Source organism: Chryseobacterium sp. KCF3-3 (assembly GCF_045865955.1).
Lineage (GTDB): Bacteria > Bacteroidota > Bacteroidia > Flavobacteriales > Weeksellaceae > Chryseobacterium.
The window spans coordinates 1785835-1843505 of record NZ_AP035792.1 but is presented as its reverse complement, the minus strand read 5'-3'; the positions used below and the strand labels follow the sequence as shown (position 1 = coordinate 1843505).

Genomic DNA, 57671 nt, shown 5'->3' with positions numbered 1-57671 from the left:
ATGCAAATGAAATCCTTTCAAATAAGGTTTTTTGTTTGGAAGAGTTTCTATTTCTGGCTCAGTAATATTGTAATATGTTTTCAGTCCACCTTGTAAAAGAACTTTTCCCAATAAAGAAAGCTGAGCATCCTGCCATCTTCTGTACCTCAGGATATCTTTTTTAATTTCCTGGGAAAAAAAAGGTAGATACCTATCAAGAAGAGGCTGATGTTTTGTTTCATTGATTAATGTATACAGGATAATCATTTTTTATTTCTTTCCGGCCGACACCTATAGGATAAAGATTACTTTCTACCCACTAAAATAAGTTTTTTTTCGCCTCTTTTTAAAGAAGTTAGGCTACAGAGTAAAGTTTCTGAATTTAAGCTTAAAACAAGTCATATCACGGTTACCATTTAAGTCTTGTTTTTTAAAAAAGATTAAGATCATAAAGCCCTTTGGAAAATCTTTTTTAAATTTATCCTAAAATCACTATAAATCATTTAAAAAATGAAAGTACAAACATTAGCATTATTGGCAGGATTTGCAGTTTTAGCCGTTTCATGTGGAACAACAAAAACATATTCTGTAAATGCCAAAAGCGGAACACAGACAGGAGGAACGGCGAAGTTTACTCAAAATGGAAATGAAGTAACCATGAAGCTGGATATTACCAACCTTACTCCCGGAATCCATGCGGTACACATTCATGAAAAAGGAGATTGCTCTGCAGCAGACGGAACTTCTACAGGAGGTCACTGGAATCCTTCGAAGAATGATCATGGGAAATGGGGTGCTGAACATTTCCATATGGGAGATATAGGAAACCTGGTTGCCGATCAGAGTGGAACTGCAACATTGACTTTCAAGACAGACAAATGGTGTCTGGGATGTACTGATGAATCTAAAAACATCATCGGGAAAGGCCTTATTGTGCACGCAGCAGCGGATGACTTCCATACCCAGCCTACCGGAAATGCCGGAGGAAGAGTGGGATGTGTAGAAATTAAGTAATCCTGTTACTCAATAAAAAAGCCGCTAATAAAAATTAGCGGCTTTTTTATGTTTAGGATTTAGCTCCCATATCTGATACAATATTCATTGCTTCCTGCAGGTAAAGATCTTTTTTCAGATTCTTGATCCACATTTCAGATTTTTTCTTGAAAGCTTCGTCTTTTTTCTCTCTTTCAATTTCACTTGGATACATGATGAACTGAAGACCGTTCTCAAATTTTGTCAAAGCCTTGAACTTTTCAATCTGAGATTTTCTGTTCTTCATCAGTTCGTTAAACTTCGTAATATTCAAAGTGATATTTTCTTCTTTATCCAGTTTTTCTCTCCACTGAGCAGATTCTAATAACAACTGGTAATTGCTGTTTTTAGCCATTCTGTCTGCACTTGCCTTCTCCAGCGCCTGAATGTTGAAATAATTCAGTTTCTGGAATTTTGTAGGTGGAATTTTATCCCAAGCCAATGCATAATCATCATATCGCTCTCCTACTTCAGCATACGTAAAGAAGTCTTTCATCTGGATATCAGACACTATTCCTTTTCTCTGTGTAGATTCTCCGGTAATTCTGTAGAACTTCTGAATTGTCAGTTTTAGAGATCCGAAATCATCTTCAGTGTTCAGGAATCTGTTCAGATCAACAAAAGTCTGAACGGTACCTTTTCCGAAAGATTGTGGAGATCCGATAATCATCGCTCTACCATAATCCTGCATTACTCCTGCAAGGATTTCTGAAGCAGAAGCTGAAAGTTCGTTTTGCATGATAACCAACGGACCTGTCCAGATTGGAGTTTCATTTTTGTTCTTAAGCGTCTGTATTTTACCGTTTCCGTCTTTCACCTGAACGTAAGGACCAGCTTCCATGAAAAGTCCCATGATATCTCCTACTTCAGTTAAAGAACCTCCTCCATTATTTCTAAGGTCAAGAATGATTCCCTGAATATTCTGTTCTTTAAGCTTAATGATTTCATTTTTGATGTCATCAGAAGCGTTTCTTCCTTTGGCATTTTCAAAATCAGCATTAAAGCTTGGAAGGTTGATGAAACCGTATTTCTTCCCATTTGGAGTGTTCACCACAATACTTCTTGCAAAAGTATCTTCAATAGCAACTTCTTCACGGATCATGGTTACATCTTTAATAGTACCGTCTTTTTTCTGAACAGTTAATGTTACCGGAGTTCCTTTCTCTCCTCTGATTAATCTTACCGCTTCATCAGAAAGCATTCCTACCACATTTACAGCATCTTCTTTCGGTTTTGATCTTACTTTCAGGATTTTATCTCCTTCTGAAAGCTGTTTTGATTTCCATGCCGGTGCACCAATGGTAAGCGCTCCTAAGTAAAGGTTTCCTTTTTTCTCCTGAATCAGAGCTCCGATACCGATTACTTTTCCGGTAAACTGTGTATCAAAATCTTCTTTATCTTTTGGAGAATAATAGTTCGTATGCGGATCGAATACTTCTGTATACGCATTCATATACACGGTAAACCAATCCATTTTCTTTCTCTTTTTGAATCTTGTGAAAGTATCTTTTACAAGGTCTTTTACTTCATCAGTCGCTTTTTTGATCTTCTCGTCCTGAGTAAGTGGTTTAAACTTGATCGTATCTTTCAGTTTGTATTTCTGAACAGAGTCTTTCTTTTCTTTCTGAGCCTCTTCTTTGCTGTTCATCGACTCAACTTCCTGAAGGATGTTGTATTTGATGAATTTTTTCCACTCATTATACTGTTCCTGTTTGTTGGCAGGTACTTTTTTTAGTTTGGGCTCAAGAGTAAGCGTTTCATCTTCCTGAAGATTGATGGGCTTGCTGAAAATATCCTGCGTGATTTTATCAATCTCATCCACTCTTTGGTAGAGTCTGTCAATTGTGAGCTTATAGAATGTAAGATCACCTTGTCCGATATAGTCATCAAGCTTGGTTTCATGCTTGTTGAATTCATCCATATCAGATTGCAGAAAATATCTTTTCGCTGGGTCTACCAATTCGAAATAATGCTTATAAACGTCCTTCGAATAGGCATCATTGATAGATTTCGGGCTATAATGCAGATAAGAAAGTGTGTTTTTTACGCTCACCATTATCGTCTGCATCTTTTCATCGTCATTCTGTGGCGAGTTGAAACAAAACATTAGACTGGTTAATGGAATCAGGAGTAAAAATTTATTCAGTTTGAAATTTTTCCACATAAACTGTCTTTATTTATTAATTTTTTTAAAATAAGTATAGTAATTAGTAGCAGTAAGTTTGGTACTGTTACAAATGATCAAATTTAATACCTTATTTACAAATATCGACAGTTTTGATCATTTTTATTTAAAGAGATTTGCAAATAATCAAGACAGTATGAGCCATTTCCTATTATCAGACAGTTTCGTTATAAAATGATACAGATCAATCCTTTTTTCAGGCACATCTAAATTTTTATTTTTTAATCTAAAAACAGAAAACACATACCACAAAAACCAATTTTTAACCATAAAGGCATAAAATATGCAGAGAATTAACCATACAAATTCAAAATATTAAGTCATGAAAAGTTTACTATGGTTAGTCGCAGTCATCTGCATCGTTGTTTGGCTATTGGGAATGCTAGGAGTAGTTCCCGGAATGAGCACAGGTTATTTAATTCACGTTTTACTGGTCATTGCCATTATTGTTATTCTTTATAATATCATTTCCGGCAGAAAGCCTCTCGACTAGTTTATTATTTTGTACAACCACTTACATTAAAACTGAAATGAAATTCATATTAAATTTTCTTCATTTCAGTTTTATTTTCTGCATTTTTTGCTTTTCCTTATCTATGCTTTGTTCTTCATTCTATTAGTCAAAGTATGAGAATTTTATTTCTCTTTTCAGTACAGCCAATCCCAATCCGGTATTTTATTGCGTCTGATTTTTACCTACATTTGATGTGTTGAAAATCTATTTGTTCAATTCTGAAAATGAACAAACTACTCTATTTAAATAAAAAATTAAAGATAATTTATGGAAAGACCACTTATTCTGGTGACTAATGATGACGGAATTACAGCTCCTGGTATCAGAAATCTTATCAGTTTTATGAATGAAATCGGAGAAGTAGTGGTTGTAGCACCCAACTCTCCTCAAAGTGGAAAAGGCCACGCTATTACTATCAATTCTACCCTAAGTTACGAAGAAGTTACCCTGGATGGCCCGCAGACAGATTTTTCCTGCAGCGGAACTCCTGTAGACTGTGTAAAAATGGCTCTTGATAAAATTCTGACCAGAAGACCTGATATTGTAGTTTCAGGGATCAATCACGGAGCAAATTCTTCTATCAATGTAATCTATTCCGGAACAATGTCTGCTGCAGTAGAAGCTGGTGTTGAAGGAATTCCTGCTATTGGATTCTCATTACTGGATTTCAGTTGGGAAGCGGATTTTACTCAGGCTAAGGAATTTATTCAGAATATTGTAAGAAGAACATTGGAAAACCCAATGCCAAAAGGAGTTGTACTGAACGTAAATATTCCTAAACTTCCAGCAGAAGAGATTAAGGGAGTAAAAGTCTGTAAACAGGCCAATGCCAAATGGGAAGAAAGCTTCGATGAAAGAATCAATCCGCACGGTAAAAAATATTACTGGCTAACCGGTTATTTCAACAATATGGATGATTCTGAAGATGCTGATGAAACAGCATTGGCTAACGGATATATTTCTATTGTTCCTGTAAAGTTTGACCTGACAGCTTATGAATATATGAAAACATTGGAAGAAGTGATGACTTTTGAAAATGTAAAAGAGGCAAAATAATTCTGGAAATATCAGAAAGTTCTATTCAGTATAACACTGAGTTGAAGTATTGAAATAAATAAAACAGGGTTTGAAATAAGTTTTTCAAACCCTGTTTTTTTGTTCCATAAACCGGAAAAAGCATTCCCTGATCAAGTGCCTGTTCAAGATTATTTACTACCTTTATTCTGACAAATAATTACAAAATGCGTATAGAATATGACATAAAACTGGGGTTCAAGGATGTAATGTTCCGCCCTAAACGTTCTACTTTAAAATCCCGTTCAGAAGTTGATTTACAAAGAGAATTTACCTTTAAGCATACCAAGAAAAAATGGACAGGAGTTCCCGTAATTGCTGCCAATATGGATACAGTAGGAACTTTTGAAATGGCCGTAGAGCTGGCAAAAGAGAAAATTATTACTGCTGTTCATAAACATTATACTCCTGCTGAATGGAGCCAGTTTCTGGACAGCCAGCCTGAAAGTATTCATCAGTATATTGCTTTGAGTACCGGAACAGGAAAAGCAGATGAAGAAAAAATAAAACAGATTCTCGAAAAGCACCCAAAAATTGAGTTTCTCTGTATAGATGTAGCCAATGGCTATTCTGAGCATTTCGTTGAATTTGTGAAGAAAGCAAGGGCCAATTTTCCGGATAAAATTATTATGGCCGGAAATGTGGTTACCGGAGAAATGGTAGAAGAGCTTCTATTGGTAGGTGCAGACATCATCAAAGTAGGAATTGGCCCAGGATCAGTGTGTACTACCAGAGTAAAAACAGGAGTTGGATACCCTCAGCTTTCTGCAATTATAGAATGTGCTGATGCCGCTCATGGACTGGGCGGACATATCATCGCTGATGGCGGATGTAAAGTTCCAGGAGACGTTGCAAAAGCCTTTGGTGGCGGTGCAGATTTCGTCATGTTGGGAGGAATGTTTGCCGGACATGATGAAAGTGGCGGAGAAATGATTGAAGAAAACGGTAAAAAATATCGTTCTTTCTATGGAATGAGTTCCAAAACAGCCATGGACAAGCATTCCGGGGGTGTAGCAGAATACCGTGCTTCTGAAGGAAAAACAGTGAAAGTAGCCTATAAAGGTCCGGTTTCAGACACTGTAAAGGATATTTTAGGAGGCGTGAGATCCACATGTACTTATGTAGGGGCTTCGCAGCTTAAGGAACTTTCCAAAAGAACAACTTTTATAAGGGTTCAGGAACAGGAAAACCAGGTTTTTAAGGACTAGAAATACAACAAAAGGCTTTAGATTACGTATCTAAAGCCTTTATTTATTCTTTTGTTCTGATGTATTTTTTATTGAAATATTTTTCAAGCTGATCATTTACATAGGTTTTTTCCTCTTTTACAGAAGCCATTTCATCCATATATAAAATTCTCGGAACTTCTTTTATTTTGTCTACCACCACAGAATCCTGAGAAGAGTTTTTAATTATATCAACCCTTTCATTCATCTCTCTTTCATATTCCTTAAGATCTGTAGTCAGAAGCTCCATGACTATATTTTCACCATTAAGATCAATATTAAAATAAGAATATTTCTCCGGGAAAGCTTTGAGCTCAGGAAGGAAAATAATGAAAAGGGAAATCCACCAAAGTTTTTTAATTTTTTCAAATTTAAAAAAGACAATCAGTGAAAAGGTGATTAAGAAATAGAAGATAATACTTTCAAACTGCCTTGCGATAGAGGTAAGAATATACCCTGTAAATAACAAAGGAATCAATGAAACCATCCAGAATAAAACAGCTTTTTTAAAGGTTATCTTACTGGTTATTTTTTTGAGTTCTTCTTCAAAAACCATCATAAATAAAGGTAGTATTAAAAGAACTTTGGCTGCAACATAGAGTGTATTAGCTCCAAAAAGGCCTATTCTTTTCGCCCATTTTATAATTCCTTGTTCGGTTTCACCCATTCTGTTGAAGTTCCCAGGCGCAAGAAAACTTACCAACAAAAAGACGCTTGCAGTCAATACCAAAGTCAGGTTTTTCTTATTACGTTTCTGATAATAAGACACCAACAGAATTCCCCATACAATCAATGCCAGAATTTCATTAGAACCCATCAGCATTACGACAAGCAATAGGGAAAGATAAAACCAGATATTCTTTCCTGTATCTTTATTTTTTTTAATAAAATAGAGTAAAATACCCGCTAAAATTGCAGGAACGAAGTAGATATTGGAACCTGTAATCCAGAAGTAATGTTCAGGCAGGCTTACCAGAAGTATGGTATAAAAGAAAAATAAAAGAAAGCCTTTTTTAATAGACTCTTTGAAAGAATAGTTGAAATATTCTTTAAAGTTGAATGCGGAAACTCCAATAAAGGAAAGCATTAAAAAAACAGGATAGATTTTCGGAACAATATTTTTACTGTCATAAAAGACAGGATTAAACATATTCACAGAGTATCCGAAATACCTTCCGCCCCATGTTGTATAGGTATCTATAAAACATTGCAGCAATCCTAATTTTCTGGTGGCATAGGAACAAAAATAATCATCGGTCTGATATACATTAAAAACACTAATGTATGCCAGACCGATGCCTATTAAAACTGACAAGAATAATACTATATTCTGTGCTTTTTTCATTTTTTAAGTTAACATTCCACCGTCAACGTTTAATGTCTGTCCGGTAATGTATGCTGACATTTCGCTGCCTAAGAATACACATGCATTGGCGATATCTGCAGGCTGTCCTCCTCTCTTCATTGGAATTTCTTCTCTCCATCCCTGAACTGTTTTTTCATCCAGAACAGCAGTCATTTCTGTTTCGATAAATCCAGGTGCAATCGCATTACATCTGATATTTCTTGATCCTAACTCCAGTGCCACAGATTTTGTAAATCCGATCACCCCAGCTTTAGAAGCTGCATAGTTGGCTTGTCCGGCATTACCTTTCACACCTACTACAGAAGTCATATTGATGATAGATCCTGATCTTGCCTTCATCATCGGCTTGATTACCGCTTTTGTAAGGTTGAAAACTGAATCTAAGTTTACTTTGATTACTTTATCCCAATCTTCTTTGGACATTCTCAATAACAGGTTATCTTTTGTAATCCCTGCATTGTTTACCAAAATATCAATCTGCCCGAACTCTGCCATTACATCTTCCACCAATTTCTGAGCTGCATCATAATCTGATGCGTCAGACTGATATCCCTTAATTTGGGTTACAGAACTTAAAGCTGCTTCTAATTCTTTTGCTTTGTCTACAGAGCCAGCGTAGGTAAATGCCACTTTTGCTCCTTGTTGAGCAAACATTTCAGCGATACCTTTACCGATTCCTCTTGTAGCTCCGGTAATTAGTGCTACTTTTCCTTCTAATATTTTCATATCTATTGACAATTATTTTCTTTTATAACTCGTTCAGCTTGTGACAGCTGCCTCTTCATGTTTCTACAATTCCTTTCTGGAATTAAACGGTTTGCAAAGATATTATAAAATGTTATTCAACCCATTTAAATTGTCAAAATACTACTATTTTTTTGATGATTATCAGGATTTTCATTAAAGTTGACCAGAATTATTTCTAAACCTGGTGAAGTAAATAAAGTCTGTTTTTTTACTCTTATCCAGTCTTAATACCTCTTTCTGCCAGAAATATTTATCATAAATAATTTCTTTCAAAGGCTCATTCTGAAAATTGGAAACTCCGAATTTTCCTTCTTTTTTCACTACGATTTCGTTTTCAGCATTCCCGAATGTGATAATATCTTCGTAAACAAAGGGTACAATTTCTGTTCCTTTTCCATCCAGAATTCCATATAAATTGCCTGTATTTCTACAAACCAGAGGTTTTGAATACTGATTAAGAGGATTAAAGTATTCAACATCCTCATTTTTTATCTGACTTATATTTTTCAACTCAGATAATGACTGATCTTTCACTGAAAACCTGTAGTAACGATCCTGTTTTCCAACAATAAGATTATCAGGATAAAAGCCCAGAATCTGAACCCCTTCTCCTACAATATTTTTAAGGTCTTTATCAAGAAACTTCTCTTCATTTCCTTTTTTAAGATAAATAAAATCTTTTCCTGAAATGGTAAAACTTCTGATGAAATCATATTCCAGTGGAAGAATAATGTTTCCCTCCAGGTCTATAATTCCTGATTTCTTTACTTTATCATTGTAGACACCGAAATAATTATTCAATAAAGGATTTAAATATTTAAAAGTCTGCGCATACAGCTTCTTGTCTTTTTTACTGAAAACTGTTGTTTTTCCTTTTTTTGTAAGGTAGATATACTCTTTTTTACCAAAGTATTCAGGGGTGATATCGTTATAGATTTCGTCAGCAATTGTATTTCCATCAGCATCAATCAAGCCATATTTTCCTGTAGCCTTATTTTGAGTAATCAGATAAGGATAGGCATTGATATCTACCACTTGTTTTGAAAATTTGTGCAGAGTCTGCCCGTTATTTCCAATGATTTCTTTTTCATTATCTTCATTGATGATCAGTGCTCTACCCTCTTCAAAGCTATAATCTTCTTTAAATTCACGAGTACTGAGCTGCTTTCCTTTAAGGTCATACAGAAACCATTTTTTATCTTTTAAGACAAAAAGCCTGTTCTTCCCTGAAAAACGGATCTTTTCAGAATAAGGAATGATTTCCTTTCCTTTAAAATCATAGACGGCTTCAGCATTCTGTTTTGATGAGATGATACAATCTTCACTCCACCACGGTGTATTAAACTCCTGATCGTTCAGGGGAATAAGTTCTGTTCCTTTTTCGTCAATTACAGCTGATTTTCTACTATTTCCTTCTTCAGAATAAAGGATAAACCGGTTTTTGAAAACATGCAGAATACTTCCTTTGTAAGGAGATTCAAACGTTATAGTTCCTAAAGAATCTACAATTCCCTGTTTCTTGTAACCAGTGTCATAGAATGTTCCATATCCTTCCGAATAGGAACTGATTTCTTTCCCTGTTTTTTTCGACAGGATTACCTTCATATATTGGTTAGTCTGTGCTGTACAGACTACAGAACACAATACAAAAACTAATTTTTTCAAAGAAAATTAAATAGAATTATTGACAATAAGAACGATCTCTCCTTTTAAAGTTTTACTCTTGGAAAATTCAATTAATTCATTGATTGTTCCGCGTTTAGTTTCTTCAAATTTTTTAGAAATCTCCCGGCTTAAGCTTACTTTGGTTTCTTCTCCGAAGAATTCTTTAATCTGCTCCAGCGTGGTATTGATTTTATGAGGACTTTCGTATAAAACGATCGTCTTTTTTTCTTCAGCAAGCTGTTTCAGTTTGGTTTGTCTTCCTTTTTTCTGCGGCAGAAATCCTGCGAATAAAAATTCATTATTAGGAAGTCCCGAAACCACAAGTGCCGGAATCAGAGCAGTTGCTCCGGGAAGGCAAATCATGTCAATATTATTATCTGCTCCCGCTTTGGCCAGCAAATATCCGGGATCTGAGATACCAGGTGTTCCCGCATCAGTAATAATAGCGATATTCTGCCCGTTTTTAAGGTCTGCAATCACTTTCTCCGTTGCCTGATGCTCATTATGCAAATGATAAGATTTTAAAGGCTTGGAGATCTCAAAATGTTTTAAAAGTATTCCGGAAGTTCTGGTGTCTTCACATAAAATATAATCTACTTCTTTCAGAACATTTACTGCTCTGAATGTCATGTCTTCCAGGTTCCCAACGGGTGTGGGAACAAAATATAGGATTCCGCTCAAAATTATAAGAATTTATTTTCCACCAATATCCAAAGTCTCTGGGCATATTCATCCACCTTATTCCATTTTCTGTCATAATACAGATCACTAAGATATTCTTTGGCTTCTTCCAGTGTTCTGAATTGATTCAGTTGATAAACCGTATCATTCAGATCTGCCTGGCTTCCTTCAAAAAGCATCTTCGTGAAGGCAAGTCTGTCATTAAGATCAAGCTTAAATTCAGGTTTCAGCTTATCTGCTTCCATGAAATTGGTCGGAATATTGGATTTCAGAATACTTCCTGAGTCTTCTTTTACAACCGGAGAAGTTTTCTCTTCTTTGGGAAGCTCCAGGTGGTCATCATCAAAAAGTGACTGAACAGCCTTCATTCCTTTGATATTGGCTAATTTTATTTTTTTCTCCCGATGGTATTCTTCTAAATTTTCGAAGCTCTCATCAGAAGGATGTTTATCTGTTTCTTCGGGAATAGGTTTATCGATTTCAACAATTTTTCTTCGGTCATAAACTTCGGCAAGGATGCTTTCTTCTTTTGTTTCTTCTTCAGAATGGTCGTTTTTAATCTCACTCAGAATATTTTCTACATTGGAAGTTTCCGTAGCCATTTCTCCCTGCTCTATGGAAACATTTGAAGTTACAAACTGTTCTTCGTTTTCTTCAATCAGTATTTCATCATCCAGCGTTTCTGTATCAAAAATACTCGGAATTGTTTCCGTTACAGGAGGTTTTGCATCATTCACTACAGCAAAATCCGTTTCTTTTTCAGATTCCGACTTAGCAATTTCTTCTTCTTCCTGCTCTTCTATTTCATTAAGCTGATTATTGAAAATAGCTTCTTCTTCTGTAACTTCATTATAAAACAGATCTTCATTAAGATCTTCATCCGAATCCGGTGTAGAATCCGCAAGAATTTTATCTTCATCCACAAAACTCAAAACAGCTCTCTGTTCTTCTGAAATTTCATTTTCATCAATTTCGTTCAGCACATTATTGAAAGCAGCTTCTTCTTCCAGAGTTTCATATTCAGGAGTCTCTTCCTGAATATTTTCCGGTAATTTTTCTTCCTTGTTTTCTTCTATAAAGCTTACGATATTTTCATGGAATTCATTTTCAACAATTTCATTTAACTGATTGTTGAAAACAGCCTCTTCTTCTTCAGGTTCGTCTGAAAAAACTTCATTTTCATCAATTTCGTTCAGTTCATTATTGAAAATAGCTTCTTCTTCCATCACTTCGTTTCCGGTATCATGATGTTCTGTTTCACCTGAAACAAAAGAGGCATACTGATGGTCCGGATTCTGTGTCGTATTGTCTGCTACGAAGTATTCAATATTTTTTTCCAGCAGTTTCAAAAAAGAAATCCTGTTAGCAAGCTCATCTACAAGATCTTGCTTGGAAAGTAATTCGTCTATATTGCTTATTTTGTCCAGATTATCAATGATATTCATGGATTCAAAAAAAATCTTTTCCTTTAAATCTTGGATATTCTGCATAATAAGATTCTTATTAAAATTGCTTACTTTTGATGTTAAAAATATACGGCTAATTTAACAAATGTTTTTAGAAAATACAATTAATCATTCCAAACAAAGTGGTTGGATGGAAGTAATTTGTGGCTCTATGTTTTCCGGTAAAACCGAGGAACTTATCCGCAGATTGCGAAGAGCGGAAATGGCAGGACAGAATGTGGAAATTTTTAAACCCAAAATGGATATACGGTATTCTGAAGAGGATGTAGTCTCTCATAATCAGAATAAAATCCGTAGTACAGCAGTAGAAAACCCTAATGAAATTCTTCTGTTGGCTTCCAATTGTGATGTAGTAGCCATTGATGAAGCTCAGTTTTTTGATGAAAGCATTGTAGATGTTGCCAATCAGCTTGCCAATAGCGGTATCAGAGTAGTTATTGCAGGATTGGATATGGATTTTTTGGGCCGTCCGTTTGGACCAATGCCTAATTTGATGGCGACTGCCGAGTATGTTACAAAAGTGCATGCTATTTGTAAGAGAACAGGTAATCTGGCCAACTATTCCATGAGAACTTCTCAGGGAGATAATCTGGTAGAATTAGGAGAAACAGAAAGCTATGAAGCAGTAAGCCGCCGTGTTTTTATTGACGAAGTACTTTCAAAAAGAAAATAATTAATGGATAAAGGCAAAACAGAGAAAAATGCTGTTTGCATCAAACCATACAATATATTCACTTACTATTAAAATGAAAAGCGAAAAAGCTTTATTGTAAAATATTAAAAAAGAAAAGAAGATGACAGAATGGTCTTTATTTCTTTTGCAGTTTTACCTTTTTGCAGTTTCGCTCTAAATAAAGCAGAAAGGGTACCAATGAATTATACAGTACAACACATTGCAGAGATCACCAATGCACAGATCATTGGAGACGGAAATCTATTGATCAAAAATATAGCTTACGACAGCAGAATTATTTATTCTACCAAAAATACAGCCTTTATCGCGATCAATACTCAGAAAAATTCCGGAGAAAAATTTATTGAATCTGCAATGGACAGAGGTATCAATGTCATTATTTCTGAACATCACTATCCGGAGTTTGAAAATATTACCTGGATTATTGTTGAAAATTCCGTAGAGTTTCTTCAAAAATTAGCAAAGTATCATTTCGAAAATTCTCATTTACAATCAATCGGAATTACAGGAAGTAATGGTAAGACTATTTTAAAAGAATGGTTGTATCAATGTTTATGGAACGAATTTCCTACTGTAAAAAGCCCTAAAAGTTTTAATTCTCAGATCGGTCTTCCATTGTCTCTTCTTCAGATCAACAGCTCACATCAGCTGGGAATTTTTGAGGTAGGGATTTCAAAACCGCATGAAATGGAAAAACTTGAAAATATTTTCCATCCTCAGATCGGGCTGCTTACCCACATCGGAACTGCCCATGCTGCCAACTTTTCTTCCGATGAAGAATTGATTGACGAAAAAATCAGTCTTTTCAAAAATTCTGAAGTGATCATTTATAATGGAGATAATTCTTTGGTGGATCAAAAAATTAAAAATTCCTATTCCGATAAAAAATTAATTTCTTACGGTTTTAAAAAAGAGAATCAGGTTTTCATCAAAAACAATATTTCTAAAGATGAAAACATCATTGTGGAATATTTGGGTGAAGAAATCAGTTTTCCGGTTCATCAGAGAGACGAAGCGACATTAACCAATGCTATGGCGCTTATCTCTGTGCTTAAGGAACTGAATATCGAAAATAAAAAGATCGTTGAAAAAATCAACCTTTTAAAAGCCGTTGAAATGAGGCTTGAAGCGATTGAAGGAATTAAGGGCAATATTGTCATCAACGATTCTTTTAATCTTGACCTTGACTCTTTGAAGACTGCCCTGCAGTTTTTGAATGAATACAACAAATCTAAAAAATCTTTGGTCTTAACAGATATTGTAGGAGTGAATTCCAACGCCAAAGAATTGTACGAAGAAGTTTCTGAACTGGTGAATGAGCAGCATTTTGATTCTGTATTCTTAATTGGCGATGAAATATCAAACTTCAGTGAATTATTTAAAGCTAAAACATATACTTTTATTGACACCAAAGAGCTCATTGAAAGTAAACATCTTACTGAAATAGAAAATCAGATTATTCTACTGAAAGGAGCCAGAAAATTTGAGATCGAAAAACTGAAAGATATTCTTGAACTCAGAAAACATGATACGGTATTAGAAGTAAATCTCAATGCCATCCTTCACAATATCAACTATCATAAATCTCTTCTGAAGCCTGGAACTAAAATGATGGCTATGGTAAAAGCCAATGCTTACGGACTGGGAAGTTTTGAAGTGTCAGAATTTCTTCAGCATCATCATATAGATTATCTTGGGGTAGCTTATGCAGATGAAGGAGTAGAACTTCGTAAGAAAGGGATTACTACTCCTATTATTGTTATGAATCCTGAACAGCACAGCTATCAGACTATTATAGAATACAACCTGGAACCTGAAATTTACAGTTTCAGAGTATTGGAACTATTTTATGAAGCCGTTCAGAAATCCGGATATGATAAGAAATATCCAATCCATATTAAGCTGGAGACAGGAATGCACCGTCTTGGTTTCAAAGATTTTGAGTTGGATCAGTTAAGCGAAACTTTAAGTCAGAAAAATGTAAAGGTTCAAAGTATGTTCAGTCATTTATCTTCTTCTGATATGCCTGAAGAAAAAGAATTCACTTTGAAACAACTTGATGTTTTCGAAAAAAATTCCAGCTACCTTATTGAAAAACTAGGCTACACTCCTATCCGTCATATTCTGAATTCTGCAGGAATTACGAGCTATAAAGATCATCAGCATGACATGGTGAGAATCGGTATTGGTATGCTGGGAGAATCAGCAGATCCTGAAATACAGAAACAATTACGATCTGTGGTAAGCTTTAAAACCGTAATTTCACAGATATCAACCGTTGAAAATGGTGAATCAGTAGGCTACAGCAGAAGATATAAAGCGGATCATTCTACGAGAATTGCAACGATTCCTGTAGGATATGCAGACGGAATTCCGAGACTCATCGGAAATCAGGTAGGAAATGTAGGGGTAAATAAGACTCTTGCACCTATTGTCGGAAATATCTGCATGGATATGATGATGATTAATGTAGACCATATTCCCCACGTAAAAGAAGGTGATACGGTAACTGTTTTCAACGCCAAACCAAGCTTAAAAGAATTCGCAGGATACTGCAAAACGATAACCTATGAAGTATTAACCTCCATTTCACCCCGGGTGAAACGGATTTATATAAAAGATTAACTATGAGAAAACTCCTGATTCTGCTTTCCATATTCCAATTATTATTGATCCATTCTCAGGTAAAAAAAGATTTGGTAATTCCGAAAAATCCAAAAATAGGGTTATCACTTGCCGGTGGTGGTGCCAAGGGTTTTTCACATGTCGGAGTTCTTAAAGTACTGGATTCTTTGGGAGTGAAAGTAGACTATATTTCCGGCACCAGCATGGGAGCCATCGTAGGTGGATTGTATGCCGCCGGGTATTCCGGGAAAGAAATAGAAAAAATAGTCATGGATACAGATTTCTATTCTCTGATTATGGATCCAAAGTCCCGGCAGGAAGCCAGCTTTTTTAATAAATCTGTAGACAAATATCTTTTATCCATTCCGCTTAAAAACGGAAAAATTACACTTCCCTCCTCAATCAGTACCGGACAGAGAAACGTTTATCTTCTGAAAGAGCTTTTTAAAAACGTTTCCAATATTGAGGACTTTTCCAAAATGCCTATTCCATTCCTTTGCGTCGCTACCAATCTTGAAAGCGGTAATATGCAGATCTTTGAAAAGGGAGATCTGGTACAGTCTATTATGGCAAGTTCTGCTTTTCCATCTTTAATGGATCCTGTAAAAATTGGCGACAGCATTTATATTGACGGAGCTATGACGGTAAACTATCCTTCAAAGCCTTTAAAGGACAAAGGAATTGATATCGTCATCGGTGTGGACCTTAATCAGGATTTGTCGAAAAGAGAGGATTTAAACAATATTATAGCTATTCTGAACCAGGTTATTGATTTCGGAATCAAAAAAGATACCCGAAAACAATATAAATATACAGACATCAATATCAAACCCAACCTGAAAGGAATGTCTGCAACAAGCTACGATGATAAAAAGAAAATTCTGGATAGCGGATATGTGGAAGGATTAAAATATTCCCAGATCCTGGACCAGCTTCCAAAGAAACCATTTGATCGCCTTAGACAGCGCGTAAATCCAATCTATTCCAACGTTTATAAGATCGATAGCATTTCTATTGAAGGAAGTAAAATTTACGGTAAAAACTACACGCTGGGTAAAATGGGATTACGTCTCCCCTCTTTGCAGACCTATGGAAGTATTAATAAAATGATTGATAAACTGGTTGCCACCAACAACTACAAATTTATCAATTATGATATCGTTCAGGAGAATGACGCCAACTACCTGAAGCTTTACGTCACTGAAGATGATGCCCGCCATTTTTTAAAATTCGGACTCCATTATGACGAAGTTTTTAAAACAGGATTACTTTTAAATTATTCTGCAAAAAGACTTTTATTCAAAAATTCTAACCTTTCCCTGGATGTCGTTGTGGGAGATCGCATGAGATATTACCTGAATTATTTTATAGATAACGGATACATTCCGGGAGTTGGTCTTTATTCATCCGGGATGAGTTTTGATATAAAGAATGTAGACAATTACGTAGTAGACCGTTGGGAATGGATAAGAAATGAAGCCTATATACAGTCTATATGGAAGGACAAATTTGCCATTGGTGGTGGTATAAGCCATGACTATTTTAAAGCGGAAAACAGCAATGGAGACAACAGACGTTACAGCCGTTTTTTAAACCCTTATGTCTTTATCAAAACCGATACTCAGGATGATAAGGAATTCCCTACCAAAGGGGTTTATTTTGCTGCAGAAGGAAAGGTTGTAGATCTATTAAAGTCTGAAGTTGATAAAAGAATCATTCAGATTAAAGCAGACCTAAGGCTTAACATTCCACTTGGGAAACAATTCAGTTATCGTCTGAATCTATTTGGAGGGGTTACTCTCGGCGAGAACCTTCCTGCTTATTACCAATATAGATTAGGAGGAATTTTTGAGCAGAATCTTATGAATTTTAAAAGTTTTGGAGGATTCTATTTCGCTCAGCTTTATACAAACAATGTAATACTGGCTTCTAATGATGTCCAGTTTAAGTTTAATAAAAACTATTTTATCAGCGGAAACTTTACCTTTGCCAACTTATCAAACGATATCAAGTTTGAGGATGCAGTTAAAGTAAATTATAGTTCACTGGGAATTACGGCAGGTTACAAATCTCCTTTCGGGCAGATAAAAGTAAACTTTAGCCACTCCCTAAAAAATAACCAAAAAGGTATATTCAGTGTTATATTAGGACACTGGTTTTAAAAAAATGATACAGTTCTTTTATGAAAACTTACCAGAGTCGGTAAGTACAGATTACAAAAAATGGCTGGAAGATCTTATTCTTTCAGAAGGAAAAAAACTAGGAGAAATCAATTACATTTTCTGTGATGATGAATATCTTCTTAAGATCAATCAGGATTATTTGCAGCATGATTATTATACAGATATTATCACTTTTGATTATGTAAAAGGCAAGACAATAAGCGCTGAGATTTTCGTATCTTTGCAGCGCATTTCTGATAACGCCTCTACCCTTTCCCGAGATTATGAAGAAGAATTAAGAAGGGTTTTAGCCCACGGTATTTTACACCTTGCAGGCTATAAAGACAAGACGGAAGAGGAAGAAAAAGAGATGCGGAGAATGGAAGATCTGCACCTGGATAAATACAGGGATTTAAAGTTTTAGAATTGAACAATCACTTAAAGTCCCATATCTAAAGTACTCTATTCTAGTAACAATATAAGTTTATCTAGAGTGCATTCTCCAAAAATGTTTCACGTGAAACATTGGTTATAAAGATAAGGTTTAAAGCTTAAAACAAGCGAGATAAAAATGATTTCAGAAATATATGATGTGATAGTAGTAGGTGCCGGACACGCAGGTTGTGAAGCCGCAGCCGCAGCAGCTAACCTCGGTTCAAAAACCCTACTTATTACAATGAATATGCAGACCATCGGACAGATGAGTTGCAACCCGGCAATGGGCGGAATCGCAAAAGGACAGATCGTAAGAGAGATTGATGCAATGGGAGGATATTCCGGAATTGTGGCAGACAAATCTGCGATCCAATTCAAAATGCTGAATCTTTCAAAAGGTCCTGCGATGTGGTCTCCGAGAACCCAAAATGATAGAATGCTTTTTGCTGAAGAATGGCGCTTAGCATTAGAGAATACTCCCAATCTTGATTTCTTTCAGGATATGGTAAAACAACTGATTGTTGAAAATAATAAAGTAGCAGGAGTTGTTACTTCTTTAGGAATTGAGATCAGAGCAAAATCTGTAGTTCTTACTAACGGAACTTTTCTTAACGGATTAATCCACGTTGGAGATAAACAATTAGGCGGAGGAAGAATGGGTGAACCAAGAGCTTTTGGAATTACAGAACAATTGGTCACTTTAGGATTCGAAGCAGGAAGAATGAAAACCGGAACTCCACCAAGAGTAGACGGAAGAAGTTTGGATTATTCAAAAATGGAAGAACAGAAAGGAGATGAAAATCCTCAAAAGTTCAGCTATCTTGATACTCCGAAACTGACAAAACAATTAAGCTGTCATATCGTATATACTAACGAAACCGTACACGATATTTTAAGAGAAGGTTTTGACCGAAGCCCAATGTTCAATGGAACCATTCAAAGTTTAGGTCCAAGATACTGTCCAAGTATTGAAGACAAAATTAATCGTTTTGCAGAAAGAAACAGACATCAGCTTTTCGTAGAACCGGAAGGATGGAAAACAGTAGAAATCTATGTAAACGGATTCAGTTCTTCTCTTCCTGAAGATGTACAGATCAAAGCAATGAAACATATTCCAGGATTTGAAAATGTAAAAGTTTTCCGTCCGGGTTATGCTATTGAATACGACTACTTCCCTCCTACCCAATTAAAACATACACTCGAAACTAAATTAATTGACAATTTATATTTTGCAGGGCAGATTAACGGAACTACCGGATATGAAGAAGCAGCAGGACAAGGATTAATTGCCGGAATCAATGCACACAATAAAGTACACGAAAAAGGAGATTTTATCCTAAACAGAGATGAAGCTTATATTGGAGTATTGATTGATGACTTAATCACAAAAGGAACGGAAGAACCTTACAGAATGTTTACTTCACGTGCAGAATACAGACTTCTTTTAAGACAGGATAATGCCGATATCAGATTAACAGAGAAAGCATACCAGTTAGGATTAGCAAAAGAAGACAGATTAAGACGAGTTGAAACTAAAATATCTGAAAGTCAGTCACTTGAAGAGTTTCTCCGTGAAACTTCTTTAAAACCAGGTATTATCAATCCGGTTCTGGAATCAATTGAAAGCAGTCCTGTAGATCAGGCTTACAGAGCAGCTCAAATCCTTACCAGACCCAATATGACATTAGAAAAACTGGATGAAATTGATTTTATTAAAGAAGTTTCTACTCAATATAATGATGAAGTAAGAGAACAGGCAGAGATCAATATTAAGTATAAAGGATATATTGAGAAAGAAAAAGAAAACGTTGCTAAATTAAATCGTCTGGAAAACATTAAAATTCCTGAAGATTTTGATTATACGAAGCTTTCCAGCCTTTCTGCAGAAGCAAAACAGAAGATGTCTAACGTTCGTCCGAAGACCATTGCACAGGCAGGTAGAATAAGCGGCGTTTCTCCAGCTGATATTAATGTTTTATTAGTTTATCTAGGACGTTAAATAAAATGTTTCACGTGAAACATTAAAAATACATATGAAAAGAAAAATCCTCACAGCAATTAATTTTATAGGATATGATCTTAAAAAATTAGAAAAAAAAAAGGTTTTTAAAGGGAAATCTTTATTTAATGAACTAACATACCACCCTACTCCAATTGGTAACTATTATGTACCAAAAGAATTAAACAAAGATGCAGTTGCGCAGAAAATGAAAAGAGGGTTATTTTATGATGAAAATATAATTTCTATAGCCAAAGAATATATTCAGAAGGACACTATAGTTCTTGATATTGGTGCAAACTATGGTCAAATGTCATTAGAATTTTCTAAATATGTAGGGGAAAATGGTGCAGTTTATTCATTTGAAGCACAAAAAAAAGTATTTGACATACTTAATTTAAATATAACTGCAAATAATATAAAAAATATAGTACCATATTATAATGCGGTATATAATCAATCAAATAAAAAAGTATGCTTTCAGGAGATAGATCTTAAAAGATTTTCAAGTCTTGGATCTTTCGGAATTGACATCAACAATCACAAAAGCTCTCAAATAGATACTATCACAATTGATTCTATCAATTTTGATAAAAAAATAAGTTTTATGAAAATTGATATACAAGGAGCAGATCTATTTGCCCTGGAAGGTGCAATAAATACTATAAAACAGCATAAAATGGCAATTGTATTTGAATATGAAGAACAATTCCAACAAGATTTTGGAACCTCTTTTCAAGATTATATTGATCTGGTTCATAAGATTGATTACAAATTTGTAAAAACAATTGATAAAATTAACTATCTAATAGTTCCTAAATAATGAAAATAAAGGATCATTTTCTTTCCAATGAGATATTTGAAATAAGAGAAACAGAAACAAAAGGAGTTTTCAAAACCTCTCCTGTTCCATCCAATATTTCCGCATATTATGAAAGTGAAGATTACATTTCTCATCATCAGGATTCCGGAAGCCTGAAAGAAAAGCTTTATAAATTTCTCCAGTCTTTCAATCTTCAGTATAAAAAAAATATATTAGTAGACAGAATAAAAAAAGGTTCAAAAGTTCTTGATTATGGATGCGGTGCCGGAGAGTTTGTAAAGCATATAGAAAATGATTTTGAAACCCTCGGTTTTGAACCCGACGCTGATGCAAGAAAAGCTGCAAAAGGAAAAATAACAAGAGCTTCCATTTTAGATGATATTCATAAAATTGAAGATAATACCTTAGATGCTATTACACTATGGCATGTATTTGAACACATCGAAAACCAGGATGAAATGCTTCGTACATTTCATAGAAAATTAAAAGAAAAAGGAATTCTTGTCATTGCAGTTCCCAACCCTACTTCTTATGATGCCCAACATTATAAAGAATATTGGGCCGCTTATGATGTACCAAGACATATCTATCATTTTTCTAAAAACGGAATGGAAAATTTAATTTCTAAAAATCCCGACTGGAAAATGAGAAAAATCAAACCCTTAGTCCTTGACTCCTACTACATCTCCATGTTGAGCGAAAAATATAAAAAATCTCCTCTATTATGGCTAAAAGCAGTAGTCTACGGAACAATTTCGAACGTAAAAGCATTGTTTTCCAACGAATTTTCAAGTTTGATATATATTATCGAAAAAAGATAGAAAATCGATTTTTAACCCATTTATGAAGGTCAATTTTCAGCATTTTTAACTTAAAAAATAAAAAACTCAGGATTTTTTCTCCTGAGTTTTCTTTTTCTGGATTACATTCATATTTTAAGTTCTACTCCTATTTTAGAAAAACTTAAAAATAAAATTGAAATTTACATTCCTTACCTATCAATAAAAAAATATCTCCCCTACTCCATTTAAAAAAATAAAGAGAAATACAAATTACCTTTCCTTTTATCTTCTTAAAGTATTCCTTGAACTTTTTAATTCAAATTTTAACAAAAGCATAAAAAACAGCGAAAAAGAGAAGAAATTTAGTTTTAACAGGATAGATTATCACGAAAACAGCTTTAAATTAACCTCAAAATAAAATAATATATAAATACTCTAGAAAAGATAGAAAATCGATTTTTAAGCTATTTATGAAGGTCAATTTTCAGCATTTTTATTGCAAAGAAAAAATTAAAGCTGATCCGGTAAATATATTTCTAACGACAAAAAATAGAAAATCCAATTTCTTCCTAAAGTAATTCTTCCACCATAAAAAAAAGAAGCTCCCTACTCCACTCTCTCTTTTTTGATAAAAAATAATTTTTCCCTATTTCAAAAAATAAAAATGATAAAAATTGAAAGGTTCTATTTTTTAAAAAAACTGGACAAAAAGTAAAAATTAATAATTATAGAGAATTTCAAAAATCAAAAATCAATAAAAAAATTTAAAACTTAAAAGCACTAAATAATTTTAAATTCATAGCAACTTTTTAAGTTTAAGAAATAAAAAATTAAAACTTACTTAAATTTATCCTGGAAAGAAATCTTAAAAAATCAAAAAACTAATTAACTTATTCATTTTAATATACTTACCTATTGATTTCTATTATTTTAGTAAGATTATCACATGAAAATAATAAATGATAAAATAGTTGATAATTAAGTTTAATAATTAATAATCAACAAGATACAACACTATCACTATTATGTGAAATAAATGAATCTTTGAATTAAAGATTTAAAGTTTTCAAAAAATTATATTTTCCATTTTTCTAATAGAAATTTAAATACTAAAACAATATAAAATACTATTACCAGAAACCGGTAATTTTAAAACTACTCACAAAAGTTCTTTTTCAAAAAAGATAATTAAAGCCTGCTTACAATTGGAAAAAAATAACAAATCTCTCCTTCCAATCTACTAGCAATTTTCATAAAATCATATCAACTACTTCTTCTATATTTTTCGAAATACAAGGTATAATTCATAGAAAAAATACCACTTTTTATATCAATAATATTGCAAAAATAATGGTCATTTACCAAAGCAAAATGAGAATAAAACCAGAAATAAAATCACATAAATTTATAAATTTTACAAGAATATTCTGATCATAAATTTCCTAAAAAATATAAGTCTCTGAAAGAGAATTCAACCCTTCTCTATATAACTATAAGTTATATCTAAAATAGTACTAAAACTCCTATCAATAAAGGATTTTCTTTAAGTTTAAGAAATAAAAAAAGCCTGCTAATTATATTAGCAAGCTTTAAAATATCTGTTATTTTATATTAATTATTGATTGCAGCTACTCCTGGTAATTCAAGTCCTTCAAGACTTTCAAGCATTGCTCCACCTCCGGTAGAAACATAGCTTACCTGATCAGCATATCCGAATTGCTTCACGAAAGCAACACTGTCTCCTCCTCCTACTAAAGAGAAAGCTCCTAATCTTGTTGCTTCAGCAATACTCTCCCCTAATGCAACTGTTCCGCCAGCAAAATTTGACATTTCAAAAACACCAATTGGCCCATTCCAAAGAATTGTTCTTGAGTTTAATAATACATCATTGAACTGATCTCTTGATTTGTGACCTGCATCAAGTCCCATCCATCCTTCAGGAATTGTATAAATATCAACTTCTTTTCTCTCCACATCATTACTAAAGCTTTCAGCGATGATGGCATCAGACGGAAGATATACTTTTACTTTGTGCTCTTTAGCTTTTCCTAAAATCTCAAGGGCCAAAGGAAGTTTATCTTCTTCTACAAGAGAATTACCGATTTTCCCTCCAAGAGCCTTAATAAAAGTAAATGCCATACCTCCACCAATGATCAGATTATCTACTGCAGGAAGAATATTTTCTATAATGGTAATTTTAGTTGAAACTTTAGAACCACCCAAAATAGCTGTAACGGGTTTCTCACCACTTTTTAATACTTTATCGATTGCCTGAAGCTCTTTAGCCATTAGTAAACCGAAATATTTAGTTGATGGAAAATATTGAGCGATTACTGCTGTGGAAGCATGAGCTCTGTGCGCCGTACCAAATGCATCATTTACATAAGCATCACCTAACTTTGAAAGCTTCTCTGCGAATGCAGCGTCTCCTTTTTCCTCCTCGTTATGAAAACGTACATTTTCCAATAGTAAGATCTCTCCTGGTTTTAAATCTGCAGCTGCTTGCTCTGCCTTCTCTCCAATGCATTCATCAACAAATTTCACTTCCTGTCCTAAAACTGCAGAAACTTCGCCAACAATATGTTTAAGAGAAAATTCATCTTTAACCTCTCCCTTAGGTCTTCCAAGGTGTGTGATTAAGATGACAGAACCACCATCATTAAGGATCTTTTCCACCGTTGGTTTCACAGCCACAATTCTTGTGTTGTCCGTCACCTTCAGTTGATCGTCCTGTGGAACATTGAAGTCCACTCTTACCAGAGCCTTCTTATCTTTAAAATTAAGATCATTGATTGTTTTCATAAGTAGATTTATTTTTTGCTAAGCCCTATGAAACCGCCGTGCTCAAAATCCGTTTTAGCTTTCGGTAAAATCTCGCAAGAACAATTTCATAAATCTCATTGAATTTTTGTTTCACAAATGTAAGGTTTTAAACTTTTTCAACAGTTTGATTAAAATAAAAGTTTTCAAAAACTTTCCCCGAACCCAATCACCCATTAATCAACAATTTTTTCTCTTTTAAAAAAAAGAATAATGTAGTTGTTGTTGAGTGTTGTTAGTTTCGGGGATAAGTTTTAAGCTAAAAATTGATAACATTCAACTTTTATTCAACTCATATTTAACTCACAATATAAATCCCTGTAAACCCGCTATTTCACACACTTATTAACAAATGTTGATAACTTTGAAATGAAACCATTATTAGTTATTTTATTATGGAAAAATCTGGGGATAGCTGAAGAAAACATCTGGAAAGTTGTGGTAAAAGTTTGAGGAAAGATTTTCTATTACGAAATAAATTGATCTTTAAAAATAGAAAGTTGAGAAAAGTTTTCCACAGTTATTCACATACCTTTTCACAATTAACTCAGGGTTTACTAACACGAATTGTTATTATTCTTACCTTTGTAAGGAAATAGAATCTAATAAAGCTTAATAAGAGTATTATGAAAAGAAAAATTGCTATCGCAGCGGACCATGCAGGCTATGAATATAAGGAGATTGTTAAGAACTACCTTTCAGAACGTTTTGAAGTTCAGGATTTTGGAACGTTTTCCACAAACAGTGTGGATTATCCGGACTTTGTACACCCTGCGGCAACCTCTGTGGAAAACGGAGAAAATGAGCTGGGAATTCTGATCTGTGGAAGCGGAAACGGAGTTCAGATCACTGCGAACAAACACCAGAAGATAAGATGCGCATTATGCTGGATGCCGGAGATTGCAACACTGGCAAGACAACATAATGATGCAAACATGATTTCAATGCCGGCAAGATTTATATCTAAAGAACTGGCTCTTGAAATTGTAGATAAATTTCTTTCAACAGACTTCGAAGGTGGAAGACACCAGAACAGAGTTGACAAAATTGCAGTTTGCTAATTATAATAAGGCTTGTAAATCACTTTACAAGCCTTATTTATTTTTTATTCGTACATTTGCAGTGTCCAATAGAAATTACACTCTATTATTCTCCAAAGCCTTTCTTATATTTGAAACATATTTAATAAAAGGTTTTTCTCTTTTCTTCTCCAGAATTGTATTAAATTTATACAAAACTAAAGCTCCCGTTGTAAGCAAACTGAAAGATAATTTCTGATGATTTACGGAAAGATTCTAATGATGAAATTGAATAACCTTATACAAAGGAACGAATAAGGAAGATTTAGAAAAAGGTCTTAGTTGAGATAAGACCAAAACAATTAAAAGAAAATTAAAATGCCAAAAAAAAGAAAATATATAAGTCATAAAAATGATTTAAAAATGATGGAGATCGGAAGAATGATCCTCCGTTTTATGAATGCAAATTCATCCAAAATTTATAATTATAAGCAGATCGCTGACGGAATAGATTACAAAAATCCAAGACAAAGGGAACTTGTGATCCAGGCACTGCACAAACTTCAGGGATCTGAAAAAATCAAGGAAGTAGAAAAAGGAAAATATATCGTAAACCTGAAAATCGCAGGAACGCTTACCGGAACTATTGACTTTAACCAAAGTGGAAATGCTTACGTAAGTGTGGAAGGTTTGGAAGATGATGTCTTCGTTCACGCCAAAAATGTGAAGGATGCATTGCAGGGAGATAAGGTTCTTATTATAACTTATCATTATAAAGGAAAGAAACTGGAAGGCTCTGTTTTGGAAGTTTTGGAACGTACCAGAACAGAATTTGTAGGGACCTTTCAGAAGGTTGCTCACAAGGAATTTGGGTTTGTGGTTTGCGATAAAAAATCAATCAACACAGATATCTTCATTCCGAAAGGAAAATTCAGCACAGCTGAAGATGGTGATAAGGTTATTGTAAAAATGACAGAATGGAGACCTGGTGATAAAAATCCGGAAGGTGAAATCATTCAGGTGCTGGGTGCTCCGGGAGAACATGAAACGGAGATCCACTCTATCCTTGCAGAATATGGTCTTCCTTATGAATTTCCATCGGAAGTAGAAGCTGATGCAGATAAAATTGACAGAAGTATTACGGATGAAGAAGTTACGAAGCGATGGGATATGCGTAATATCTGTACATTTACCATTGACCCTAAGGATGCAAAGGACTTTGATGATGCTTTATCCATGAGAAAACTGGAAAACGGAAACTGGGAAATCGGAGTTCATATTGCAGATGTATCTCATTATGTAGTGCCGGGAACTATTCTGGATGATGAAGCCTATCAGAGAGCTACTTCGGTATATCTTGTTGACAGGGTTGTGCCGATGCTGCCGGAAGTTTTGAGTAATGATGTTTGCTCCCTTCGTCCACACGAAGATAAATATACCTTCTCAGCTGTTTTTGAACTGAATGACAATGCTGAAATTCAGAGACAGTGGTTTGGAAGAACGGTGATCCATTCAGACAGAAGATTCACTTATGAGGAAGCACAGGAACGTATTGAAACCGGACAGGGAGATCTGGCGGAAGAAATCAATACGCTTGATAAACTGGCGAAAATAATGCGTCATGAACGTATCAGAAAAGGAGCTATTACTTTTGACAGAAGTGAAGTAAGATTCAATCTTGATGAAAATAATGAGCCGATTGGTGTTTACTTTAAAATCAGTAAAGACTCCAACCACCTGATCGAGGAATTCATGCTTTTAGCCAATAAAAAAGTATCAGAATTTGTATCTCTTTCAAGAAAAGGTGAGATCACCAACAATACATTTATTTATAGGGTTCACGACGATCCGGATCCTGCAAAACTGGAATCGTTGAGAGACTTCGTTGCTACTTTCGGATATAAAATGGATTTGGCCAATACCAAAAAAGTGGCTGCATCTTTGAATAAACTTCTTCATGATGTAAAAGGAAAAGGGGAAGAAAATATGATTGAAACTCTTGCGATGAGAAGTATGAGTAAAGCGGTATACTCTACAGAACCTATTGGCCACTACGGTCTGGGGTTTGAGTATTACAGCCACTTCACCTCTCCCATCCGTCGTTACCCGGATTTGCTTGCACACCGTCTTCTTCAGCATTATCTGGATGGAGGAAAATCTCCGAACAGAGGTGAGCTTGAAGAAAAAGCAAAACACTGCAGTGCGATGGAAAGACTGGCAGCAGATGCGGAAAGAGACTCCATCAAATTCATGCAGGTGAAATTCATGGAAAAACATCTGGGAGAAACATTCAAAGGAGTGATTTCCGGAGTAGCAGAATTTGGTTTCTGGGTTGAAATTCCTGAAAATGGAGCTGAAGGTCTTATCAAGCTTAGAGATCTTGTGGACGATTCCTATATGTATGATGCAAAAACCCATGCCGTATACGGAATTAGACACGGAAATAAATACCAGTTGGGGGATGAAGTTCAGATCAAAGTGGTAAAAGCCAATCTGATTCAGAAGCAGCTTGACTTCCAGATTGTGAAGTAAAATAAGTAGGTCTTTAACAAGACTGTAAATAAAATTATAAAGACTGATGGATTATAAAACCATCGGTCTTTTGTTTTTTTAGCATTAAAAAGTATGAAATTAACGCTCCTCTCCTATTTCTTAAAAATTTTACATTAAAGTCTGATTAAAATCTACTTGATATATCACAACTTTATTGAATAATTAAATCATAAAGTCTAACTTTGTATTAAACGAAATGAATTTTTATTCATTTTAAAACACCACTTAATGCTAGAACTTGTACTATCTGCCATCATATTAGGATTTATGCTGAGCCTGGTTTTCATAGGACCTATTTTTTTCCTGCTAATTGAAACCAGCTTTTCCAGAGGCCCCAGACATGCCTTGTCACTAGATCTTGGTGTGATTACTGCAGATTTATTATGCATTGTAGCGGCGTACTATGCCAGTACAGATATTGTTTCTTTAATTGATAAACATCCCGGTTTTTACAGGATCACCTCTATTCTTATTTTCATCTATGGAATTGTGATGCTGGTTACCAAAACCAAAATGCACATGCCCGGAGAAGAAAAGATCATTGGTCAAAATTATATTAAGACCTTTTTCAATGGTTTTTTCTTTAATCTTCTGAATGTTGGAGTCATCCTTTTCTGGCTGGTAACGGTAATTTCCGTAAGAAATCAATATCCGGACACCAGCAGTTTTATTTTATACATCAGCATAGTACTGGCCACTTACCTGTCTATAGATCTTGCCAAGATATTTCTTGCCAAGCAATTTCACGATAAATTAACACAAAAACTAGCCAACCAAATCAGAAGAGTTGTTGGCTGTATTCTTATTATCTTCAGTTTCTTTATTTTCCTGCAGAGTTTTAAAAAGTTCAACCAATTTGAAAAACAGCTGGAGGAAGCAGAAAAGAAAGAAGTAAAATATCAAAAAACAAAATGAAAAAAATGATCTTTCCAAAGTCTCTTAAAAAAGGAGACAAAATAGCTGTTATTTCCCCTGCAGGAGCCGTAGATACGACTCAACTGGAAAAGGGAATAGAAATGATTAAAAGTAGAGGTTTTGAACCTGTTCTCGGAGAACATCTCTACACTAAATTTTCAAACGGATATAATTACGCCGGAACAGAAAAGGAAAGAACAAAAGATATCAACTGGGCCTTAAATGATACGGAAATAAAAGCTATATGGGCTTCCAGAGGTGGTTACGGATGCCAGCATCTGCTTCAACACCTGAAGTTGAAAAACTTTACAGAAAACCCGAAATGGTATATCGGATATTCAGACAATACAGTCATACAAAGTTATCTGCTTAAGAAAGGTTTTGTTTCCATTCATGGACAGACCATCAAAACATCCAGTTTTGGAGTGACAGATGAAAGCTATGATCTGATCTTTGATATCCTTAAAGGCAAAAAGCCTAAATACAGCCTTAAATCTCATCCTTTAAACAAAAAAGGGAATATCCAAGGAGAATTGGTTGGAGGGAATTTAGCCCTTATCTACGCCCTTCTGGGAACCAAATATTCATTCGATTTTAAAGATAAGATTCTGTTTATTGAAGATATCGGAGAAAACTTCTATGCACTGGACCGTATGATTATGAGTCTGGAGCTGGCAGGTGTCTTCAATAAAATCAAAGGATTGATTGTTGGTGGAATGACCAATATGGGAGATGAAAAGGAAAATAAAAGCTATGAAGAAAGCTTTGATGAGTTCGTATATAAGCTTATTTCTGACAGAATTTCAAAATATAAATTCCCCGTAGTATTTGCTTTCCCGAATGGACACATTAAAGACAACAGGCCACTTTTAATCGGTGCAAATGTGAAAATGAAAGTGGATGCTAAAGTAAAAATAGATTTTTAAAGCAGCACTACTCTCTTATCTCCAAACTCTTAAATACATACTATGGCTCATCATAATGATTTTGGAAAAATAGCAGAAAATCTCGCTGCTGATTATCTTCAGAAAAATGGTTATAAAATCAAGGCCAGAAACTTTCGTTTTAAACAAAACGAAATTGATATCATTGCTGAAAAAGATAACCAGATTATTATCGTGGAAGTGAAAGCAAGATCTACCGATGCCTTTATGCTCCCTCAGGAAGCTGTCACAAAAACAAAGATAAAATCTATTGTTTCTGCAGCCGATCATTATATGGAGGAATTTAATAAAGATCAGGAAGTCAGATTTGATATTATCTCCGTTCTTCCCGATGATAATAAAGACTTAATCATAGACCATATCAAAGATGCTTTTCAGGCCTTTGATGCAAATTAATAAATCAATACAACAATGTTTGAATGTAACAGAATCATGACATTGATAGAGGAGTGCATTCAGACATGTAACAACCAATTTTATGAAGACAATATTGATCACCGGAGCCACTTCTGGCATAGGTAAAGCCACTGCAGAGCTTCTTGCAAAACAAGGAAACAGAATTATTATTTGTGGAAGGAGAAGTGAAGTGCTGGAAGCTGTGAAAACAGAACTTTCTGAATTTACCGAAATATTTAGTTTAATGTTTGATGTAAGGAATCTCGAAGAAGTTGAAACCGCTATTAATTCTCTTCCTGAAAATTGGAAAGAGATTGATGTTCTGATTAATAACGCAGGTAATGCTCACGGATTAGATCCTCTATCAGCAGGTAAGACCAATGACTGGGATTCTATGATTGACGGAAATGTAAAGGGATTACTCTATGTTTCCAAAATGATTATTCCAATTATGAAAACTAAAAATTTAGGTCATATTGTAAATATCAGTTCTGTCGCAGCAAGACAAACTTATGCGAATGGAGTAGTGTACTGTGCAACGAAGAAAGCAGTAGACGTTATTTCAGAAGGAATGAGACTGGAACTTACTGAATTTGGAATCAAAGTGACCAACATTCAGCCCGGTGCTGTAGAAACAGATTTCTCTTTGATAAGATTCAAAGGTGACAGTGAGAAGGCTTCAACTGTATATGCAGGTTATGAACCTTTGAAGGCAGAAGATATTGCTGATGCTATTGCTTACTGTGTGAACGCACCGAAACACGTTACCATTTCAGATATGACCATCTATCCAAGTGCTCAGGCTGAACCAAGAACGATTTATAGAAAATAGTTCAAAATAATGGAGTAAATTTGCAGAAAATTAAATGCGATTTTGCTTTTGCAATATTGCTGTTTAGCTTAAAACAAAAAAATGAAAATTCTATATCTAGAAACATCATCCAAGAACTGTTCAGTAGCCATATCAGACGATGAGAAGCTATTATGCCTTTGCGAAGAAGTTTCTGAAAACTATAAACAATCCGAAAGTCTTCACACCTATGTTGAATGGGCATTGGAAGGAGCGGGAATTTCGCTTAAAGATATTGAAGCCGTTTCTTTAGGAAAAGGGCCCGGATCTTATACCGGCTTAAGAATCGGAGCAGCCTCAGCAAAAGGGTTTTGTTATGGACTCAAAGTTCCTTTGATAGCAGTGAATTCTCTTGAAAGTATGATAGAGCCTTTTTTAGGCGATAACTACGATTTTATAATACCTTTGATCGACGCAAGGAGAATGGAGGTTTATACGGCCGTTTATGACGGTAAAACAGGGGAGGAGTTATCCAAGACCGAAGCTAAGATTTTAGATGAAACTTCTTTTGAAGAATTTAAAGATAAAAAAGTTCTGTTTGTAGGGGATGGTGCTAAAAAAGCAAAAGAGATTCTGAATCTCCCTGATGCTGTTTTTAAAGAAGATGTTTATCCTTCTGCACAATATCTCATCAGAAAGACTCTGGAGAAAATACAAAACAAAGAATTTGAAGATATGGCTTATTTTGAGCCTTTTTATCTCAAAGATTTCCATGGAGTAAAGAAAAAGAAAAGCGAAGAATAAATCTTCGCTTTTTTATTTTATTGAGGTCTTGGCGGGATCTTCGATCCTGATTTTGTCTCATTAGGTTTTTTAGGATTTTGTGGTTGACCCGGACTTGCCTGTTGAACTGTATTTATATTATCCAGCTTCTGTACTTTTCCACTGTTCATTTGTGGAACTCCCGTATTTTGGGTGTTAGGTTGTACAGGCGCTCCTGATGGTTGTTGAGGAATATTATTTCCTTTATTGTCCGTTGCCTGGAAGCTAAGGTCACTTTTCAGATAATTCAGCATTTCTTTAGCTCTTATCCCTTCAGGTGTTTTGGAATAATTCAGGGCAATCTGTTCCAACTGCAGAATCATAACTTCCTTCCCACTTGATTTTCCTGCATTGAAAGCATTTAATAAATACAGTTTAGGAACCAGTGCATCTTTCGGAAACTTTTGAATCGTCTGATCTATAATATCTTTACTTTCCACAAATTTTTCTGATTCAAATAACGCATACGCCTTTTTGTATTCGTTTTCAACTTCTTCAGTTGATTTTACAAATGACTTGTTCTTAGGATTTCTGGCAAATTCAGCGTAAGAAGTATAAGGATAATCAGCTAAGAGAATTTGTTTTGCTCTTTCAGAAGCCTGGGGATTTTTCTCATAATTCATAGCAAAAATCTCATACAGTGCCTGTAGCATTACTTTTTCTTCCGGTTTTACATCTACAAGGTCATAAAGCGTTTTCGTAGCCAGTGGAGTATTGGTAAAATAATTCTGATACATAATTCCCAAACCTAAAGAAGCGGTATCTCTGTCTTTTTTTAACTGAGATAATTTTCCCTGATCTGTAGGAATCTGTTCAATATAGAACGCAGGCTCAAAACGTCTTGGATTGGGCGCTGAAGTTACTCCTAACGCTTCATTTTTCATATCTTCAATAGAGGCCATTTTCTTAGAAGAACGCCAGTTATCAGCAAGAGCACGGTCTCCCCAGATTTGCTTAAATGAAGAGGTACCTTTGCTTACCGTTCCTGAATTGCTGAAATAAAATCCTTTTGTCGTGATTCCGAAGTCCTCAAAAGAATTAGAGCTGTTGGCAAAGATAGAGTTGGCACTATAATCTCCGGTATCAAAACCTTTACTTCTTTCTGCACGTCTTCTTTCCTGTTCTTCTTTCTCTTCTTTAATCTTTAGTTTGGCAATATATTTTGTGAAATAATCTGTTTTCTGGCCATCATTCATCTTTGCCAGAGAAAGAATACTGTCATTCTTTTTAATAAGATAATAGTTTTTGGAAATCTTTTTGATGTATTCGGATTGATCCTTTAATAAGATCTTTGAAGGTTCATAGGTCATTACAGCAAGCGCAGAATCATAATAACTTCCAGCTCCGATATAATCATTTTTGTCAAGGTAGCTTTTTCCTATTTCATAATAAGCCAATCCACGGATCTGAGGATCAGAAACCTTTTCAAAAAGGGATTTTCTGAAGAATTGCTGAGCTTCATCCTTTTTACCAGCTTTATTGGCCATTAACCCTAAAGCATAGTAAAATTCATTTTTTCTGGAGCCATACATTCCTTTTTTACTGATTCCTTCCAGATAATTTTTTGCTCCGGCATAGTCACCTTTACCGTTAAAAGTTTTGGCGATGGCAACCTGAGATTTTACTTCAAATTCGAAATCACTGGCATATTTATACGCTGCAGCATAGCTTTCTCTTGCTTTATCATTCTGGTTCAGATTTTCCAGAACCTGACCTCTCAGATAAGCGATTCTACTCTTCAGTTTTCTGTTGCTGTTCAGTTCAAAAGCATTATCAAGTTCTTTGGCGGCCTCTTCTTTCTTCCCGGCATCAAGCAAAGATTCAGAATAATAAATACTCAGAAGCTTTGCATAGCTTTTACTGATATCTTCACTTTTCAGTTTGGCAAAAGTTTCATGTGCCCTGTGATAATCTTTGATTTTATCATACGCAAGCCCTTGATAAATTCTTGCGAGTGCAATCCTTTTATCATCTTTCATACGGGTGAAAACATAATTCAGAGCGTCAAGTGCCTCAAGAGATTTGCCCCGATAAATTCTTGCCTGGGCAAGGATCATGTAGGCATCAAAAATCTGTTTATTTTTCTCTTCACCATTTCTGGTTACAGAATATTTATTAATAGCTTTTAAAGCTTTTGCTTCTGCAATTTCCAGCGTAGTAGCTCCTTTAGACTGTTCCCCGTCAGGTCTTGAAGGCCCGCCTCCCGGAGGTCCTCCAGGGATATTCGGAACTCCTGAATTACCTCTTCCCGAAGGTCTGTTGGCTACTTCAGCCATCTTCATAGAATTTTCGGCAAAAGCCTCAGTCTGTCCAAGATCACTTCCCAAAGGCTGTTCTTCGTAAGTCAGAATAGGAATATAAGGAGCATAAAAGTTGTCCTTATGCCCTTTGTCTCTGGTGGTAAACTCACTGTTTAATGCATCTTTTGCATTAAATAATGTGTTATAATATGTGGAAAATCCTTTCAATACTCTTGAACGCTGCTCCGGCTTTTTTGTTTTGGTAGCACATGAAGCAACTAGACATATGACTAAAAGGAATAATATATTCTTTTTCATTATTCAATATAACTCGCTAATCTGCTTTTTATTATCAGCAGTTTGATGATTTTGTAAAAATAATAAAATTTTATAATGAATAATATTTATATTTCTTCAGGAAGTATTTTATTTCTTCTTTAATGAGCGTTTTGAACCTGATAATCTTTTAAATAAGAGAAGATTCTTTCAGAATTTTATAAACAAGATGGGTAGGAAGTCCCATAATGGTATAATAACTTCCTGTAAGGCTTGTGATCTTTGCCATTCCCAGCCATTCCTGAACACCATAACTGCCGGCTTTATCAAAAGGCTTATAATTCTGAATGTAATAGGTTATTTCTTCCTCTGAAAGTTTGTCCAGAGTAACATCCGCTACATCTGTTTCTGTAAAAGACTTATTGGCTGTTTTGATGGTAATTCCCGTGTAGACCTGATGTGTTCTTCCCGAAAGACTTTGAAGCATGGTAAAAGCGTCTTCTTCATCTTTAGGTTTTCCCAGGATCTGATTATCGATAGCGACTACCGTATCGGCGGTCAGAAGTACTTCACCCGCTTCCAGATCTCTGAAAGCTGAAGCTTTTAAGTCAGAAAGATAAGCTGCGGCTTCTTCTATTTTGATATTTTCCGGAATAATTTCCTCACAGTCTATTTTTACGACTTCAAATTCAAAGCCTAAACTCGAAAGAAGTTCTTTTCTCCTTGGGGATTGTGATGCTAAAAGTAATTTCATACAGATACTTATACAGATTGAGTATTATCGTCATGCCAGTTCCCCTGAACTTTCATTACCTGTTCAATTACATCACGAACTGCACCCGTTCCTCCTTTTTTAGGGGAAATATAATCGGAAATTCCTTTTACTTCAGGAACAGCATTTTCAGGACATGCCGCAATGGCTGAACTTTCCATGATATGAATATCCGGAAGATCATCACCCATGGTCAGTATTTCTTCATTTTTAAGATTATATTTCTTCTTAAAGTCTTCGAAATCATCTATTTTATTGTGAGACTTCGGATAGTAATCCTGAATACCCAGATAATTGATCCTGTGCTTTACCATTTCATCATTTCCACCCGTAATAACACCGATTAAATAATTGTTTTTTAAAGCTTTAACTACCGCATAGCCGTCCAGAACGTTCATTACCCTGCACATATTTCCTCCGGGAAGAAGATAAACACTTCCGTCTGTGAAAACGCCGTCAACATCAAATACAAATGCCTTAATATCTTTTAATTTCTCTTTATAGCTCATACATTGTCTGAATAGAATGATTCATTGTTTTATAAATTTCAAGACTTTCGTCTTTTAATAACTGTTCGTGCAGCTGTAAAATCCTTACATCATTTCTTACTGCCGGACCGGTTTGTGCCTGTTTAGGTTCAATTTCATGAATTTTCTGAACCGTTTCATCAATCAGTGGCAGGAAATAATCAAACGGAATATCCTGGGAATCTGAAATTTCTTTAGCTCTTGAAAAAAGATGATTCACAAAATTGCAGGCAAAAACAGCCGTCAGGTGAATATATTTTCTTTTTTCATGATTGCTTTCCATTACTCTTTCCGAAATCTTTGAAGCAAGATCAAACAATATTTTCTGATCTTTTTCATTTTCTGCCTCTATGAAAAACGGAATTTTTTCATATTCCAGTTCTTTGGATTTTGAAAAAGTCTGTAAAGGGTAGAAGCTGGATTTTCTATACTTACCAGCCAGAACTTCTTTTGGAAGAGATCCGGAGGTGTGGGCAACCAAACAGTCTTTTTTTGTAATAATTTTTGAGACTTCTTCTACAGAATGATCACTTACACAAAGAATATAAAGATCTGCTTCTTCCAGATGATCTGTAGAGTAAGGAATATTTAATTCTTCAGAAATTTTACCTAATTCTTTTTCGTTCCTCCCAAAAATCTGGGCCAGAGGAATACTTTTCAAAGTGAAAGCTTTTGCCATATGATAGGCTACATTCCCGGAACCGATGATTACAATTTGCATATAACAAATATAAGATTTTAAGCTGAGCCGGGAAAGGAAGATGGTTTCATAAATCCTGTACTTCAATATAGGCACGTTTATTGCGTAAGTGTCTCATATTATTTTTAATATTTACATTGAAAATTGAATTTTTAATTTAACTTTCAGCTATTTTTGTAATCCAAAACAATGAAGGCATCTTATGAAGATTAAGGACGCGGAAATAATTTCGTTGATGCAGAATCCACGGACCCAGGATAAAGGGGTTCGTGCCTTGATGGACGCCTATCAAAGCAGATTGTACTGGCACATAAGAAGAATTATTGTGGACGGAGATCTTGCACAGGATACTTTGCAGGAAACTTTTATTAAAGCATATCAGAATTTTCATCAGTTCAAAAATGATAGCCAGTTGTATACCTGGTTGTACAGAATCGCTACCAACGAAGCGTTACAGCAGGTTAACAAAATGAAAAAAATGCAGAAAACGGATGAGGATCCGGAGTATCATATGCAGAATCTTGTTGCAGATAATACAGAAGGTGATGCTGAAGAAATACAGATTTTACTGCAGAACGCTATACAGAGTCTGCCCGAAAAGCAGAAACTGGTATTTATGATGCGGTATTATGATGATTTACCTTACGAAGAAATATCAAAAATTGTAGATATGTCGGTAGGGACGTTGAAAACGAATTATCATTATGCCAAACAGAAAATAGAAGATTATATTAAAGAAAATTACGAAAAATAATTTTTGACCAACAAAGATGAAAGAGTTCGACATAGAAAAATTAGAGCGTAAAAACATTTACACAGTTCCTGATAATATGTTTGAAAGTATTCAGGAGAGCGTTATGAATGATATAAAGACAAGTAAAAAAGCACCTGTCTTTAAGCTGAACTGGATGTATGCAGCAGCTGCATCACTGGCTTTGATTTTTGGAGCAACTTATGTTTTTAATTCAGATAACAATTCCACGGAACAAATCCTGAACTCTAAAACAACCTATGTTGCCAATAACGGAGAGCCCAAAACAGAAAGCGAGCTGGCTTATGAAACTTTAAAATCTGATTTAACTTCTGTTGAAAATAATAATCAAACAGTTGAAAATCAAAAAAATAACAATGTTTATGCTTCTAAAAGTGTAAGCGAAACTAAAAAAACAGCAGAGAGCCCTAAACCGGTGAAAACTGTAAAGAAAAAAGAAGAAACACGAATGAATGAATATCTGGACTCGTTTTCTAATTCTGAAATTGCAGAGTTAGCAAGTAATTCGACTCAGGACGTTTATTTGGATATTTATAATTAAAAGAAAATGAAAAAGATATTATTGACGTTTTTGATTATTTATGGCTTTGGATTAAACGCCCAAAGGACAGATTATGATTGGAAAAAGATGGATCCTAAACAAAGGAAAGAAGTCATCAATAATCTTTCTCCGGAAGAAAGAAAAGATCTCCTGAAGAAATTCAGGAATAATATGATCATGGATAATCTGAATGTCGATCCAGATGATAAAGCTGAATTTACACAATTGTATAACGAATATCTGGATAGCCAGAAGCAGATAAAAAGTCAGTTTAATTCCAATTTTGATCCCGAAACTTTATCAGATGACGAAGCGAAAGCTAAGTTGCAGCAAAGTTTTGAAGTAGGGCAGAAGCTATTGGATAACAGGAAAAAATATGCAGATAAAATGCAGCAGGTAATTCCCTGCCAAAAAGTTCTGAAACTGTTTCAATCCGAAAAGATGATGAAGGATAAAATGGATGAAAGAAAGCCTCACGGAAATAATAACAATGCTTCCGGAACTAAACAGAACCCATAATAGTTTATTTTTTTAATGTTGGACGGCTCTTACAGATTTTTTCTGTGAGAGCCGTTTAATTTTACACCAAAAAAAAATATTTTTACTACAAAGTTTATCTATGAAAAAAGTACTTTTCTTTTTATTGTTTTCGATCGTATTATGGGGTCAGAAAACAGAAACAATTGATCTTTCAAAATCTATTAAAGACAGCAAAAACTCTATCAAAAGTTTTACGGTGATAGATCAAAGATCCAATCAGGAAATCGGAATGGTCATGTATCATAAGGATGAAGTGAAAGTTGTTTTCGAAAATAATGCAGGCAAAGACATACAGGATTGGTTTTATAAGTACAATCCGACACGAGGAAATAATGATATGGTTTTTTTGCTTGAAAATTTAAGTATTTCAGAAGATAAGAAGGAAAAGTACTCTATCGGAAAGCTTGAATTAAAGGCAAGTACATTTATTAAGAAAGAAGACGGATATCATTTTATGGATAGAATAGACACTATCGCAACCGTCTCATCCCGTACAACACCTTATCTGGCACAAAGCCTGGCAAGAAAAGTGACTTTAATTCTTACCGATCTTTTTAAGGACTCTTATAAAGCGACGCCTTGGGAACTTAGCATTTCGGAAAATGATTTTTCTGATTATACCTCTGTATTAAAAGAAAAACTGAGCATTCTAAAAGCAAACGAACTTAAAGAAGGGGCTTATAAAGACTATTACAGCTTTTTTACCCACAATCCTGAACCAGGATTTACTTTGCAGGCGAATGATAAAGGAATCGTTACAAAGGCTGTAAAAGGAGATGAAAAAACAGCAATAAGACATTTCTATGCTTTTGTCTATAAGGGCATCGCGTACAAAAATATTCCTGTGGGTTACACTGAGATTTTCAAAGATGATAATGGAGTTTTTATAGAAGCAACAAAAGCAGAATTATTTCCTGAAACGGCTACAACCGGGGTTACAATTGGTGCTGCTGCGGGTGGTTTGATTGGTGGTGTTATTGGTGCTGTGATCGATGTCAGTTTATCAGGTAAAAAAAAGAATACTGCAGGACCTAAAGTTTATCTTGATCCTTTTACTGGAAATTATCTATTACCCGAAGACTTTGGCAAAACAAAATAATATTTAAAAAGAGGGAAAATTTTACCTCTCTTCTTATTGTTATCTGTGTTTCAGTTAAAAGAAAGAATTAAGAATGAAAAATTCTCCTGCATTTTCTTATCTTTGCAAACTACAAGATTCTTAAATGAAAAACATACGAAATTTTTGCATAATCGCTCATATCGACCATGGTAAAAGTACCCTGGCAGACCGTCTATTGGAGTACACGAATACTGTTACCCAAAGAGAATTACAGTCTCAGACGCTTGATGATATGGATTTGGAGAAAGAACGTGGGATTACCATTAAATCACACGCTATTCAGATGGATTATGAGTATAAAGGAGAAAAATATATTTTAAACCTTATTGATACCCCGGGACACGTTGACTTCTCTTATGAAGTTTCCCGTTCTATTGCTGCCTGTGAAGGTGCACTTCTTATTGTAGATGCTGCACAGAGTATTCAGGCTCAAACCATTAGTAACCTGTATCTTGCATTGGAAAATGATTTAACGATCATTCCGATTCTAAATAAAATTGACCTTCCGTCTGCGAACCCTGAAGAAGTAACCGATGAGATCATGAACCTTATCGGATGCGAATATGAAGATGTATTGAGAGTTTCAGGAAAAACAGGAGAAGGTGTTCATAACCTTTTAGAGCAGATTGTTGAAAGAATTCCTGCACCGGTAGGAGATCCTGACGGACCACTTCAGGCTTTGATCTTTGACTCTGTATACAACCCGTTCAGAGGTATTGAAGCTTATTTCAAAGTAGTGAACGGAAGCATCACTAAAAATGAAAAGATTAAGTTCTTTGCTACAGGAAAAGAATATGGAGCTGATGAAGTAGGTACATTAAAACTAAAGCAGGTTCCAAAGAAAACAATCCATTGTGGTGACGTAGGATATCTTGTATCGGGTATTAAAGATGCCCGTGAAGTAAAAGTAGGAGATACCATCACTTCTTTTGAAAATCCTGCTGATGGACCAATTGATGGATTCGAGGAAGTAAAACCAATGGTATTTGCCGGGATTTACCCAATTGATTCTGAAGATTTTGAAGAATTAAGATTCTCTCTTGAAAAGTTAAGACTGAATGATGCTTCTCTGGTTTTCGAGCCGGAAAGTTCAGCAGCTCTTGGTTTTGGTTTCCGTTGCGGATTCTTGGGAATGCTACACATGGAAATTGTTCAGGAACGTCTTGACAGAGAGTTCAATATGAACGTAATCACCACGGTACCGAACGTTTCTTATTTTGGATATACTAAAAAAGAACCTGAAGTTCCGATTTTGATCAACAACCCGTCTGAAATGATGGATCCTTCAACGATGGACAGAGTAGAAGAACCTTTCATCAAGGCTTCTATCATTACAAAATCCGACTTCGTAGGAGCTGTAATGACTTTATGTATCGAAAAAAGAGGAGAAATCGTTAACCAGAGTTATCTGACATCAGAAAGAGTAGAGTTAATTTTTAATATGCCGCTTGCTGAGGTTGTATTCGACTTCTATGACAGATTAAAATCTATCTCTAAAGGATATGCTTCATTCGATTATCATCCAATCGGATTCAGAGCTTCAAAGCTTGTAAAAATGGATATCCTGATCAATGGTGATATGGTAGATGCTTTATCTTCATTGATTCACGATTCTAATGCTTATTACATCGGTAAAAGAATGTGTGAAAAGCTTCGTGAACTGATCCCGAGACAACAGTTTGATATTGCTGTTCAGGCTGCATTAGGGACGAAAGTAATCGCAAGAGAAACGATTAAAGCTTTAAGAAAAGACGTTACCGCAAAATGTTACGGTGGAGATATTTCCAGAAAACGTAAACTATTGGAAAAGCAGAAAGAAGGTAAAAAGAAAATGAAGCAGATTGGTAGAGTAGAAGTACCACAATCAGCGTTCATGGCTGTACTAAAGTTAAATGATTAATTATTAATCTATTATAAAATAAAAACCGCTTCATCAGAAGCGGTTTTTTTTGTACATTTATAAAAACACATTATTAAATGAAATCAGAAGAAATAAAAGATTTATTCTATAAATTTGAAGAAGCAGCCTCTGAACTAGAGGGAATAGAGTGTTGGAGTGCAAGAGATTTACAAATATTATTGGGATATAGTAAATGGGAAAACTTTGAAAAAGTAATTATAAAGGCCAAAGATGCTTGTAAAAACGTTGGAGAGTTAATTGAGTATCATTTTCCTGATGTCAGGAAAACGATACAAATGCCTAAAGGAGCGGAGAAAGAAATAGATGATATTTTACTAACAAGATATGGCTGTTACTTAATCGCACAAAACGGCGATAGTAGAAAACAGGAAATATCTTTCGCCCAGAACTATTTTGCTGTTCAAACCAGGAGAGCGGAATTGGTGGAACAGAGGTTGTTAGAATATGAAAGAATCAAAGCTCGCGAAAAATTAAGTCAGACTGAAAAACAACTTTCAGGAATTTTATATGAAAGAGGGGTTGATAGCCAGGGATTTGCTGTGATAAGAAGTAAAGGAGATCAAGCGCTTTTTCGTTTAAATACAAACATGTTAAAGAAAAAAATGAAAGTTCCTGAAAGCAGACCAGTAGCAGATTTTTTACCTACAATTAGTATTAAAGCTAAAGATCTGGCAGCTGAAATGACAGGTTTGAATGTTCAAAATAAAAACTTAAAAGGGCAATTAAATATTGAAGAAGAGCATATAGATAATAATGTTGCTGTTAGAAATATGTTGACAAACAGAGGAATAGTCCCTGAAGATTTACCTCCGGCAGAGGATGTGAAAAAATTACAAAGAAAATTAGATGGTGATGAAAAGAATGTTTTAAAGCAGACTAAAAAACCTTTGGTAGTATCTCACTAACTGTGTAAGTTAAAAAGTTATTCTGGAAAATTTTGAGCCCTTATAGCTCAAAAAATTTTACGGAAATAACTTTTTATTATTTTTAACCATTACATAGTTATGATGGACAAAGAAGAATTATTAAACAACAAGGATTTTTACAAGTCCTTTAAAAATGGAGAAGACTTAACTTCTTTCTTCAAAGAAATGCACAAGCGAGCTATAGAGCATATGCTTGATGCAGAATTGGACTCTCATTTGGATAATGATAAACATCAGAAATCTGCCACTGGAAATTACCGTAACGGTCACGGGACTAAAAAGATAAAATCCTCATTTGGCGAATCTGAAATTAAAGTTCCCAGAGATAGAGGAGGTAGTTTTGAACCAGCATTGGTTCCAAAGAGACATAATATTATCGATGGTTTGGAGAATATTATCATATCATTTTATGCTAAGGGAATGAGTGTGAGTGATATAGAAGAACAAATTAAAGAAATGTATGATTTTGATGTTTCTACCTCTACCATCTCACGAATCACCAATGCGGTTGCCAGTGAAGTTGTTAGCTGGCAGAACCGCCCGCTTGAAGATTTGTATCTCATTGTCTGGATGGATGGGATTGTTTTCAAGGTAAGGGAAAATTCCAAAGTCATTAATAAAACCGTTTATCTGGCTGTTGGATTAAACCGTGACGGGAGAAAGGAGGTCTTGGGAATGTGGCTTGGAAAAAATGAAAGTTCAGCCTTCTGGATGAGTGTTCTCACGGATTTAAAAGCCCGTGGTGTGGAGGATATTCTCATCACTGCTACCGATAACTTAAACGGATTTACCCAAACAATCCGTTCCGTCTTTCCTGAATCTCAAACCCAAATTTGCGTTGTCCATCAAATAAGAAATGCCTGCAAATATGTGGTCTGGAGGGACAGAAAAGAATTTTCTGCCGATATGAAGCATATTTACACCGCTCCAACAAAACAAGCGGCTCAAGCAGCTCTCAATGATTTTGCAGATAAATGGGAAAGCAAATATTCTTATGCTATACAATCCTGGCGAAACAATTGGGATGAACTCACTGTATTTTTTGAATTTCCTCTCGAGATACGAAAAATCATTTACACCACAAATTTAATTGAAAATCTCAACGGCAAAATCAGAAAATACACCAAAAATAAAATGTCTTTTCCTACTGATGATGCTGTAATGAAATCAGTTTATTTGGCATTAAAAGAAGCTACTAAAAAATGGACAATGCCTATACAGAATTGGGGTATTGTCCTCAACCAATTTATGCTTATTTTTGAGAAAAGGCTCAGATTATAAAATCTAAGCCCTGACTTTTTAACTTACACACTTTACGGGATAGTGTCAAACCTTTTAAGAAATAATTTATAAAACAAAAACCGCTTCCAACGAAGCGGTTTTCTTATTGATTTATTTTTTACGGGTATACTTTATTTCCATTGTTTTGTACTCTTTCCCTGTTTTGGAATCAGGGCCATACATTTCCAGCTTTTGATTATTGTCATCTACAAAGGTGAATACTTCTCTGAAATCACAGTCCTTTCCAGGTCTTGAAGGATCTGTCATTTTTCCTTTAAATTCAACCGATTTTGTGGAAGGATTCCAGTCTCCTTCACTATGCATGATTCCGGTTCCCATATTGTCAATCCAAGTACTGACAAACTTCTTCTTTGAGTTGTCATATCCTACAATGCTCATCCCCTCAAAAGGCATTCCCATAAAGTCACCTTTGTGATTAGTCATTTGATAACGTCCGCCAAACATCATTTTATTGGTAGCCTCGGATTTACTCATCATCGGTTTTGCCCCGTTTTCCATCCACATGGAAGTTTCTCCGTTCCAGGTTCCATCAGATTTTGCAAGCATTTTTTGCATTTCTCCCGGAGTTGAGTACGCCATCCAGTCTTTCATGGCGGTTGCTGAATCTACAGGTTTCCATTCAGAGGTAGATGCTGAATCTGTTTTGTCAGAACCAGTGGCAGCTGTTGTTTTTCCTTTCTCACAAGCTATTAATAATAAAACTGCAGAAAGAATTGTTAATAAATTTTTCATAATAATTTAGTTTTAAGATGGTTAGAAAGATAACTTAAAGATAAGAACTTTTATTATAACGGAAATTATTTTTTAATACAGGCATAAATCGTAGCTTTGTGTATTCGTAACGCAAATCAATTTATGGAGTCTCCAAAAAAATTACAGGATATAAAAGTGGCTGTAGATGCCGTTATTTTCGGATATTTTGATAAAAAAGATCTTCAGATCCTTCTGATTAAAAGAAATATTGAACCTTTTAAAGGAGGATGGGCACTTCCGGGAGGACTTGTTCTGGATGATGAAAGTGTAGATGATGCGGTAAAAAGAGAACTCTATGAAGAAGCAGGCATAAAGCCCGATTTTTTAGAACAATTGTATACTTTTGGTAATCTGGGTCGTGATCCGAGAAACAGAGTGGTTTCTGTGGCTTATTTAGGGCTTGTAAACCCTTCTTATCATGAGCTGTTTGCTGATTCGGATGCGGAAGATGCACAATGGTTCAGTATCAATAAACTTCCTTCAGTGGCCTTTGATCATAAAACAATCATTGAGACTGCTCTAAAAAGACTTCGTACAAAAATTCAATACCAGCCAATCGGCTTCAATCTTCTCAATGAAGAATTCCCTTTTTCAGACCTTGAAAACCTCTATAAAACAATTGTCGGACAGGAAATTGACAGAAGAAATTTCCGTAAAAAAATCATGAGCTACGGACTGCTTAATGAAACCAACAACGTAAAAAAAGAAGGCAGTGGCAGACCTGGAAAACTTTTTACTTTTAATAAAGAAAAATATAAAGAGCTGGAAGAGCAGGGCTTTTATTTTGAAATCAAATAAGATGTGTAAACACTAATTTCACGAATGTTTTGCACGAATAGTCACTAATATTTTGTCACTTATGTTCACAAATAATGTGGAGCGTAAGAAACATATTCTAATAAACTCATTAAAATACTTTCAATAGGAACGGGCTATAATCCTGAGTTTAGTCGAAGGGAGCCCGTTTTTTTATCATTTAATTCAATTAGCTTTAGCCTAAACGCATCAAATTTGTGTCATTTGTGATTAAAATTTGTGTTATTCGTGTTTTTCAAAATTAAATTTTTGTCACTGTAAATCAATTGATTACATTTATTAGTGTGAAATTAACACAAATAAATTTGCTGCAAAGACTGATATTGTTTTAAATTTGTGTCAAAATAACGCAATCATGAAATACACCTTACAAAATATTACAGAAAGTTTTCAGAAGAAAGAAAAGATAAAGTTCTTCTTTTTCTGGGGACATACAGCAAAAGATATCGTTACCAAATCATGTTTCAGCCAATGGTTTCCAGGAAGTTTTGAAGAGAACGGGATAGTTTATAAAACAGCAGAACATTATATGATGGCTGGAAAAGCAAGATTATTTAATGATGCTGAAATGGAAAAGGAAATCTTAAAAGCGACTACTCCTAATCAGGCAAAAGCGCTTGGACGAAAAGTGAAAGACTTTGATCCGAAACTTTGGGATGAACATAAATATCAGATAGTAACTCAGGGAAATCTTTTGAAATTCTCTCAAAATCAGAAATTTAAAGACTTCCTTTTATCAACCGGAGACAAAGTTTTAGTGGAGGCAAGTCCTTATGATAGAATCTGGGGAATCGGGATGCTGGAAACCGATAACAGAGCTGAAAACCCTCTATTATGGAACGGAGAAAACCTTTTAGGATTTGCTTTGATGGAGGTAAGAGATGAATTAAGAAGGTAAAAACACAAACCAGGCACAAAATATTAATTATGGAAAAAATAGAATTACACCCACAGATATTTCTGATTGAAGATTTTCTGACTGAAACAGAATGTGATCATTACACATCAGTCTTTCGCAGGAAAAAGTTTTTGAAGAAGCAAAAATCAATGTTTTCGGACGTCAGCAAATGAATAAAGGGATCAGAAATAATGACCGACTGATGATTTTTGATACTGCAATTGCTGAAGAGCTCTTCAATAAGGCTACAGAATTTTTACCTCAGGAACATGATGGATATCAGATTCTTAACTTTAATGAAATGCTCAGAGTTTATAAATATGCTCCCGGACAGCAGTTCAAAATGCACAGAGATGGAAGTTATATCCGAAATGAAAGAGAGAAAAGCTTTTACACCTTTATGATTTACCTGAATGATGATTTTGAAGGAGGAGAAACAGAATTTGAAAACCTTTTTACCGTTGCTCCAAAGAAAGGAACTGCTCTGATTTTTCACCATCCATTAAGACATGAAGGAAAAACACTGATCAGTGGATTGAAATATGTTTTAAGAACAGATGTAATGTATTCAAAAGTATAAATCATCCGGATTAGAGAAAGGCATTACTGTGTCTGGTTTAATTAGCGTAATATTAACACAAATAAAAATATTTGATCATGGAAGATGAATTAAAACCCAGATTTATCGAATCATTACAAAGAAATAATGATCAGATCAGAGAAGACCGTGCTAGAATCATCGGAGCAGATTCCGAACTGATCTACAGACGCAGAGTTGAAGATATCGAACTAAAAATCAAAAGACTTGAGCGTGAACAGGAAGGGCTTATTGATATCAGTCCTTTAGACAGAAACAGTCTGACTTTTGCGGATTTTAATCCCGAAGCATTTGTTCAGAAAGACATGGAATTATCATTAACAATCAGAAATCTGAATATTCAGCTCGAAGTAACCCAAAAGAGATTTGAATATTTATTTGGAAAAACATTGTAGTCATGGGAAGTACAAGATACGATTTAGACGCTCGTTATGACAGAGCAAGTAAAGCAGGTTACGGAACAAAATCCGCAGGGGAAATTTTCACCCAGAATGCCAAAAGAATGGCTCACGAATCTATGAACCCTCACGGAATTTCTTTCAGAGAATCCAGAGATTCAGCAGTTCATCCTCATTCCGTTCCGATTATTTTAGGACTGGATGTTACCGGAAGCATGGGACATATTCCTCACGAACTGATCAGAGAAGGATTACCTAAACTCATGGGAGGAATTATCCAGGGAGGCGTTCCCGATCCTGCCTTATTGTTTCTTGGAATTGGAGATCATGAATGTGATGGCTATCCCCTTCAGGTCGGGCAGTTTGAATCAGGAGATGAGGAACTGGATATGTGGCTCACACGAACTTACATTGAATCCGGAGGAGGTGGAAATGCAGGAGAAAGTTATCTTTTAGCGTGGTATTTTGCCGCTTTTCACACCAGAACGGATGCTTTTGAAAAAAGAGGACAGAAGGGATTACTGTTTACTGTAGGTGATGAACCTTGTTTAAAAACACTTTCGGCGTCTGCGATCAGGGAAATTATGGGAAAAGGACAGCAAACCTATACTCATTTTGAACTGTTGGAAGAAGCAAAGAAAAAATATGAAGTATACCACATCAGTGTTCTGCACTCTGATCAGGCATTGAGAGCAGACAGAGGCTGGAAAGAATTATTAGGACAAAACTGTATTTCCATAGCAGATCACAGGGAAATTCCGAATGTTATTAAAAATATTATCTGTGATAAATTTAAAAACAAAAGCTTCGGAACAACAGGAACTGGAGGATTAGATCAGTTTCAGATGCTTTAGAAATCTGTCATGGTCATCAGTAAATAGGAATGACAAAGACAAAAGATTTAAAAAAATAAAAGACATGAAAAAGGCGCAAATAGTAATAGGACTTGGTTTTGGAGACGAAGGAAAAGGGATTACTACAGATTTTCTGGCTTCTCAGAATCCGGATGCTGTTGTGGTCAGATTTTCAGGAGGACAGCAGGCTGCACATACCGTAATGATTGATGAAAGAAAGCATGTGCATTCCAGTTTTGCAAGTGGAGCACTTCGTGGTCTGCCTTCTTACTTTACCGAGCACTGTACGATTCATCCGGTTTTTCTACTTAATGAGAGGGAAGAATTAAAAGCAAAAAACGGAAACATTGAGCTTCATATTCATCCATTGGCAAAAGTGACAACTCCTCTTGATGTATGGCAAAACAGAACGAACGCCCGTAATCTGGAACACGGAACCTGTGGAAAAGGAGTAGGTACTACGATGAAAAGAAACGAAAGTCCTTATAAGCTATTTGCCATAGACCTCATAGCGCCCAAAGAAATGTTGATGGAAAAACTGAAAGGAATTGCCTATTACTACGGTTTTGTAGATGAAAATGAGATTACTGAACTTTTGCAGCCTTTCTTAGGTGCTATTGAAGCTATTGATTGGAAGATAAATGATTATAACTACCTGGCTTCGTTTGATCACCTTATTTTCGAAGGGAGTCAGGGTATTTTACTCGATATGGATCATGGCGTTTTCCCTAATGTGACCTATGCAAATACGACTTCAAAAAATGCCTGCGAAATCTGTAAGCTTTTAAAGATTGAAGATATTGAAATGTATTATGTGACCAGAAGCTACGCCACCCGCCATGGAAACGGCTGGATGAGCAATGAAAAAGAAATGAATCTGAAAAATAATGAAGAAGAAACCTGTACATTTAATGAGTATCAAAAGGAGTTAAGAACCGGAGAAATAGATTACAAACTGCTGAATTATGCCTTAAAGCTGGATGGAGCCTATGTATTTCCGGTTAAAAAGAATCTTGTTATTACCTGCTTAGATCAGGTTGATGAGCAATTTAAATTAGAAAATCTGGACGTTGAATTGAATACCGTTTATGGATCCTATTCTCCTTATTCAAAAGATTTTAAGCCAATTTTTAAATTTCAAAAAGAAGAAGAAACGATAAGATAAAAGCATTAATTTTATATTTAATGATAGAATAGAAGAATGAGAAATGATTGAAAATTAAGAACCATGAAAACCATACAATATTTGAAAGGAGATGCAACAGCCCCACAAGCCAAAGGAACAAAAATCATCGCCCATATCTGTAATGATATCGGAGGCTGGGGAAAAGGATTTGTACTGGCTGTTTCCAAAAGATGGGAAGAACCTGAAAAGAAATACAGAGACTGGCATCGCTTCAGAAGTAAAAATGATTTTGCATTAGGAAAAATTCAGTTGGTCCAGGTTGAAAAATACATATATGTAGCTAATATAATCGGACAAAAAGGAATAAAAACAGGAAGTCATGGAGTTCCTGTTCGATATGATGCTATTGAAAAAGCTCTCGAAAAACTTTCCAGTGAAGCGTTGCTGCTGAATGCAAGCGTTCACATGCCGAGAATTGGATGTGGGCTGGCAGGAGGAAAATGGAAAGAAATAGAACCTATTATTGAAAGAACATTGCTTGCAAAAGAGGTGCAAGTATATGTATATGATTTTGAATAAAAAGAATAACCATGAAAACAACAACATTATATAGACCAGTAGGAGAAAAAGAAATGATCCTGATTATAGAAAGCGGATTTAAAGAATTTCCTCCAAGACTGGAATGGCAGCCCATTTTTTATCCTGTTCTCAATGAAGAATATGCTTCAGAGATCGCAGAAAAATGGAACACCCGAGACGAAGCCGGAAACTATCTTGGTTTTGTAACCCAGTTTGATGTACAAGAAGAAGTGGCAGCTCAATATCCTGCTCAGAATGTAGGAGCAAGAAACCACAACGAGCTATGGGTTCCATCAGAAGAACTGGATAGTTTTAATAAAGCCATTGTAGGAAACATCAAAGTAACCCAAGTATTTATAGGAGATGATTTTGAAAAAGCAGGAAATACGGAGTTGGGAGAACTGATGTCTAATATTAAAAAATTAACCATGACAAATAAAGGAATGGCAAAAGATACCTTAGATACCCTTGCCCAAAAATATTATATAAACGAAAACAACAAAAAAATAAATATAGAAAACGAACTGGAAATCAGTAAAAAAGAAACTGTTCTTTTCACTCCGGAACAACTTTCTGAAATGGACGAATCTCCGTTGCCGGAAATCAGTTTTGAAACAAAAATTGAAACATGGAAATGCAGTTCTTTAAAAGCAATTTTACAATTAGCCGAAGAAGAAAATCAGGAGAAAATCATATGTCTGAACTTTGCATCAGCAAAAAATCCGGGAGGAGGATTTATCAATGGAGCGGAAGCACAGGAAGAAAGCCTGGCAAGAACCTCCGGACTGTATGAAAGCTTACTTCAGGCATGGGATTATTACACAATTCATCGTGCGATGGAATCCTGTTTTTATACTGATACAATGATTTACAGTCCTAAAGTTCCTGTTTTCAGGAAAGATAAGGGAGAATTGCTTCCTAAGCCTGTTCTGTGTAATTTCATCACTTCTCCGGCAGTCAATGCAGGTGTGGTAAAACGTCAGGAACCGGAAAGAGCACATGAAATTCTCGATGCAATGGATCTTAGAATGGATAAAATGCTCTCAATGGCCTTACATCAGGGAAATGAAGTTCTGATTTTAGGAGCCTGGGGATGCGGTGTTTTCAAAAATGATCCAAAAGAAATTGCAGGATTATTCAGGAAACATCTTCAGGGGAAATATAAAAATAAATTTAAAAGAGTGGTTTTCGCAGTGCTTACCAAGAAAGAAGAAATGCTGAAACCATTTGAAGAAATACAATGAAAATCAAGCTAAAAAAATATAAAGAACAATTACAAGACTGGCCTGGACAAGGATATCACATCATGGCTCAATATGATGATGAAAAGATTGTAGTGTATCAGTCCTATAGAAAGGAAATTGGAGAATTTGCAGTGAAGAATCAATTCTTTGGCGGAAGTTTTAGTTTGGAAAGAATGACCTGGATAAAACCAAATTTTCTTTGGATGATGTACAGAAATGGCTGGGGGAGAAAAGAAGGTCAGGAAAGCGTTCTGGCTATTCATTTGAAGAAAGAAGCTTTCATAAAATATCTGGAAAATGCCGTATATTCTTCTTACAATACAAGTTTTGGGATTTCCAGAGATGAGTGGCAGAAGCACATAAAAGAATCTTCAGTAAGGCTGCAGTGGGATCCGGATCATGATCCTTTTGGAAATAAACTGGAACGAAGAGCCATACAGATTGGTTTACGGAACGAATTTATTCGGACTTTTGCTAAGGATGATATTCTTCTCATTGAAAATATTTCAGATTTTGTGGCAGAGCAATATCAGTTTGTACTGAATGATGATTTAGATAATCTGAGCATTCCTGAAGAAAAACCTTTATTATTTGATGATGAGGGTTTAAATAAAAAACTCAATTTAAGATGAAAATAGAACTAATAAAAGGAGACATCACAAAAATCCAAGTTGATGCAATTGTTAACGCTGCCAATTCATCCTTACTTGGTGGAGGCGGTGTAGATGGAGCTATTCACAGAGTGGGAGGATCTCAGATATTGGAAGAATGTGTTGAGATCAGAAATAGACAAGGAAAATGCAAAACGGGAGAAGCGGTAGTAACAAATGCAGGAAATCTCCCTGCAAAATATGTTATTCATACAGTAGGCCCGGTTTGGAACGGCCATGAAGAAAAGGAATCCATTCTTCTGGCAAACTGTTATCGTAATTCTTTGAATTTAGCAGAAAGCCATGGTGTGAAGACGATTGCTTTTCCTAATATTAGTACAGGTGTTTATAGATTTCCAAAAGAACTGGCAGGAAAAATTGCAGTAGATGAAGTCAGAGAATTTCATTCAGATATTATTGAGAAAGTTATTTTTGTCTGTTTTGATGATGAAAATGAAAAGATTTATAAAGATCTTTTACAACTGTGAAAAAATATAATTTCAGATTCGTAGATCAGCCTGAAGATCCTAACGTGGGATTGGAAAATGAAGAAATTGCTTTTTTTCAGAAAGAATTGAATCTGCAGTTTCCTGAAAATTATATTTATTATCTTCAACATGCTGGAAAAAAATCAAATGTTTTCCCTGTGGAAAATGATATTGTAAAGCTGAAAAAATACCAAAGTCAATTGAAAGAAGCTTTGAAGCAAAGAGACTTACTGAGCACTGAAAGTCTTTTTTGTTTTCAGTATAATATTGAATATGAACCTTTGGTTGGGCAGGATTTTGAAACCTTTTATTTTTTCAATTTATCACATCCTAAATCTCCCGATCTGTATATTTTTGGAGACTTTATCACAAATTTTGACTGGTTGGGATATGATAAAGAGCTTACGAATAAAGAAAATTTTGTAGATTTTATTAACTATAAAACGAAAGAAAAATTTAGAATAAAAGAAGCCATAGGAGTAGGAGATATTTTAGTGTGGATATTACTAATTCCTATTTTTATCATCATTTTGATCATTATTATTTTTCAGAATGTAAAAGAAAAAATTAAAAAACCATGAAAAAACTAACCATATTAAGCGGCGCAGGAATCAGTGCCGAAAGCGGAATAAAAACCTTCAGAGACGGAGATGGTCTCTGGGAAAATCATAATGTAACAGATGTAGCAAGTCCGGAAGGATGGAAAAAAGACAGAGCCTTAGTCCTTGAATTTTACAATCAGAGAAGACGACAGCTGCATGAAGTACAACCCAACGAAGCGCATCAATTGCTGGCTGAGCTGGAAAAACATTTCGATGTCCAGATCATTACCCAGAATATTGATGATCTTCACGAAAGAGCAGGATCTACCAACATCCTTCATATTCACGGAGAATTGTTCAAATCATGTTCGAGTAATAATAAAAGCCTGATTTATGAACAAAAAGATGATATTAAAATAGGAGATCAGGCAGAAGACGGAGCTCAATTAAGACCTTTTATCGTTTGGTTTGGAGAAGATGTTCCTTTGTATCAAACGGCAAGAGAAATTGTAAAAGAATCAGATATTCTGCTGGTAATCGGAACTTCGTTGCAGGTTTATCCTGCTGCCGGACTGATTCATGATATCAAAGACGACTGCCTTTTAATCGTCATCAATCCTCATGAAACAGGATTCGGATATGGACAGAGAGCCGTAGTCATGAAGGAAACAGCTACGCAGGGAATGAAATTATTATTTGATAAACTAGTGAATCTTGCCTGATGGAAAACAAAGTAAAAGCAGGAATTATGGGTGTCTGTATTGGAGATGCACTGGGTGTTCCGGTAGAGTTCAGAGGCAGGGAAGAGCTTAAACGTTCTCCTGTTACCAAAATGCGTGCTTTGGGCACCCATCGTCAACCTGCAGGGACATGGAGTGATGATGGATCTTTAACTTTGTGTCTGGCAGATAGTTTATGCAAGGGATATGATACTGAAAATATAGCGTTGAAATTCCTGCAATGGTATAACGCAGAAATATGGACACCTCATGGTCGTGTTTTCGATATAGGTATTGCAACTTCACAAGCCATTTATAGAATAGGAAAAGGTATTTCTCCTACTTTATGCGGAGGGAATTCTGAGTTTGATAATGGAAATGGCTCTTTAATGAGGATTATGCCGTTATTATTTTACATCAGGAATTTTACTATTGAAAAACGGTTTGATATTGTAAAAGACGTTTCTTCTATTACACACAGGCATATCCGTTCAGTTTTAGCCTGTTTTATTTATTTGGAATTTGCTTTGGAAATTCTAAAAGGAAAAGAGAAATGGGAAGCATATCGGACAATGCAGAAAACAGTTCGGGATTTTTTAGATTATAATCTTATTTGTTCACAAAATGAAATGGATAAATTCCACCGGATTTTAGAACTCAAAGTAGGAGAATATGATTTAGCTCCTTTACCTACTTTGCAAGAGGAGGAAATAAATTCTGGAGGATATGTCCTTCACAGCCTGGAAGCTTCTTTATGGTGTTTTTTAAACTCGGAAAGTTACTCAGAGGCAGTTTTAAAAGCCGTAAATCTTGGGGAAGATACCGATACCACAGGAGCCATCACCGGAGGTATTGCCGGAATTTATTATGGATATGAAAACATACCAAAGGATTGGGTTTCTGAGCTGGTGAGAAAGGATGATATTGAAGCATTGTGTGAGAAATTACACCAAAAATTAATGAATTAAAATGCAAACCATGAACGAAATAGAAAAGAAAAAGATAAGTAAATTTTTAAGCCTGATCTTGAGGCATCAGCCGGAAAGTATAGGTCTTACATTGGATGAAAACGGTTGGGCAGATGTAGAAGAGCTGAGAATAAAGTCAGCCAAAAGAAGAATATATTTTACTCCCGAAGAATTAGATGAGGTAGTAGAAACCAATAATAAAAAGCGTTTTGCTTTTAACGAAGATAAAACCATGATCAGAGCAAGCCAGGGCCATTCTATTGATATCGATCTGGCTTTGGAAGCCAAGCAGCCTCCGGAATTTCTGTACCATGGAACAGCAGAAGCCAATATTTCTTCCATTTTAGAAAAAGGAATTGAAAAAAGAACACGTCAGCATGTACACTTAAGTGCTGATAAAGAGACTGCTACAAAGGTCGGAATGAGACACGGCAAACCTGTGATTCTGACCATCAGAACCGGAACAATGCATCAGGAAGGATTATCTTTTTACCAGTCTGCAAATGGAGTTTGGCTCACAGATTTTGTGGATGCAAAATATATTTCAAAATAAAATGAGCAGAACGTTAGTCATAGGAGACATCCACGGAGGATTTAAAGCCTTGTTGCAGGTTCTTGAAAGAGCAGGAGTGACCGAAAATGATCGGCTGATCTTCCTCGGAGATTATGTAGATGGATGGAGCGAATCTTCACAAATCATACAGTTTTTACTGGAACTTTCCGAAAAACAGGAATGTATTTTCATCAAAGGAAACCATGATGCATGGTGTGAAGACTGGTTGAGTTTTGGACAAAAACCCGATGTATGGCTTTTCAACGGAGGAAAAAGTACAGTAGAAAGTTATGCTGATTATTCCCTTGAAGATTTGGATATTCATCTCGAATTCTTTCAAAGGATGAAAAATTATCATATTGATGATCAGAACCGACTGTTTATTCATGCCGGATATTCTTCCATGCACGGTCCTGAAAAAGAAGTGTACTCCAGTAATTACCGATGGGACAGAACGCTTTGGGAAACTGCTGTGGCAATGGATAAAAAACTGTCGAAAAATTCTGAATTATATCCTAAAAGACTGCTTTTGTATAAAGAAATATTCATCGGACATACGCCTACTCTCGATATTGGGATCAAAATACCAGCCAATAAAGCCAATATCTGGAATATGGATACCGGAGCAGCCTATACCGGATCTTTATCCATCATGGATATTGACTCCAAGCAATTCTGGCAAAGTGATCCGCTTCCGTCCTTATATCCTAAAGAAAAAGGCAGAAATTAATACTACCAAGAACAAACCTAACAGGTTTTGAAAACCTGTTAGGTTTCTATTTTAAAAACATTTTACCCATCAACATATTCTCATTTCTCCTAAAAGATAACTACTTTTAAAGTCTGAAAATACGACTTCAATGAAACTGAAATATCTTTTATTCACCCTAAGTTCTACCTTGTTTTTAGCTCAAAAATCATTTCAGACTCCTTTTGAAAAAGGGAATGGAAATCAGACGGTTACCTACGATGAAATGAACAGCTATTATCAGGATCTGGCGAAAAATTTCAATACCATTCAATACCTTAAAAAAGGAGAAGATGACAATGGAAAACCCATTTATGTGGCAGTTTATAACCCTTTTCCTGAAAAAGATCTTGAAAAATTAAGAAAAGACAAAGCCGTCCTCTTCGTTAATAATGGGATTCACCCTGGAGAACCGGACGGAATTGATGCAACCATGATGCTGATGAGAGATCTTGCCACTAAAAAGATCAAAACTCCACAAAACTTTATTATTGCCGCTATTTCTGCCTATAATGTAAGTGGAATGCTCAACAGAGGTTCTTACTCAAGAGCCAATCAAAATGGTCCTGAACAGTATGGTTTCAGAGGAAATGCAAGGAATTATGATCTGAACAGAGATTTTATCAAGGCAGATTCTAAAAATGCGAGAAGCTTTCAGGAAATCTATCAGTGGTTAAAACCGGATGTTTTCATTGACAACCATGTCAGCAACGGAGCAGATTATCAATATACATTCACCTATATTTCTACGTTTAAAGAACGTCTGGGAAATACCCTTGGAAATTATTTCTACAATGATTATCAGGCTAAAAATCTTGAAGATATGAAAAAGCTGGGGTATGAAAGTACTCCCTACGTCAATATTCACGGAGATATTCCGGAAGTAGGATTTGCTTCATTTGAAGACTCTCCGAGATATTCCACAGGATATACTTCCCTTTTTAATTCTTTGGGAACTGTTCCCGAAACCCATATGCTGAAACCGTATGATAAAAGGGTAGATGCCACTTACAAATATATGCTGGTCAACCTGCAGAATTTGGATAAAGATTATCAAAAAATAAAGCAGCTTCGTATAGAGAATTTAAAACAATATCAGGCCGGAAAACAATACGGAATCCGTTGGAAAATAGACTCTACGAAGTTCTCTACTATGGATTTTAAAGGCTATGAAGGAAAATATAAACCCAGTGAAGTTTCAGGGAAACCAAGGTTGTATTATGATAGAAATAAGCCTTTTACAAAGAATATAAAACTCTTTACGACGGCTGTTCCAACGGGATATATTACCATTCCAAAATATTACGTAGTTCCGCAGTCGCAGTACCGTGTGATTGAAGAATTTAAAAGAAATAATATTCAGATGAAACCGATACAGAAAGACAGTACTTTAGCGGTTGAGTCTTATAAAATTAAAGATTTTAAAACCGTTAAAAACCCTTACGAAGGTCATTATCTGCATTTTGAAACTACAGTTGAGGCTACACAGAAAAATAGGGTATTTACAGCCGGAGATTATCTGGTTTCAACCAATCAGTCTGGTGTAAAATACATTATAGAAACCCTTGAACCTGAGGCTTTAGACTCTTTTTTTAATTGGAATTTCTTTGATGGAATCCTGGCACAGAAAGAATACTATTCTGCTTATATCTTTGAAGATACAGCAGCTGAACTTTTGAAAAAGGATAAAAAACTGAAAGAAGCATTTGAAGCTGCCAAAGCATCTGATAAAAAGCTGTCAGAAGATGGAGATGCACAGTTAGATTGGGTGTACAGACATTCCCCATATTTTGAAGAAAAGACATTCAGGCAGTATCCTATTTATAGAGTGTTGTAAATTATTGATATTGAGTAAATAAAATAAAAAGACGTTTCAAGTGAAACGTCTTTTTTATTATCTTGGTAATCCTCTTTTCAAGGCCATTTCTGCTCTTTTAACTGCCATTTTCTCTTTCCAATCCATGTAGTTTTTTTTAAAATTTGACTTCATAATGTCGTCAAACTTACGCTGTACAGTAAGATTCCATAGAGAATGTGCTTTTACTGCCCATGATTTGTCCCATGCTCTTAAAGAAATAGAGAAACTTCCGTCCAGATATTTCATCCAGTGCCACCATCCGGTAGGCATGAATAAGGTATCACCATGTTCAAGATAGCATTCAATTCCTTCTACGCCATCCAGCGCCGGGAACTTTGTGAAATCAGGGTTTTCAATATCATAATCTTCCAGGGCATAGGTTGCATACGGAATCTGATAAAGTCTTTCTCTCCATTTATAATCAAAAAGAAGAATATGTTTTCTTCCGTTGAAATGGGTATGGAAAATATGAGCCATATCGATATCGAAGTGAAGGAAGGTTACAGAACCTTTTCCTCCAAAGAACAT

At 35.3% G+C, this 57671-nt stretch carries 55 protein-coding genes (2 of these 55 only partly in view); 41 read left to right on the top strand and 14 right to left on the bottom strand.

The annotated features are described in order from the left end of the window. Positions 1 to 246, bottom strand: partial view of a 4'-phosphopantetheinyl transferase family protein gene (locus tag ACKTTZ_RS08210; protein WP_407848286.1) — the start only. 399 nt of this gene lie to the left of the window's left edge; only the first 246 of its 645 coding nucleotides appear in the window; it begins with the start codon at positions 244 to 246; its stop codon lies off the left edge, out of view. Positions 247 to 489: 243 nt separating this feature from the next. Between ACKTTZ_RS08210 and ACKTTZ_RS08205 the strand changes: the two genes are divergently transcribed. Next, positions 490 to 993 carry a superoxide dismutase family protein gene (locus ACKTTZ_RS08205; protein WP_034694065.1) on the top strand — a complete coding sequence of 168 codons (504 nt, stop codon included), beginning with the start codon at positions 490 to 492 and terminating at the stop codon, positions 991 to 993. Between the two features lie 52 nt (positions 994 to 1045). Here the strand turns inward: ACKTTZ_RS08205 and ACKTTZ_RS08200 are convergent, their stop codons facing one another. Beyond that, on the bottom strand, positions 1046 to 3175 hold the full coding sequence (locus tag ACKTTZ_RS08200; protein WP_034694062.1) for a carboxy terminal-processing peptidase: 2130 nt from the start codon (positions 3173 to 3175) through the stop codon (positions 1046 to 1048). A 343-nt stretch (positions 3176 to 3518) separates the two neighbouring features. On the opposite strand from ACKTTZ_RS08200, the gene ACKTTZ_RS08195 reads away from it, so the two are divergent. The 3 genes from ACKTTZ_RS08195 to ACKTTZ_RS08185 all read left to right on the top strand — a co-directional run bounded on the left by ACKTTZ_RS08195 (position 3519) and on the right by ACKTTZ_RS08185 (position 5992). Beyond that, the gene (locus ACKTTZ_RS08195; RefSeq protein WP_110008970.1) at positions 3519 to 3689 is read left to right on the top strand and encodes a lmo0937 family membrane protein; all 171 of its coding nucleotides are present in this window, start codon (positions 3519 to 3521) and stop codon (positions 3687 to 3689) included. A gap of 288 nt (positions 3690 to 3977) precedes the next feature. Further along, positions 3978 to 4766 (top strand): 5'/3'-nucleotidase SurE, encoded by a 789-nt coding sequence (gene surE, locus ACKTTZ_RS08190; protein ID WP_034694061.1) that lies wholly within the window; start codon positions 3978 to 3980, stop codon positions 4764 to 4766. Between the two features lie 185 nt (positions 4767 to 4951). Beyond that, a complete protein-coding gene (locus tag ACKTTZ_RS08185) occupies positions 4952 to 5992 on the top strand; it encodes a GMP reductase (RefSeq protein ID WP_407848283.1) in 1041 nt (346 codons plus the stop codon). 43 nt (positions 5993 to 6035) lie between these two features. On the opposite strand, the gene ACKTTZ_RS08180 is transcribed toward ACKTTZ_RS08185, so the two are convergent. The 5 genes from ACKTTZ_RS08180 to ACKTTZ_RS08160 form a co-directional block, all read right to left on the bottom strand. After that, positions 6036 to 7355, bottom strand: a complete 1320-nt coding sequence (locus ACKTTZ_RS08180; RefSeq protein WP_407848281.1) for a DUF6056 family protein — start codon at positions 7353 to 7355, stop codon at positions 6036 to 6038. Between the two features lie 3 nt (positions 7356 to 7358). Then, on the bottom strand, positions 7359 to 8102 hold the full coding sequence (fabG, locus tag ACKTTZ_RS08175) for a 3-oxoacyl-[acyl-carrier-protein] reductase (RefSeq protein ID WP_034694056.1): 744 nt from the start codon (positions 8100 to 8102) through the stop codon (positions 7359 to 7361). A 174-nt stretch (positions 8103 to 8276) separates the two neighbouring features. Then, positions 8277 to 9788 carry a WG repeat-containing protein gene (locus ACKTTZ_RS08170; protein WP_407848279.1) on the bottom strand — a complete coding sequence of 504 codons (1512 nt, stop codon included), beginning with the start codon at positions 9786 to 9788 and terminating at the stop codon, positions 8277 to 8279. A 6-nt stretch (positions 9789 to 9794) separates the two neighbouring features. Further along, positions 9795 to 10469: a 16S rRNA (cytidine(1402)-2'-O)-methyltransferase gene (rsmI, locus tag ACKTTZ_RS08165; RefSeq protein ID WP_034694051.1), complete on the bottom strand. Its 675-nt coding sequence runs from the start codon at positions 10467 to 10469 to the stop codon at positions 9795 to 9797. Between the two features lie 2 nt (positions 10470 to 10471). Further along, positions 10472 to 11959, bottom strand: a complete 1488-nt coding sequence (locus ACKTTZ_RS08160) for a hypothetical protein (RefSeq protein WP_407848277.1) — start codon at positions 11957 to 11959, stop codon at positions 10472 to 10474. A 61-nt stretch (positions 11960 to 12020) separates the two neighbouring features. On the opposite strand from ACKTTZ_RS08160, the gene ACKTTZ_RS08155 reads away from it, so the two are divergent. The 7 genes from ACKTTZ_RS08155 (at position 12021) to ACKTTZ_RS08125 (ending at position 21494) form a co-directional block, all read left to right on the top strand. After that, complete coding sequence (locus ACKTTZ_RS08155; RefSeq protein WP_034694049.1) at positions 12021 to 12608, top strand: thymidine kinase; 588 nt, start codon at positions 12021 to 12023, stop codon at positions 12606 to 12608. 198 nt (positions 12609 to 12806) lie between these two features. After that, positions 12807 to 15254, top strand: a complete 2448-nt coding sequence (locus ACKTTZ_RS08150; RefSeq protein ID WP_407848275.1) for a bifunctional UDP-N-acetylmuramoyl-tripeptide:D-alanyl-D-alanine ligase/alanine racemase — start codon at positions 12807 to 12809, stop codon at positions 15252 to 15254. Positions 15255 to 15256: 2 nt separating this feature from the next. Then, positions 15257 to 17416, top strand: a complete 2160-nt coding sequence (locus ACKTTZ_RS08145) for a patatin-like phospholipase family protein (RefSeq protein ID WP_034694047.1) — start codon at positions 15257 to 15259, stop codon at positions 17414 to 17416. A 4-nt stretch (positions 17417 to 17420) separates the two neighbouring features. After that, the gene (ybeY, locus tag ACKTTZ_RS08140) at positions 17421 to 17840 is read left to right on the top strand and encodes an rRNA maturation RNase YbeY (RefSeq protein ID WP_407848273.1); all 420 of its coding nucleotides are present in this window, start codon (positions 17421 to 17423) and stop codon (positions 17838 to 17840) included. A gap of 147 nt (positions 17841 to 17987) precedes the next feature. Next, complete coding sequence (gene mnmG / locus ACKTTZ_RS08135) at positions 17988 to 19850, top strand: tRNA uridine-5-carboxymethylaminomethyl(34) synthesis enzyme MnmG (RefSeq protein WP_407848271.1); 1863 nt, start codon at positions 17988 to 17990, stop codon at positions 19848 to 19850. Positions 19851 to 19884: 34 nt separating this feature from the next. Continuing rightward, positions 19885 to 20673 (top strand): FkbM family methyltransferase, encoded by a 789-nt coding sequence (locus ACKTTZ_RS08130; RefSeq protein WP_407848269.1) that lies wholly within the window; start codon positions 19885 to 19887, stop codon positions 20671 to 20673. Further along, positions 20673 to 21494 carry a class I SAM-dependent methyltransferase gene (locus tag ACKTTZ_RS08125; protein WP_407848267.1) on the top strand — a complete coding sequence of 274 codons (822 nt, stop codon included), beginning with the start codon at positions 20673 to 20675 and terminating at the stop codon, positions 21492 to 21494. The genes ACKTTZ_RS08130 and ACKTTZ_RS08125 overlap by 1 nt, the downstream gene beginning before the upstream one ends. A gap of 1572 nt (positions 21495 to 23066) precedes the next feature. Here ACKTTZ_RS08125 and ACKTTZ_RS08120 read toward each other — a convergent pair. Next, the gene (locus ACKTTZ_RS08120; protein ID WP_034694037.1) at positions 23067 to 24257 is read right to left on the bottom strand and encodes a phosphoglycerate kinase; all 1191 of its coding nucleotides are present in this window, start codon (positions 24255 to 24257) and stop codon (positions 23067 to 23069) included. Positions 24258 to 24901: 644 nt separating this feature from the next. On the opposite strand from ACKTTZ_RS08120, the gene rpiB reads away from it, so the two are divergent. The 7 genes from rpiB (at position 24902) to tsaB (ending at position 31696) form a co-directional block, all read left to right on the top strand. Next, positions 24902 to 25336, top strand: a complete 435-nt coding sequence (gene rpiB / locus ACKTTZ_RS08115) for a ribose 5-phosphate isomerase B (RefSeq protein ID WP_034694035.1) — start codon at positions 24902 to 24904, stop codon at positions 25334 to 25336. 336 nt (positions 25337 to 25672) lie between these two features. Then, positions 25673 to 27826: a ribonuclease R gene (gene rnr / locus ACKTTZ_RS08110; protein ID WP_034694032.1), complete on the top strand. Its 2154-nt coding sequence runs from the start codon at positions 25673 to 25675 to the stop codon at positions 27824 to 27826. A gap of 249 nt (positions 27827 to 28075) precedes the next feature. Next, the gene (locus ACKTTZ_RS08105) at positions 28076 to 28762 is read left to right on the top strand and encodes a LysE family translocator (protein ID WP_034694031.1); all 687 of its coding nucleotides are present in this window, start codon (positions 28076 to 28078) and stop codon (positions 28760 to 28762) included. Beyond that, positions 28759 to 29688 carry an LD-carboxypeptidase gene (locus tag ACKTTZ_RS08100; protein WP_034694030.1) on the top strand — a complete coding sequence of 310 codons (930 nt, stop codon included), beginning with the start codon at positions 28759 to 28761 and terminating at the stop codon, positions 29686 to 29688. Before ACKTTZ_RS08105 ends, ACKTTZ_RS08100 begins: the two co-directional genes overlap by 4 nt. Before the next feature lie 42 nt (positions 29689 to 29730). After that, a complete protein-coding gene (locus tag ACKTTZ_RS08095; protein ID WP_253317090.1) occupies positions 29731 to 30102 on the top strand; it encodes a YraN family protein in 372 nt (123 codons plus the stop codon). 82 nt (positions 30103 to 30184) lie between these two features. Beyond that, positions 30185 to 30934, top strand: coding sequence for an SDR family NAD(P)-dependent oxidoreductase (locus ACKTTZ_RS08090; protein ID WP_034694026.1), 750 nt, complete (start codon positions 30185 to 30187; stop codon positions 30932 to 30934). 81 nt (positions 30935 to 31015) lie between these two features. Further along, positions 31016 to 31696 carry a tRNA (adenosine(37)-N6)-threonylcarbamoyltransferase complex dimerization subunit type 1 TsaB gene (gene tsaB, locus ACKTTZ_RS08085; RefSeq protein WP_034694025.1) on the top strand — a complete coding sequence of 227 codons (681 nt, stop codon included), beginning with the start codon at positions 31016 to 31018 and terminating at the stop codon, positions 31694 to 31696. A 17-nt stretch (positions 31697 to 31713) separates the two neighbouring features. Here the strand turns inward: tsaB and ACKTTZ_RS08080 are convergent, their stop codons facing one another. The 4 genes from ACKTTZ_RS08080 to ACKTTZ_RS08065 form a co-directional block, all read right to left on the bottom strand. Then, positions 31714 to 34272: a tetratricopeptide repeat protein gene (locus tag ACKTTZ_RS08080; RefSeq protein WP_407848262.1), complete on the bottom strand. Its 2559-nt coding sequence runs from the start codon at positions 34270 to 34272 to the stop codon at positions 31714 to 31716. Between the two features lie 148 nt (positions 34273 to 34420). After that, positions 34421 to 34984 (bottom strand): Maf family protein, encoded by a 564-nt coding sequence (locus ACKTTZ_RS08075; protein ID WP_407848260.1) that lies wholly within the window; start codon positions 34982 to 34984, stop codon positions 34421 to 34423. Positions 34985 to 34992: 8 nt separating this feature from the next. Further along, on the bottom strand, positions 34993 to 35511 hold the full coding sequence (locus tag ACKTTZ_RS08070; protein ID WP_034694018.1) for an HAD family hydrolase: 519 nt from the start codon (positions 35509 to 35511) through the stop codon (positions 34993 to 34995). Continuing rightward, positions 35501 to 36250, bottom strand: coding sequence for a Rossmann-like and DUF2520 domain-containing protein (locus ACKTTZ_RS08065; protein WP_407848258.1), 750 nt, complete (start codon positions 36248 to 36250; stop codon positions 35501 to 35503). Before ACKTTZ_RS08065 ends, ACKTTZ_RS08070 begins: the two co-directional genes overlap by 11 nt. Positions 36251 to 36431: 181 nt before the next feature. On the opposite strand from ACKTTZ_RS08065, the gene ACKTTZ_RS08060 reads away from it, so the two are divergent. The 7 genes from ACKTTZ_RS08060 (at position 36432) to ACKTTZ_RS08030 (ending at position 43330) form a co-directional block, all read left to right on the top strand. Then, complete coding sequence (locus ACKTTZ_RS08060) at positions 36432 to 36983, top strand: RNA polymerase sigma factor (protein ID WP_034694015.1); 552 nt, start codon at positions 36432 to 36434, stop codon at positions 36981 to 36983. A 16-nt stretch (positions 36984 to 36999) separates the two neighbouring features. Further along, entirely contained in the window at positions 37000 to 37542 is a 543-nt protein-coding gene (locus tag ACKTTZ_RS08055) for a hypothetical protein (protein WP_034694013.1), read from the top strand. Between the two features lie 6 nt (positions 37543 to 37548). Further along, positions 37549 to 38061, top strand: coding sequence for a hypothetical protein (locus ACKTTZ_RS08050; protein ID WP_034694012.1), 513 nt, complete (start codon positions 37549 to 37551; stop codon positions 38059 to 38061). A 100-nt stretch (positions 38062 to 38161) separates the two neighbouring features. Continuing rightward, positions 38162 to 39181 carry a hypothetical protein gene (locus tag ACKTTZ_RS08045; RefSeq protein ID WP_253317094.1) on the top strand — a complete coding sequence of 340 codons (1020 nt, stop codon included), beginning with the start codon at positions 38162 to 38164 and terminating at the stop codon, positions 39179 to 39181. Positions 39182 to 39305: 124 nt separating this feature from the next. Continuing rightward, positions 39306 to 41102, top strand: a complete 1797-nt coding sequence (gene lepA / locus ACKTTZ_RS08040; protein ID WP_407848254.1) for a translation elongation factor 4 — start codon at positions 39306 to 39308, stop codon at positions 41100 to 41102. Between the two features lie 77 nt (positions 41103 to 41179). Beyond that, a complete protein-coding gene (gene dinD, locus ACKTTZ_RS08035) occupies positions 41180 to 42028 on the top strand; it encodes a DNA damage-inducible protein D (RefSeq protein ID WP_407848252.1) in 849 nt (282 codons plus the stop codon). A 99-nt stretch (positions 42029 to 42127) separates the two neighbouring features. Continuing rightward, positions 42128 to 43330 carry an IS256 family transposase gene (locus ACKTTZ_RS08030; protein ID WP_407846215.1) on the top strand — a complete coding sequence of 401 codons (1203 nt, stop codon included), beginning with the start codon at positions 42128 to 42130 and terminating at the stop codon, positions 43328 to 43330. Between the two features lie 111 nt (positions 43331 to 43441). Here the strand turns inward: ACKTTZ_RS08030 and ACKTTZ_RS08025 are convergent, their stop codons facing one another. Further along, the gene (locus tag ACKTTZ_RS08025; RefSeq protein ID WP_407848250.1) at positions 43442 to 44083 is read right to left on the bottom strand and encodes a DUF1579 domain-containing protein; all 642 of its coding nucleotides are present in this window, start codon (positions 44081 to 44083) and stop codon (positions 43442 to 43444) included. A 123-nt stretch (positions 44084 to 44206) separates the two neighbouring features. Between ACKTTZ_RS08025 and ACKTTZ_RS08020 the strand changes: the two genes are divergently transcribed. The 16 genes from ACKTTZ_RS08020 to ACKTTZ_RS07945 all read left to right on the top strand — a co-directional run bounded on the left by ACKTTZ_RS08020 (position 44207) and on the right by ACKTTZ_RS07945 (position 57122). Continuing rightward, a complete protein-coding gene (locus ACKTTZ_RS08020) occupies positions 44207 to 44902 on the top strand; it encodes an NrtR DNA-binding winged helix domain-containing protein (RefSeq protein WP_034694004.1) in 696 nt (231 codons plus the stop codon). 373 nt (positions 44903 to 45275) lie between these two features. Continuing rightward, the gene (locus ACKTTZ_RS08015; RefSeq protein ID WP_034694002.1) at positions 45276 to 45818 is read left to right on the top strand and encodes an NADAR family protein; all 543 of its coding nucleotides are present in this window, start codon (positions 45276 to 45278) and stop codon (positions 45816 to 45818) included. 169 nt (positions 45819 to 45987) lie between these two features. Further along, complete coding sequence (locus tag ACKTTZ_RS08010; RefSeq protein WP_407848247.1) at positions 45988 to 46398, top strand: 2OG-Fe(II) oxygenase; 411 nt, start codon at positions 45988 to 45990, stop codon at positions 46396 to 46398. Between the two features lie 77 nt (positions 46399 to 46475). After that, complete coding sequence (locus ACKTTZ_RS08005) at positions 46476 to 46811, top strand: hypothetical protein (protein WP_034693999.1); 336 nt, start codon at positions 46476 to 46478, stop codon at positions 46809 to 46811. Between the two features lie 2 nt (positions 46812 to 46813). Then, positions 46814 to 47668, top strand: a complete 855-nt coding sequence (locus ACKTTZ_RS08000) for a hypothetical protein (protein ID WP_407848244.1) — start codon at positions 46814 to 46816, stop codon at positions 47666 to 47668. Between the two features lie 64 nt (positions 47669 to 47732). Beyond that, the gene (locus ACKTTZ_RS07995) at positions 47733 to 48833 is read left to right on the top strand and encodes an adenylosuccinate synthetase (RefSeq protein WP_407848242.1); all 1101 of its coding nucleotides are present in this window, start codon (positions 47733 to 47735) and stop codon (positions 48831 to 48833) included. Positions 48834 to 48896: 63 nt separating this feature from the next. Continuing rightward, positions 48897 to 49373: a macro domain-containing protein gene (locus ACKTTZ_RS07990; protein WP_253317099.1), complete on the top strand. Its 477-nt coding sequence runs from the start codon at positions 48897 to 48899 to the stop codon at positions 49371 to 49373. An 11-nt stretch (positions 49374 to 49384) separates the two neighbouring features. After that, entirely contained in the window at positions 49385 to 50617 is a 1233-nt protein-coding gene (locus ACKTTZ_RS07985) for a TIGR02452 family protein (protein ID WP_407848240.1), read from the top strand. Continuing rightward, positions 50614 to 51249 (top strand): DUF4291 domain-containing protein, encoded by a 636-nt coding sequence (locus ACKTTZ_RS07980; RefSeq protein ID WP_407848238.1) that lies wholly within the window; start codon positions 50614 to 50616, stop codon positions 51247 to 51249. The genes ACKTTZ_RS07985 and ACKTTZ_RS07980 overlap by 4 nt, the downstream gene beginning before the upstream one ends. Further along, positions 51246 to 51755: an O-acetyl-ADP-ribose deacetylase gene (locus ACKTTZ_RS07975; RefSeq protein ID WP_034693990.1), complete on the top strand. Its 510-nt coding sequence runs from the start codon at positions 51246 to 51248 to the stop codon at positions 51753 to 51755. Before ACKTTZ_RS07980 ends, ACKTTZ_RS07975 begins: the two co-directional genes overlap by 4 nt. Beyond that, a complete protein-coding gene (locus tag ACKTTZ_RS07970) occupies positions 51752 to 52336 on the top strand; it encodes a hypothetical protein (protein ID WP_407848236.1) in 585 nt (194 codons plus the stop codon). The genes ACKTTZ_RS07975 and ACKTTZ_RS07970 overlap by 4 nt, the downstream gene beginning before the upstream one ends. Beyond that, positions 52333 to 53019 (top strand): SIR2 family NAD-dependent protein deacylase, encoded by a 687-nt coding sequence (locus tag ACKTTZ_RS07965; RefSeq protein WP_407848234.1) that lies wholly within the window; start codon positions 52333 to 52335, stop codon positions 53017 to 53019. Before ACKTTZ_RS07970 ends, ACKTTZ_RS07965 begins: the two co-directional genes overlap by 4 nt. Continuing rightward, entirely contained in the window at positions 53019 to 53984 is a 966-nt protein-coding gene (locus tag ACKTTZ_RS07960) for an ADP-ribosylglycohydrolase family protein (RefSeq protein WP_407848232.1), read from the top strand. Before ACKTTZ_RS07965 ends, ACKTTZ_RS07960 begins: the two co-directional genes overlap by 1 nt. 10 nt (positions 53985 to 53994) lie before the next feature. Continuing rightward, positions 53995 to 54537, top strand: coding sequence for an RNA 2'-phosphotransferase (locus tag ACKTTZ_RS07955; protein WP_034694220.1), 543 nt, complete (start codon positions 53995 to 53997; stop codon positions 54535 to 54537). Position 54538: 1 nt separating this feature from the next. Continuing rightward, entirely contained in the window at positions 54539 to 55267 is a 729-nt protein-coding gene (locus ACKTTZ_RS07950; protein ID WP_407848230.1) for a metallophosphoesterase family protein, read from the top strand. A 130-nt stretch (positions 55268 to 55397) separates the two neighbouring features. Further along, positions 55398 to 57122, top strand: coding sequence for a hypothetical protein (locus ACKTTZ_RS07945; RefSeq protein ID WP_407848228.1), 1725 nt, complete (start codon positions 55398 to 55400; stop codon positions 57120 to 57122). A 57-nt stretch (positions 57123 to 57179) separates the two neighbouring features. Here the strand turns inward: ACKTTZ_RS07945 and ACKTTZ_RS07940 are convergent, their stop codons facing one another. Beyond that, on the bottom strand, positions 57180 to 57671 hold the 3' portion of the coding sequence (locus tag ACKTTZ_RS07940) for a cupin-like domain-containing protein (protein ID WP_253318033.1). The gene runs 390 nt beyond the window's last position; only the last 492 of its 882 coding nucleotides appear in the window; its start codon lies off the right edge, out of view — the gene reads right to left on this strand; its stop codon occupies positions 57180 to 57182.

Coding starts and splice junctions, on each gene's coding strand:
- dinD (WP_407848252.1), top strand. CDS start 41,180: ATGAAATCAGAAGAAATAAAAGATTTATTCTATAAATTTGAAGAAGCA.
- ACKTTZ_RS08070 (WP_034694018.1), bottom strand. CDS start 35,511: ATGAGCTATAAAGAGAAATTAAAAGATATTAAGGCATTTGTATTTGAT.
- ACKTTZ_RS08130 (WP_407848269.1), top strand. CDS start 19,885: ATGAAAAGAAAAATCCTCACAGCAATTAATTTTATAGGATATGATCTT.
- ACKTTZ_RS08080 (WP_407848262.1), bottom strand. CDS start 34,272: ATGAAAAAGAATATATTATTCCTTTTAGTCATATGTCTAGTTGCTTCA.
- ACKTTZ_RS08050 (WP_034694012.1), top strand. CDS start 37,549: ATGAAAAAGATATTATTGACGTTTTTGATTATTTATGGCTTTGGATTA.
- ACKTTZ_RS08150 (WP_407848275.1), top strand. CDS start 12,807: ATGAATTATACAGTACAACACATTGCAGAGATCACCAATGCACAGATC.
- ACKTTZ_RS08120 (WP_034694037.1), bottom strand. CDS start 24,257: ATGAAAACAATCAATGATCTTAATTTTAAAGATAAGAAGGCTCTGGTA.
- ACKTTZ_RS08015 (WP_034694002.1), top strand. CDS start 45,276: ATGAAATACACCTTACAAAATATTACAGAAAGTTTTCAGAAGAAAGAA.
- ACKTTZ_RS08090 (WP_034694026.1), top strand. CDS start 30,185: ATGAAGACAATATTGATCACCGGAGCCACTTCTGGCATAGGTAAAGCC.
- ACKTTZ_RS08030 (WP_407846215.1), top strand. CDS start 42,128: ATGATGGACAAAGAAGAATTATTAAACAACAAGGATTTTTACAAGTCC.
- rpiB (WP_034694035.1), top strand. CDS start 24,902: ATGAAAAGAAAAATTGCTATCGCAGCGGACCATGCAGGCTATGAATAT.
- ACKTTZ_RS07975 (WP_034693990.1), top strand. CDS start 51,246: ATGAAAATAGAACTAATAAAAGGAGACATCACAAAAATCCAAGTTGAT.
- ACKTTZ_RS08155 (WP_034694049.1), top strand. CDS start 12,021: ATGTTTTTAGAAAATACAATTAATCATTCCAAACAAAGTGGTTGGATG.
- ACKTTZ_RS08180 (WP_407848281.1), bottom strand. CDS start 7,355: ATGAAAAAAGCACAGAATATAGTATTATTCTTGTCAGTTTTAATAGGC.
- tsaB (WP_034694025.1), top strand. CDS start 31,016: ATGAAAATTCTATATCTAGAAACATCATCCAAGAACTGTTCAGTAGCC.
- ACKTTZ_RS08075 (WP_407848260.1), bottom strand. CDS start 34,984: ATGAAATTACTTTTAGCATCACAATCCCCAAGGAGAAAAGAACTTCTT.
- ACKTTZ_RS08195 (WP_110008970.1), top strand. CDS start 3,519: ATGAAAAGTTTACTATGGTTAGTCGCAGTCATCTGCATCGTTGTTTGG.
- ybeY (WP_407848273.1), top strand. CDS start 17,421: ATGATACAGTTCTTTTATGAAAACTTACCAGAGTCGGTAAGTACAGAT.
- ACKTTZ_RS07985 (WP_407848240.1), top strand. CDS start 49,385: ATGAAAACAACAACATTATATAGACCAGTAGGAGAAAAAGAAATGATC.
- ACKTTZ_RS08005 (WP_034693999.1), top strand. CDS start 46,476: ATGGAAGATGAATTAAAACCCAGATTTATCGAATCATTACAAAGAAAT.
- mnmG (WP_407848271.1), top strand. CDS start 17,988: ATGATTTCAGAAATATATGATGTGATAGTAGTAGGTGCCGGACACGCA.
- ACKTTZ_RS08145 (WP_034694047.1), top strand. CDS start 15,257: ATGAGAAAACTCCTGATTCTGCTTTCCATATTCCAATTATTATTGATC.
- ACKTTZ_RS08025 (WP_407848250.1), bottom strand. CDS start 44,083: ATGAAAAATTTATTAACAATTCTTTCTGCAGTTTTATTATTAATAGCT.
- ACKTTZ_RS08100 (WP_034694030.1), top strand. CDS start 28,759: ATGAAAAAAATGATCTTTCCAAAGTCTCTTAAAAAAGGAGACAAAATA.
- ACKTTZ_RS08000 (WP_407848244.1), top strand. CDS start 46,814: ATGGGAAGTACAAGATACGATTTAGACGCTCGTTATGACAGAGCAAGT.
- ACKTTZ_RS07960 (WP_407848232.1), top strand. CDS start 53,019: ATGGAAAACAAAGTAAAAGCAGGAATTATGGGTGTCTGTATTGGAGAT.
- ACKTTZ_RS08185 (WP_407848283.1), top strand. CDS start 4,952: ATGCGTATAGAATATGACATAAAACTGGGGTTCAAGGATGTAATGTTC.
- ACKTTZ_RS07955 (WP_034694220.1), top strand. CDS start 53,995: ATGAACGAAATAGAAAAGAAAAAGATAAGTAAATTTTTAAGCCTGATC.
- ACKTTZ_RS08200 (WP_034694062.1), bottom strand. CDS start 3,175: ATGTGGAAAAATTTCAAACTGAATAAATTTTTACTCCTGATTCCATTA.
- ACKTTZ_RS08060 (WP_034694015.1), top strand. CDS start 36,432: ATGAAGATTAAGGACGCGGAAATAATTTCGTTGATGCAGAATCCACGG.
- ACKTTZ_RS08095 (WP_253317090.1), top strand. CDS start 29,731: ATGGCTCATCATAATGATTTTGGAAAAATAGCAGAAAATCTCGCTGCT.
- ACKTTZ_RS08125 (WP_407848267.1), top strand. CDS start 20,673: ATGAAAATAAAGGATCATTTTCTTTCCAATGAGATATTTGAAATAAGA.
- rnr (WP_034694032.1), top strand. CDS start 25,673: ATGCCAAAAAAAAGAAAATATATAAGTCATAAAAATGATTTAAAAATG.
- ACKTTZ_RS08105 (WP_034694031.1), top strand. CDS start 28,076: ATGCTAGAACTTGTACTATCTGCCATCATATTAGGATTTATGCTGAGC.
- ACKTTZ_RS08045 (WP_253317094.1), top strand. CDS start 38,162: ATGAAAAAAGTACTTTTCTTTTTATTGTTTTCGATCGTATTATGGGGT.
- ACKTTZ_RS08055 (WP_034694013.1), top strand. CDS start 37,000: ATGAAAGAGTTCGACATAGAAAAATTAGAGCGTAAAAACATTTACACA.
- ACKTTZ_RS08010 (WP_407848247.1), top strand. CDS start 45,988: ATGAATAAAGGGATCAGAAATAATGACCGACTGATGATTTTTGATACT.
- fabG (WP_034694056.1), bottom strand. CDS start 8,102: ATGAAAATATTAGAAGGAAAAGTAGCACTAATTACCGGAGCTACAAGA.
- ACKTTZ_RS07965 (WP_407848234.1), top strand. CDS start 52,333: ATGAAAAAACTAACCATATTAAGCGGCGCAGGAATCAGTGCCGAAAGC.
- ACKTTZ_RS07950 (WP_407848230.1), top strand. CDS start 54,539: ATGAGCAGAACGTTAGTCATAGGAGACATCCACGGAGGATTTAAAGCC.
- ACKTTZ_RS07980 (WP_407848238.1), top strand. CDS start 50,614: ATGAAAATCAAGCTAAAAAAATATAAAGAACAATTACAAGACTGGCCT.
- ACKTTZ_RS08205 (WP_034694065.1), top strand. CDS start 490: ATGAAAGTACAAACATTAGCATTATTGGCAGGATTTGCAGTTTTAGCC.
- ACKTTZ_RS08020 (WP_034694004.1), top strand. CDS start 44,207: ATGGAGTCTCCAAAAAAATTACAGGATATAAAAGTGGCTGTAGATGCC.
- ACKTTZ_RS07945 (WP_407848228.1), top strand. CDS start 55,398: ATGAAACTGAAATATCTTTTATTCACCCTAAGTTCTACCTTGTTTTTA.
- lepA (WP_407848254.1), top strand. CDS start 39,306: ATGAAAAACATACGAAATTTTTGCATAATCGCTCATATCGACCATGGT.
- ACKTTZ_RS07995 (WP_407848242.1), top strand. CDS start 47,733: ATGAAAAAGGCGCAAATAGTAATAGGACTTGGTTTTGGAGACGAAGGA.
- ACKTTZ_RS07990 (WP_253317099.1), top strand. CDS start 48,897: ATGAAAACCATACAATATTTGAAAGGAGATGCAACAGCCCCACAAGCC.
- surE (WP_034694061.1), top strand. CDS start 3,978: ATGGAAAGACCACTTATTCTGGTGACTAATGATGACGGAATTACAGCT.
- ACKTTZ_RS08160 (WP_407848277.1), bottom strand. CDS start 11,959: ATGCAGAATATCCAAGATTTAAAGGAAAAGATTTTTTTTGAATCCATG.
- ACKTTZ_RS08065 (WP_407848258.1), bottom strand. CDS start 36,250: ATGCAAATTGTAATCATCGGTTCCGGGAATGTAGCCTATCATATGGCA.